Origin of the sequence: Shinella sp. G-2 (assembly GCF_050172695.1) — a bacterium.
GTDB lineage: Bacteria > Pseudomonadota > Alphaproteobacteria > Rhizobiales > Rhizobiaceae > Shinella.
In genome coordinates this window covers 1-56,918 of sequence record NZ_JBBEYH010000021.1, presented here as the reverse complement: position 1 = coordinate 56,918, position 56,918 = coordinate 1, and the positions used below count along the sequence as shown (strand labels likewise).

Here is a 56,918-nt window from a genome sequence, read left to right as displayed (position 1 = left end):
CCGGCGGCCAACGGCAGCGCGTCGCCATCGCCCGCGCACTGGTGCTGGAACCCGAGGTCGTGGTGCTCGACGAGGCGGTTTCGGCGCTCGACGTCACCGTGCAGGCGCAGATCCTCGATCTTCTGGCCGAACTGCAGCGTGATCTCGGCCTGACCTATGTCTTCGTCTCGCACGACCTGGCCGTGGTGCGCCAGATCGCGGACACCGTCTCCGTGCTGCAGAACGGCAGGCAGGTCGATTATGGCCCGGTCGAGGCCGTCTTCGCCAATCCCGCCAGCGCCTATACGCGCGAACTCATCGCCGCCATTCCCGGCAGCAAACTTCCGCAAGCCCTTTCAACCGGACTGACCCCATGACCAGAACCAACACTCCCAAGAGACTGGGCTTCTTCACCCGTCTGCTCGATGACGCACCTGCCGGCGAGCGGTATCGCCTGGCGGCCGAGCAGATCGCCCATGCCGAGCAGAACGGCTTCGACAGCGCCTGGATCGCCCAGCACCATTTCCACGCCGATGAAGGCGGCCTGCCCGCGCCCGCCGTCTTCCTCGCCCATGTCGCGGCGCAGACCTCCACCATCCGGCTCGGCACCGGCGTCATCACCCTGCCGATGGAGAACGCACTGCGCGTCGCCGAGGATACGGCCGTGCTCGATCTCCTTTCCGGCGGGCGGCTGGAGATCGGTTTTGGCACCGGCGGCACGCGGGAATCCTTCGAAGCCTTCGGCATCGCACCGGAAAGGCGCGGCGAGGTCTATGCGGAAAACCTCGGCATCATCAGGGACGCCTGGACCGGAAGGCCGCTCAAGGGCGGCAACAGGCTCTACCCGCAGGCCCCGCATCTCATTGACCGGGTGTGGCTCGCCACCTTCTCGGCCGGCGGCGCGCGGCTTGCCGGCCTTTCCGGCGACGGGCTGATGCTTTCGCGCACCCAGCCGCGCCCGGCCGAAACGCCGGACGCAACCCTCGACGACATCCAGAACCCGATCATCGACGCCTATCTCGCGGCTCTGCCCGAGGGACGCGCGCCGCGCATCCTCGGCTCGCGCAGCCTCTTCGTCGCCGACGATCGCAAGCGGGCGCTGGCGCTGGCCGAAACCGGCCTGCGGCGCATCGCGGACCGCTTCGTGGAACTCGGCCACCGCATTCCCGGCAACACGGTCGAGGACCTGATCAAGGGGCTCGACAGCCATGTCGGCACGCCGGACGACGTCATCGCCTCGCTCAAGGCCGATACCGCGCTCTCCCGCGCCACCGATGTCGTCTTCCAGGTCCACTCCATCGATCCGCCGCACGCGGATATCCTCCGCTCCATCGAACTGATCGCCGCCGAGGTCGCCCCCGCCCTCGGCTGGCGTGGGCCGTCGAAACCGCAGCTCGTCGCTGCGCAGTAACCAAGAGAGACTTCCATGACCGATACGATCGACATCATCGACCATCTGGCCGGCATCGCCCCTCAGTCCAGGGGCGACGCGCTGCGCACCCGCCGTCCCGTAACGCGCGAGCACGCCCAGAAGAGCTGGCGCGCCCTCTTCACGCCCACTGACGCCGGCGCGGTGTCGCTGCCCGAGCGCTTCGCCGTCGCGACCTTCGTTGCCGCGCTGCATGGCGCGCCGCAGATCGCCGCCTTCTACGGCGAAAGGCTCGCGGAGACGGAAAACGGCCCGGCGCTCCTGTCCACCGTCAAGGGGCTTGCCGCGCTTCACGCCGCCGAAGGCCCCTATGGCCGTTATCCCGCCGGGGCCCTCAGCGCCGAGGATGCCGACGGTCCCGTCTTCAGCATCGGCGAAGCCGACCGTGCAGTGCTCGGCGACCGGCTCGCCGCCGCGCTGGAGCACGCGCATCTCCTGGTCTACCGCCCACGCGAGGCGAGCCCTGCCGCGCTGCAGACCTTGCTTTCCGCCGGCTGGAGCACGACCGGCATCGTCACGCTCTCCCAGCTCGTTTCCTTCCTCGCCTTTCAGATCCGCGTCGTCGCCGGCCTGAAGACCCTTGCCGCCGCCTGACGGAGCCTTTCCATGACCGACACCATCATCGAACCCGCCATCGAAAACCCGCCCGTCGCCTTCACGCAGGATCATATCGGCTGGACCGCGTGGTTGCCGCCGCTCGCCGAAGACGAGCTGAACGAGCGCCACTATGAGGCGCTGGTCGACAAGGCGCGCGCCAAATCAAGCTATTTCGCTCTGCTGGTGCGCGATCCGGACATCCTGGAAGCCCGCACCAAGACCGACAATGACATCTTCTACAACACGAAGGACGGCCTGCCGCGCGCCGAGCGGGAGCTCGCCGCCACCGCCGCCTCGCGCCTCAATGGCTGCATCCTGTGCGCCTCCGTGCATTCGCGCTTCGCCACGCAGCATTCCAAGCGCCCGGAGGATGTGCAGAAGCTGCTCGATGAGGGTCTTTCGGCCGATCTCGGCGAGCGTTGGAATGCCATCGTCGCCGCCTCCGCCGCGCTCAGTGCCACGCCGCCGGCCTTCGGCACGGCGCATGTGGAGCGTCTGCGCGCCGCCGGCCTTGCCGACGAGGAGATTTCCGACCTCGTGCACGGTGCCTCGTTCTTCAACTGGGCGAACCGCCTGATGCTCTCGCTGGGTGAGCCGACGCCGGCGGCGGCCTGAAGCGCTTCCGGGAACCGGTCGCCAATGCCTTCAGGCCATGGCGATTGGCCCTAACCATCCGCGAGCGGCAGGGTCGCCACCCGGCTGCCACGGAAGATCTCGTGAAAGGTGGAGGATGGCACCGGCTCCTCGAAATCCTTGTAGAGGCAGCGCGCCTCCACCACGATATCGTAGCCGACGGTTGCCATGTCTTCCCCCAGCGCTAGAATGGGCAGGACGCCGTTCCACACCTCGCCGTCGCAATGGAAGGGCAAGGCCTGCGGACGCGCCTTCTGCGGCACGGCGATCTCCTCGGCGAGAACAGTCGTCCATTGCGGCTCGTCCGTCTCGCAGTCGGCCATGCAGCGCGACAGCGCCACCTGGCCGTTGTCGGTCAGCATGGCGATATGCGGGCGGCCGTCCCTGTCGAAGGCAAGGTCGGTGCCCTCGCCCACACCCTTGCCGGGATTGACGGCATTCGCCGACCAGCCATCCTCCGTATCGCAGTTCTCGTTGCACCAGGCGTAGAGCAGCTGGTGGGCAAGGTCCGGCGCCTCCGTGCCGTCGCCGGCAAAGAGCGCGAGGCGGGGCTTGCCCCCCGGCGTGAAGGCGAGATCCCAGGTCGGACTCGGATAGGATCCGCTGCCCTGCTGCACGATGAAGGTGCGCTTCCAGTTCGCCTTGTCGGCGCAGGCGGCAGCGCAGCCGTAGTAATAGAGGCCCTGCTTGAGCTGCGTGCCGTCCTCCGCGAAGGGATAGAGGCCGGCGACGACGCCTATCGTGCCGTTCTCCGCCACCGCCAGCGCCGGCTTGTTGAAGGACTCCGCGTTGTAGCCGACATGCACGGCAAGGTCGGTCTCGCTCCAGTTCGCGCGCTCGGTGCAGCCCTTGTCGCAGGCCATGACGAAGGCGCCGTAGTGGTCCGGCTCGATGAGATAATTGGCGTCGGTATAGATGAACCGCGGGTTGCCCTTGCCGTCGAGCACGAAGGTGCGGTCCGGCACGCGCGTCGTCAGCGCCTCGCTGACGAGATTGTCGCCGCTCTCGGCAATGCGCGCGAACGTCCAGTTGCCGGTTTCCGCGCAATCGCCATCGCATTCACCGTAGGAGAAGGTCCGGTTATGGCTGGTTTCCTCGCTTGGCGGGCGAGCGACGACGTAGAGGCGCGGTTTACCCTCCGGCGTTACGGCAAGCTGCAACTTGATCGCATTCGAGAAGGGAATAGCGGCCACCGACCAGTTTTCCCGGTTCACGCCGCAATCGTCCCCCGTGCAGACGCCATAGAAGATCTGGTCCTTCGTCTTGCCGTCGTAACCGGTGAAGGCCATGTGCAGGCGTCCGTCCGCGCCGCGCGCCAGGACGATGCTGGAGGATTCCTGCTCGGGTGCGGGGAAGAACCCGCCGGCTTCGGACGCCTCGGAGCGGCCGCAGGCGGCAAGGAGAAGGGACATGCAGGAAACGGTAAGAACTGCCGCGAACAGCCTGAACATAATCGTAAATTGCCTATCGAAATCATGGGTTGCGAACGGGGATGACGGTTCTCGTCATCCGCCTATTCGCCGCAGGGACAAAAATCGTCCTGAGAGCATTTCCGGTGAAATCCGGTTCACCGGAAATGCTCCAGTTTTTTGTTCTTACCGCATTATCCGACGCCGAAGCGATCCCGCTTCGCCTGGACATGCTTAGAGGAAGAGATGGACGATGAGCGATGTCAGGACCGCATTGAGACCCATCGCGATGCCGGAAAAGAGCCCGGCGACCGGATCGACCGCGTAGGCGCGCGCCGTGCCGATGCCGTGCGAAGCAAGCCCGGCCGCAAAGCCGCGGGCGCTGTAGTCCTTGATGCGCATGGCGTTCATCATCGGCGTCACGACGATGGCCCCGCAAATGCCGGTGAGAACGACAACCGCCGCCGTCAGCGCCGGGTCGCCGGCGAGACCCGAGGAAATGGCCATGGCGACCGCCGCCGTGGTGGATTTCGGCGCGAGCGAGGCGACGACCGAGGGCGAGAAGCCGAAGAGATTGGCGAAGAACACCGTCGAGCCGACCGCTGCAACGCTGCCGACGACGAGCGCGCACAGCATGGGCACGAGGTTGCTCTTCACCAGCGCGAGCTTTTCGTAGAGCGGAATGCCGAGCGCGACGGTGGCCGGTCCGAGCAGGAAATGGATGAACTGCGCGCCTGCGAAATAGGCGCTGTATTCGATGCCGGCGACCAGGAGGATGACGGAGATGGCGGCGATCGACAGCATGATCGGATTGAGCAGCGCATTGCCGGGGCTGAGCTGCGCGATGCGCGTGGCGGCGAGCCAGACGACGAGCGTGCCGGCAAGCCACAACAGCGGCGAGGTGGTGAGATAGACCCAGAGACCGCTATTCATCCGCATAGCCTCCCGTCAGCCGCTTCACCAGGATGAAGGCCCAGACCGTCACCGTCAGCGTGATCACCGTCGACAGCAGCACGATGGCGAGAAGCGCGAAGCCCCGGTCGCGGATGAGGTCGAAATGCTGGATGATGCCGACGCCGGCCGGCACGAAGAGAATGCCGAGATTGGCGAGGATCGCTCTCGATGTTTCCAGCGTCTGCTGGTGGGCGGGCTGCAGGGCCTTCATGCCACCGGTCGCCACCAGCGCCACGGCGACCATGGCCATGCCGATGACCGGGCCGGGCACCAGACCGCCGAGGAAATAGGCGGTGATTTCACCGACCAGCTGAAAGACAAGAAGAATGGTGATTCCAACGAGCATCTGCGCCTCCGTGACTGGCCGCTCACTATGCTTGTTTTGAGGGAAAACGGGAGGCGAAACATGGCTTCATCAGGCTTTTCCCCGGTCAAACGCGAAGCCCCGGGCGACGGACGCCCGGGGCTTGCTGGACCGGCTGCGGCTTGGGAAAGCGCCGCCGGTCGTGTTGGCTGTGCCGCCGGTTATGCCGGATAGGGCTTGCCCATCCGGGCGGCGCGCAGCACGTAGTAGATGACACCCGAAATGGCGACGCCGAAGAACCAGCCATAGACGCCCCACCAGGAGGGCATGATGTCGGTCAGGCCCGGCAGGATCGACGAGAAGAGGATGCCGATGGCGGCCGCGATCAGCGCATTGACGTGCCAGCCGTTCTCGAAGCGGAACTCGCCGTCCTCACGATAGAGCGCCTCGACATTCACCCGGCCTTTGCGGATCAGGTAGTAGTCGACCATCATGACACCGAAGACCGGACCCATCGTGTTGCCGATCATGTTGACGAAATGCGCTGCGCCGCCCTCCCAGGGAGCGAACGGATAGAGCACGAGCGCGATCAGCGCCGCGATATAGCCGCCCTTCTTGAAGTCGATGTGCTTCGGGAAGACGTTGGCGAAGTCGAAGGCCGGCGAGACGAAGTTGGCGACGACGTTGATGCCGAGCGTTGCCACGGCGAAGGTGAGCGCGGCGAGCAGCGCCAGGAAGATGCTGTCGAACTTGGCCGAGATCTGGTCGGGATGCAGCAGCACCTCGCCATAGACGTTGTAGGCGGCGATGGTGGTGACGCCGGCGACCAGCGAGAAGAGGATCAGGTTGACCGGCAGGCCCCAAAGGTTGCCGACGGTCAGCGAACGTTCGCTGGGGCAGTAGCGCGAGAAGTCGCAGAAGTTGAGATAGAGCGCCGAGAAGTAGGTGACCCAGATCGCGGCCACCGCGCCAAGGGCCGCAAGGGACCCGGGAACGCCCGGCACGCCGGCATCCTTCGTCTTTTCAAGAAGAACGTCCATCGGGATCGTATGGCTGAGCGAGAAGCCGCCGGCCTTGACGACGAGATAGACGGCCAGCAGCAGCATCATGATCCAGACGGCGGGACCGGCCCAGTCCTGGAACTTGCGCACCGTTTCCATGCCGTTCTGGATGATCAGGAGCTGCAGACCCCAGACGACGACGTAGCAGATCAGTTCCAGCGTCGAGTGACCGAGCATGTGACTCGACTGTTGGAACTGCAGCAGGCTTTCGTTGCGGATGAGCAGCGCAACGATGGCACCAGAGGCGGCGGCGGTCTGCGCGCCGTACCAGAAGCAGGCGACGATGGCCCGCACGATGGCCGGGAAGTTCGCGCCCCAGATGCCGAAGGAGGCGCGGGCGAGAACCGGGAACGGCACGCCGGTGCGCACGCCGGCAACGCCGACCATGTGCATCAGGAAGAAGATGATGAGCGAGCCGACGCCGATGGCGAGGAGGAAGTTCATGAAACTTCCGCAGAACAGGAACAGACTGGCGGCGAGATAATAGCCCCACAGGCTGTGCACGTCCGACGTCCAGACGTTGAAGATGGAAAAGGCCCCCCAATTGCGCTCTTTCGCGGGCGCAAGGTCCTCGTTGTACAGTTGCGGTGATGCACCGGGCGGTATCGTCATCGTGTTCTCCTCCTGAGACGTTGACCCCTGTGGCGCGGAACCTGATCCTGTGTCTTGGGCCTGTCAATCTGGAGAAAAAAGCACGGCCGAAACGCTGCTCGGCGGAAAGAAAACGATCCGAGCCAAAATTGTTAACAATACCAGCCCTTTATAAAGCGCCTGCCGACGTTCAAGAGCAGCGCCTTTTTTGAAAGCGAACAATACTTTCAATTTCCGGAGTAAAATCCTTCAGGAAAATCGGGGTAATCCACATGGCAACGGCGGACCGGAGAGCCGCCGCGCTCCTCCTAGAGTTTGTCAGGGAAAAGTGGGAACCGGTTTTCCCGAAAAGACAAACGGAAACAAAAGAATTTAGAGCATGTCTGGTTCAATCTGAACCTGACATGCTCTAGCGGCATCTGACCCAGGGGGCGCCAGAGACTCGTCAAGCCTCGGGCGCGACCTCGGCGCGGGCGCAGCCGCGGATTTCGTCGAGCGAGCGCACGCCGAGCCGTTCCAGCAGGGCATGGAGATCGTCGAGGAGGCGGGGGAAATAGTCCGGCCGGCTCATGCTGGCCGCGCCGATCTGCACGACGTGGGCCCCGGCCATGATGAACTCCACCACGTCCTCGGCGGTGGTGATGCCGCCCGAGGCGATGACAGGGCGGTTCGCCACCTGCGCCGCCTGAACGCAGCGCCACAGCGCGAAGGGCTTCACCCCCGAGCCGGAATAGCCGCCGAAGCCGGTGGTGCCGCAGGCGAAGGTGCGCCGCTCGATATCGATGCGCGCGCCGGGAATGGCGTTGAAGAGCACCGTTCCGTCCGCCCCGCCACGCTCGGAGGCCGAAACGAAGTCCTCGATGATCATCTTGGCGGAGGTCGCCGCCTTCGACCAGAGCAGCACCTTGCCGTCGGCCGCCGCGGACAGCGTGCGGAACATGTCCTCGTTGTTTGCCGGATTGTCCCAATAGGAGGGCTCGTCCCGGCCGGCATAGGGGAAGTTGCCGTTGACCTCGACACCGGCGATGCGCCCGCTTTCCACGCAGGTGCGGATCATGCCGGCGAGCTGCGCACGGGTCGGCGCCTTGATGTTGACGAAGACCGGCACCTCTTCGGCCGGCAGGTGCGGCAGCACTTCGGCGATGAAGCGCTCCAGCGTCATGTTGTTGATGCCGAAGGCGGAGATATAGCCGTTTTCCGTATGGGCGAAGCGGCGGCAACGGTTCGGCTCGCCCTGCCAGGGCAGGAAGGAGTTGGCCACCACGGCACCGAGGCGGGTAATGTCGAAGGCATCGAGATATTCGATGATGTTGCCGAAGGTGCCTGCCGCCGACATGACAGGGTTCTTGAAGGTGACGCTGCGTGCGCCCATCGGGAGGGTTACGGAAAGATCCATGCCGGCCAGCCTCAAATATAGGGTGCGGACGCGAAGCGAAGACGCACGAGGTTCACGCGCTGAAGCGCGAACCACGGCCCGCGGCGACAGCTCGCCTCGCCATCCTTGCAATCCGTCAGGTTGACGTGACAGCTCCGGCAGGCGCCGATGCCGCAACTCATGTCCATATTGGCGTAGAGATAGGGATCGGCTCCCGGAAACGCCGCTGCGAAGGCCTCGAGCCGCGCCGGCTCCAGGGCCAGGAAGACCGATGTCCAGTCGCCGCTCTCCCCGAGACGCTGGCGGAGAACCTCCCAGAGATCCACGCCCGGCTCTTCCACGATGAGATCCGCCCCAAGCTGTGCGAAAGGCGCGACGCGGTAGAGGAAGGCGGGCGTCGTGACGACCAATGACCCCGGACCAGGGGAAACGGCAGGCTCTTCGTTCGACCAGACCGTCAGCTCCGCGCCCGCCTTCGGCACGCGGTCGTCGGCCTCGAAACGCGCCACCAGCACGACGCGGGCGCCTTCGACAGCCTCGACCGTGGCGATGCGACAGCGCGGACTATGGCGCTCCTCGGCAAAGAGCATCGTCTGGCCGGGCTGCGCGGGACCGGCAAGGCCTGATAGCGTGAGGCGCAGCCAGCGGCGCGCACCCTCGCGCCGCATCTCTTCGATTGTCAGGATTTCGGTTTCGCAAAGAAGACGCATGGTGTCACCGGACCATCAGAGTGGCGCCCGGACCCGGCGGCAGGTCCCACAGCACCCAGAAGACAAGCTGTATGACCAGCACGCCCAGAATGGCAAGCGCATAGGGCAGCGCCAGCACCAGGGGCGTGCCCACCTTCACCGCCTCCGTGCCCTTCGGCCGCCACTTATTGAGAAGGCCGATGACGAGGATGAGGAAGGGATTGACCGGGCAGATGGCGTTCAGCGGCGCATCGCCGATACGGTAGATCATCTGCGTGGCGGCGGGGCTGTAGCCGAGCGCCAGCATGAGCGGCACGAAGATCGGCGCATACATGATCCACAGCACGCTGCCGGAAATGATGAAGAGGTTCGAGACCGAGACGAGCAGCAGGAAGAGGAAGATCGCCACGCCCGGCGAGGCCTCGATGCCCTGCAGTAGCACGACGCCGTAGCTGCCGATATATTCACCGATATGGCTGTCGTTGAAGAACTTCAGGAAGATCACCGCCGCGGCCGCGACGACAAGGAAATAGGACATCGAGGAGATGCCGTTCTTCATCCACTCCGCCGCCTCGCCGAGCGATTTCAGCCGGCCGGAGAACCAGCCATAGGCGATGCCCGACAGCGCGAAATAGAGCGAGATGAGCACGACGATGCCGCCCATGAAGGGAGACTTCGGCACGATCTGGCCACCCTCCCCGCGCAGCGCCCCGCCTTCCGGCAGCAGCATGGCGAGGATCGCGCCGAGATAGACGATCGTGAAGAGGCCGGCGGCCAGAAGGCCCCGGCCCTCGTTGCCCCTGCCTTCCGCCGCTTCGTCGACGACCTCGGGCTCGATCTCCAGATCGCCGACGCGGTTCGGATGGAGCTTCGAGGGCACGAAGAAATAGGTGACGACCAGCATGGCGGCCGTCGCGGTGAAGGCGCTGAAGGCGTTGAAGTACCAGTTCATGATCGGCGAGACAGTCGCCGCCGCCTCGGCCGGCAGCACGCTCGCGGTGATGCCCGACAGGACCGTGTCCGTCTGGTTGATGACGAGCGACGCGGAGAAGCCCGCCGTGTTGCCGACGAAGACAAGGATGATGCCGAGCCAAGGGTTGAGCCCCATCTGGTAGAACAGCGTCGCGGCCAGCGGCATCAGCACGAACATCGCGGCATCGCCAAAGAGGTCCCCGTTGATCGCCAGGAACGAGACGACCGCGATGATCGCGAATTTCGGTACCCGGCGCATGAGGCTGTGAATGACCGAGGCGAGGAAGCCGGAATGTTCGGCGACCGAAATGCCCATCATCACGACCAGCGTCAGCGCGATGGGCGGGAAGCCGACCAGCAGCTTGGGAAATTCGACGATGAGATTGGCAAGATAGGAGGCGGTGAGAATGTTCTCGATGGCCACGGTCTTCGCCACCGCCTGCCCCGTCGCCGGATCGACCGTCGAGAAGGAGAGCGATACACCGCCGGCGGCCAGCGGCAGGGAGGCCAGTGCCGTCAGCGCAGCCAGCGCCAGGAGCAGCGTGAAGGGTTCGGGCAGCCGGTTGATGATGGCTTCGAGCCTGTCGAAGATATTGCTGCCGCGCTTTTCCAGCGTCCCGTCCATGCGTCCCCTACCCTGTCGTCAGAAACCTGATCCTCAGGGTTATTCCGCAAATACCCGGCGAAGGGAAGGGATTGTCGTCAGGTGACGCACCTTTCGCATACATTTATTTTCGAATCTCGGATGCAATATGAAATAATATTGCACACCATTCAGTGGACGCGGGAAAATGCCGCCCCGGTGCACCGGGGCGGCATCCGCATCAGACGAAGACCATCACGCCCGCATAACCAATCGCGATCAGCACAAGCCCGACGACGAGCATGGGCATCAGGCTGCTGCCATTGATGTCCCGGCCGCTGACATGTTCGCCGGAAAACACCATGGGCTTGCGCATTTCTTCCTTATTCATAGGCACCCTCTCCGTTAATGTGGTAAATCATATACCACATTAAATCGAAGTGCACCGTGACAAAATAGCGCCCGGGCACTCCCGTAAGAGCAGGCGCAAAAACACATCGGGCGACCCGAAGGCCGCCCGATGCAAAGTCTGAAAAGGGCTGCTGCCGTCAGGCGGCGGCGCGGTGGCGCGGGGCTTCGCCGGCGCGGCTGACGGTGAAGCGCATCACCATGTCGCGCAGCGTATGGGCCTCGTCGTTGAGAAGGCTCGCGGCGGCAGTGGTTTCCTCCACCATCGCGGCATTCTGCTGCGTCACCTGGTCCATGTTGTTGACCGCGACGTTGATCTCCTGCAGCCCCGAGGACTGTTCGCGCGCGGAGGCGGAGATGTCCTGGATCAGCTTGTTGACGGAGAGCACCTGCTCGGCGATGCGGGTGAGCGCGCTGCCGGTCTCGGCGACCAGCGTCACGCCTTCCTGAACCTGCGAGCTGGAGGCGGAAATCAGCGCCTTGATCTCCTTGGCCGCCTGGGCCGAGCGCTGGGCGAGTTCACGCACCTCCTGCGCCACCACCGCAAAGCCCTTGCCGGCCTCACCGGCGCGCGCCGCTTCCACGCCGGCGTTCAGCGCTAGCAGGTTCGTCTGGAAGGCGATCTCATCGATGACGCCGATGATCTGCGTGACCTTGCCGGAAGAATCTTCGATGCCCTCCATGGCGGTGATCGCCTTGCGCACCACGGCGTTGGAACGGTCGGCATCGGCGCAGGCCTCGTTGACCTTGGCCGCCGCCTCGCCCGCATTGCGCGTGCTGGTGTGCATCTGCTCGGCGATCTCGTTCATCGCGGCCGCCGTTTCCTCCAGGCTCGCGGCCTGCTGTTCGGTGCGGCGCGAGAGATTGTCCGAACTGCGGCTGATCTCGCCGATGCCGGCATTCAGCGAATGGACGGTCTGGTTGAGCTGCAGGATGGTCTGCTCGAGGCTGTCCATCGTGGCGTTGAAATTGTCGCGCAGCTCCATATAGGACGGCGGGAAAGCCTCGGTGATGCGGCTGGTGAGATCGCCGCGGGCAAGGCCTGCAAGACCGTGGCCCAGGGCTTCCACCACCTTGCGCTGCTCCTCCGCAGCGCGGGCGCGCTCGGCTTCCGTCTCGCGGCGCTCGCTTTCGCTCAGCTGGCGCTGCTCGGCATTGGTGGCTTCGAGACGGCGCCCGTCCGCCAGCTTGTGACGGAAGGCTTCGAGCGCGACGGCGACCTTGCCGATTTCGTCGCTGCGCGCCTGACCGGCAACCGGCTGTTCCAGCTGTCCCTCGGACATGCGGCCGACATCGCCAAGCAGCGAGGCCATCGGCCGCTGCACGAAGGTACGCACGGCGAGCAGCAGCGCGCCCATGACGGCTGCCAGGATGATGATGCCGCCGATGACGAGGATCATGGTCTGCTCGTTGACGATGGACGACACCGCCGCCGCCGGGACGTCCACCGCAACCGCCCAACGGGCATTGAGGCCGGGCAGGTCGAACGGATAGACGACGCGGTAGACCGCGCCGCCATCGGCGCCGACGACATCGTTCAGCGTCACGGTGCGGCCGTCGCCAAGCGCCGCCTTCACCTTGTCCGTGCCTTCGGCGGCGTAGTCCTTCATCGTCTGCGCCGCATCGGGCGCGGCCAGCCACTTGCCGGTGCCGGAGAGCAGATAGACGCGGCCGTCACCGAACGGACGCTCGGTCTTCAGCGACTCGGCCAGCGTGCCGAGCGCGATATCGAGGCCCGTCACCGCGACGAGGCGATCCTTGATGATGATGGGCTGGGCGACCGTCATCATCAGGAGATTGTTGGCCGAGGGTTCTTCATAGGGTTCGGTCGCGGCACCCTTCAGGCTCGTGGCAGCGAGGCGGTAGTATTCCGCATTGCGGTCGACGGTCGGGCGCAGAAGATCGAAGCCGTTCGCGCCACGGATCCAGTAGGGCGTGAAGATGCCTTCCTTGTTGGTGCCCTGCGCGGCGTCGTCCGAGGGGCCGAGCTTGCCGTCGAGGCCCTGCTCGGTGTCGACGATCCAGGCGCCGAAGACGAGATCGAACTTCTCGACCTGCGCCGGCATCATCGCCGTGATCAGCGCGCGGTCGAGGCGGCCGTCGGCCACCCCGCGCTCGACGAGACCGGCAAAGCTGCGGGCCGCGCCCGAGAGGGCGTCGATCTTGCCGCTCATCGCCTGCGCCGTCGCTTCTGCCTCGGCTTCCGCCTGCTTGAGCGTGATGGCCACGGTACGCTCGCGCACCTGAAGAATGACGACGAGGAAGGTCAGCGCCAGAACGCAGGCAATGGCAAGCGCGCTGACGGAGAGCAGCTTGACGGCCAGCGACATCGAGGATTTCGAACGCGCAGGAGAAGTGGAGGCCATGGATCGGTCCTGTTTCGCCTCAAATGGCGACGTTTCACACGGGAAAAGGGTATAGACGCGATCGAAGTTGCGGCATTTGAATTAAAAAATTCATAAATGTCGCAAACCGCATCTTTGCGGCGACGGGATCCGCCGGCGGCCAGTGGCTTTCCGTGAAGCGGGCGCAGGAGCGCGCCTAGTCGACCCGGATGACGATGCGGTTGTTCAGACGGTTCGTCACGTCAGGCGGATAGGACCCGCCATCGACGGGACGCCAGGGAAGGACGCGCCCGAGCCCCATGGTCTGGACTTGCTGGCGAAGTCCGAGCGCCCCGATTTTCTCCGACAGCGTTCGGGCGCGCGCATCCGAAAGAGCCATGTCGCCCGAGGCATTGCCTTCGGTGCGGACATGAACGGCGATCGTCACCCGCGCGCCGCCCACGGCCTTCAAGTTACCGGTCAGTTCCTGCAGCAAGGCTGCGCCATCGCTGGAGATCGTGTCGCGCCCGGCCTCGAACATATCCGGGAACACCTTCTCCTTCAGCGTCATGCCGCGCATTCGCCAGGAGCAGGGGCAGCGGAAGACCAGGGGCTTCACATTGCCGGCAAGGCGCATTTCATCGGCGAGACCAAGAAGGCGATGGGTGTAGGCGGTGTCGGGCGCCATCCAGTCCGGCGTGCCGATGTCGTCGCGCACCTGCTCCAGCGCCAGCGTATAGGCCTTGTAGGCCGCGGCGTAGTCCTTCCCCTCCCGGGCGATATCGCCAAGCGCATCCCACACATGCCACGGTCCGCCAAACGCCCGCGCCGCCTCTTCGAGAGGCTGCGCAAAACCGGCAAGCGGCTTGCCCTCCGCGACTGACGCCGCAATCCCGTTGAAGGCGAGGAGCCCCTGCAGCCGATCGGCAAGACTGCGATACTCGCCGCTGCATTTTTCCGCCGCCAGGGTGGCAAGGCGCGGTTGATCTGCCGCATTGAACGCATCGACAAGGGCGCCGGTGTCACAGGCGAACGCAGGGTCCGTGCCCGACGCCCACAGGAAAAGGCCGATGGCGCAGGCGATGCGCGTCGGAAGCGGTATTCCCGGCAGGATCGCCATTGCTGAACACCTCCACGTCAAGATGGCTAGCAACCTCCCCCGGCGCCGCGCCGCACCAGAGCGGCAAGGAGCCGGGACGTCTGTTCATCGACGATCCCCGTCGCCGGGAGGCGGTATTGCCGCTGGAACTGTGTGACGGCTTTCTTCGTCGTTTCGTCGAAAACCTCGTCCGGCAGTTCGAGCAATTGCCCCAGCGTGTTCAAGCGCTGCTCCACGTCCTTGACCCGGTTGGCGATATCGCCGGCCTGAAGCGCCACGAAGGTCTCCGTCATCTGAGCCTGGCAGGCGGTATCCTTGCCCCGCGGCGCAAGCGAGAAAAGGCCGACCAGCTCGCCGCCGTCCGATTCCTCCTTCAACGCCAGCAGGGTGCCCTCCCCGGAAGCGTCGGTAACGATGTATCGTGTCTCCAGCAGCAGGCGCCCGTCATCCGCCAGCGCCAGCGTGAGGCTCCCGCCGTCGCATTCGATGCTGCAGCGTAGACCCCGGCCCGACCGCTCGCATCCTGCACCGACACCGAAGACCTCGTTTGGCACGTCCCATTCCGTGTACTGGATATCGATGCCCACGCCGGCCGTGATGTCCTCACGCTTGCGGTAGATGACCGTCAGTTCCTTGATCGGCCCGTCCTCGCGGGGAAAAGCGGCGGCGTAGCACGTGTCCGCTCCGCTCATGACATCGCCGGCCAGGACCGGTGCGAAAGAGGTCGCAAGGAGCGCGAGGCCCATGAAAGCCGGAAATGCCCTGTGAAACATCGTCATCGCCAGTTCCCCGTCAAGATGAAAGGCGCCCAGTAGAAGGGGTGGGAAAAGCCCATGTCGATACCGTCCTCGTCCATTTTGACGATGGAGCCGCCGACATCAGGCGCACTGTCATAAACGATGCTTCTGGCGTCGAGGTTTTTCCGCGACCCGAGGTCACCATGAATGAACTCCCGCTGGACGGCGCCCATCGCCGCGGCCTTGGAAAGGTGCCCCATCGTGCGCAATTCGTAGAAACGCTGCATCATCAGGGCCGTCGAGGGATCGTTGACCTGCCACAGGCTGGCCAGCGTGGATTGCGCGCCGCGATCGCTCGTCACCTTCGACAGGCTGTCGATCTCGCGGCCGTCGGCATCCTCCTCCGCAAAGCCGGTTTCGCAGGCCGACAGCGTCAATAGTTCGACATGGCGGAAATCGTAGCGAGCCTTGTCGTTCTTGATCTCGCGCAGCGACAGCAGTTCCCCCGTCCCCAGCAGCAGGCTGGAATCGGCGTCGGTCTTGCCGAGGGCGAAATGCGAGGCGATATGCACGATGGCAAGGCCCGCAGGCGCCGCGCTGCCGGTCGCCAGCGCTTTCGTGAGCGCGCCGCGGTCGAAGGCCTGGTCAAGCGCCACTTCGCCATCGAAGATGCCGGCACGGTCGCTGCCCTTCACGAGCCCTTCCAGCTCGACCGCGACCCCCGGCAGAGCGGAGAAATCGCCCGTCGCCTGCGTCATGCCGAGCGCGGAGAAGGGCACGTCGCTCGCGCTGCCGCCGGCAGCCTCGAAGGCGCTGTTCGTCAACACCGACGTATCGTAGGTCTCGGCCAGATAGGTCCGGCCGTCGTGCAGGGCCGCAAAGGGCAGATAGCGCAGGCGCCTGTCGAGCGACAGAAGCAGCAGGCGCGCATCGTCCGCATCGAGTTCGGCGCGGATGGGCGCGATCAGCAGATCATAGAGTTTCTTGCCCTGCGGCAACGGATCGGTGACAGCGCGGCTCATGAGGTGGCGGAACCGGTCGATATCCGCGTTGAGATCCGCCTCGGCGAAGGGCTTGCCGTTCCATTCCGTGACGACGAAGCTCTTCGGTCCGGCGGCCGTCGTCACGATGATGTTGAGACGCTCCGGCATGACGAGATAATGCACGATCACCGTGCCCTTGCCCGCCTCGGCCTTCGCGATGGTTTCAGAGGGACCGAGCGTATCGGGCAGCGGCGACACGGCCTCCGCTTCGGCCAGCACGCCCGCGGCGGCCATGATGGCGTGCATGCTGTCGGCATAGGCCCGGTCGGCCTCCTGCAGGCGTGTTTCGATGCCGGACAATTCCTGCTGTTCCGCCTGTGTCAACGTCCGCGCCGCACGCTGGAGCCGCAGTTCGTTCGCCCGGCGCCCTTCCGGAACGACCGGCAGAACAAGGGCATCGAGCGCGGCGCGCAGGCGCTGCTCCTCCGGCGTATAGGGGATTTCCCGGAAAGCCTCGCCAACGAAATCGGGATCGCGCCCGACGAACTGGAAGGCCTCGAAATCCTTCAGCAGCCCCAACACGAACCGCGCCTCGCCCAGCCTGTTTTCCCGCACCAGCAAGTCGGCGAGCCAGCGGTAGTTGTCGGAGACGAGGTCGCGGAAGCAGCCCTGCAGCCTTTCCGGGATCGTGGAAAGATCGCGCCGCACGGCCTGCAGACGGTTGATGGCGTCCTTCGCCAGCACCATCGCCGCCGCATCGGCATCGAGCGCGAAGACGCGCTCGCTGGCGCGTGACAGGTGGCAGACGGAGGTCAGCGCGCCCTGCAATTGTCCAAGCTCGACCGTGGCGATGGTGTCCAGCCGCATTTCGGCGGCAAGGGCCGTCAGTTCCATCGAAAGGGCAGCGTCCTTCCGGCCCGCGGCCTTCTCGGCATTGGCGCTTTCGCGCGCCGCGTTGACGAAGGCGCGTGAAAGCCCGCGCTGCGCCTTGACAGCGGCGAAGACCGCTTCGGCCTCCTGCGGTGTCGTCACGACATCGGCGACGACCTCCTGCGGCCTGCCGTCAATGAGCGCCAGATAGTCGCGCGCCTCCTCGTCGCCCCGCGACGCAAGGAAGCGCAGGAGCGGTACGAAGCCGTCCGGCAGCGTGCTCATATCCGTGGTGTCGCGCTGGGCGATGAGCCGGCGGAACGTTGGCGAGCGCAGGGAGGCGACAATGTTCCCACTCTCCTCCCCCGCAACTCCACGCGCGGCGAAGCCTCTTGCCAGGCGCTCCTCTGCTTCCGCGCGCTGCAAGGCGGCCAGCGCCCCCTTGAAATCGCCATAGGCAGCCAGCACGTCGAACAGGTCGACATGATCGAGTGCCTTGAGCCGGTCGATACCGACACCGACAAGCACACCGCCAAACGCACCGGACGCCAGGTACTTGGCCGCTTGCGGGCAGGTGCTCAGCGGTTGTTCGTCCTTTGTCGCCGTACAGACGCGGTCGAGCACCTTTGCCATGTCCTTCGGCAGGGCGGCCGCGCCGTTCTTGCGCGTGATGTCCTCGATCTTCAAGGCGAGATAGGCGGGTATCGAGGTCAGCGATCCGAACAGCCCATTGCCGCCCTCCTCGGGCGCAAACACGGCGGCACTCAACACGGCACGCGGCTCGCCCTTCGATTTGCGCAGGTCGGGAAACGCGGTGAGGAGGCGATAGAGCGTGAACGCGTCGTCCCGTCTTTCGGCCTCGGGTATCCTTCGCAGCCAGTTGGCGGCATCCGCCGTGTCGAGCGTTCCACCACACTGCACGCAGAGCGCCAGTCGCGCCAGGCTGCGCCCGAAATCCGGACTCTTCTTTGCCGCCGCCTCGACCAATTTGCGCCCGTCGCTGGTGGCCAGGGCGGCATTGCCGGACATCAGCCGGTTGACCACCAGCGTCGTCGGCAGGAACTTGCCGGCAGACAGGAGGCGCTTGTAGGTGGCGAGTGCGCCCTTGCGGTCCGGCGTCGCCGCGCCTTCCAGGAAGCCCGCCATCAGATAGAGCCCGAAGGGCTCCCCCTTGGCCGCCGCCTGCTCGGCAAGCGTTCTTGCCCTGCCGGCATCCTCGGCCGTACCGAGACCGTGCAGGGTGAGGAAGGCAAGCCGCGAGGCGGCATAGTCGAGGCCTTCGTCCGCTGCCGACTGGAGCAGCCGCGCTGCCAGGTCCGGCGCCTTGCCACTCGGTGCCGCGCCCGCCAGGAGCCGTTCGGCGAGCGAGACCTTGAACGGCGCGCCCTTCGATGCCAGCACAGCCTCGAAGGCTGCATCGTAGCGGATGACCAGTTCCGCGAGCCGGGCAAAATCTGCCATGTCGGCAACGCTGATCGCTGCCTTGTAATCCACGCGGATCGGCCCTGCGGCGACAGGGTCTCCGTTATATTTGTTGGCGGTCAGCTTCTCCACGAAAGCCTCGGCCGCCGTGCCCGCCAGGGCAGGATCCTCCAAGGCCTCCAGGTAATGCACATAGAGGGTTTTCGACGGCTTGCCCTCTTCCATCCAGTACGCTGCGGCCGCGGCATTCGCCCGGACGCCGACGCCCCGCCGGTAGAGTTCGGCGATCCAGCGCTCGGCCTCACCCGGCACATCGCCCAGCCGGGGAGAGGCGATGGAGAGGAGCAAGGCCCGCTGCCACCGCGTCCATTCGCCCTTCTGCGCGAATGCATCGAGAACGGCGCTCGTCTCGGCGGTTTGCATCAGCGCCCAGGTACTGCCGATCGTCTCCTGAATTCCGAGAAAGCCCAGCGCCGCCGCGGGCACGCTTCCGGTGTCGCCGGCGTCGCAGGCACCGGAGGAAAGCGGGATCGCCGCCGCATCGACGACATCAGCCGCCGTCGGCGTCTCGCGCCCCGAACGCCCGAGCCCAGCCAGAAGGCGCTGCCAGCCCCTGCGGCTTTCTGCGCCGAAAGCCCCGTCGATCGCGCCGTCGAAGCAGCCGTGAAGGCGCATCAGGCCCTGCGCGGCCATGAGGTAGCCATGATAGGGCGAGCGAACCTCCTGCTGCTCGTAGGCCATATCGGCGAGCGGCTTGGCGAAGATGCGCGTCATCATCGGGCAAAGGCGTTCGCCGTATTTGTCCGCATAGGTCTCCATCGTCACGATGGCGCCGGCGTGGGTCTTCAGCAACCGGGCCGCAATCGCGCCGACCTGGCCTTCCAGCGGTGGCAGCCCGCCGTTCTGTGCGATGAGGGATGAGAGGCCGGAAACGCCTGCCTCCTTGCCCAATTGATCGAGGCTCCGCCCCGTCCAGGCCGTCAACAGGACAAGCGCGAGGTCGGCGTCGGGCTTGGTCTCGAACTGCGCGCATTGGTAACGCCGAGCGACGGCAAGGATGCGTTCGATCCTGGCCTTTGCGCTCGCGGGCAGCGGCGTGTGATCCTCCGGCTGCTGCTCTTCGACGACGGGGGGCGCCTCCTCCACGTCCACGGCGGCCGTCTGCGTGTCATTGCTGCCGTCCGGCGGCATCGTGACCGGCTCACGCGACGGACGGGAATGATTCTTTCGGATCGAGGCGACAACGACATTGGCAAGCCGCGCATAGTCCGCACGCCGGGAGGTGTCGAAGCGGAAATGGGCAGCCGCGAAGCAGGCACAGGCATCGACCTGGACATAGTAGGAGACGGCGATCTCCTTCGTGTCCGGGTTGCGGATGGTGATGGTGCATTCCTTTTCGAAGATGCGCCGGTTGGCGGTCTGGGTGAAACCGTATTTGACCCAGTTCCTTTGCCGCTCGTCGATCAGCTCCGTGCAACTGCCGTAGTCGTCCTGGATGAGGCGCAGAGTTCCTTCGACCCCATTGGCCGAGAATTTGCGATCGATCTTGTCAGCCGCGAATTCGACGCCGGCGGGCAGCGACGCCTTGATGTCGTAGCGCTTGCTGTTGCGGTAGATTTCCAGAGCCTCGGCCGATTGCAGCAGGGCACCGAGGAAAAGGGCCGCCAGAAACCAGAAGAGGGTTTTCCGCAAGATCTGTCGCGTCACGTCAGGGCCCCAGATTCACCACCTCGACCCTGCGGTTCTCCGCAGCGTCGGGATCGGCCGTGTTCTTCAGTCGCTCTTCCCCGTAACCGATGGCGATGAGCCGCGCGGCACCGATGGAAAAGTGGCTGACGAGATAGTCGCGAACAGCCTCCGCGCGGCGTTCGGACAGCGTCATGTTGCTGTCGTTGCCGCCCTTGGCGTCCGTATGTCCGTTCAGGAGCACCCGGGCGGTGGCCAGCGACTTGTGCGTGAGCGCAGCGCCGAGGGCGTTCAGATCAGGAACCGAAGCGGGCTCTATGTCGGCAGAATCGTAGCGGAAGCGGATTTCGACATCGATGCTGGGCAGCTGGTTGGCTTCGACGATTTCTTCCACTTCCTGTCGATGCACCGCCTTGAGACCGCGGGTCGGCAATTGGGAAAGATAGTCCCTGTCCCGGTCGCCCAGCATCTGCATCGGCTCGCCGCTGCGGGTGACCGTGGCGCCGTTGGCCGTGAGACTCTTGATCAGGCTCTCCGCATCGACGGCCGCCCCTGGCGACGCCAGCAGCGCCGAGGCCAGGAAAACGGGAAAACCGATACGGAATTTCATAATGCGTCCAGTCTGTTGCAGAGAAAAATTCGCTCTCATTCTCACCCCGCCGGCAGAGGATGCACGACGTCGCACCGCACCGTCGTCGGCTGCGTCTCGGAGGATGCGGCCACGAGTGCGCCATCCAGCGTAATGGTCCTCACCTCGCCAACCGAGAGATCCGAGACCTCTTGCGAAAACGACCATGCACCGCCGCTCGAGCCGCTCCCCTTGCAGCGAATGGTTGCCGACGTTACCGGCCTGGAGACGTCTTCGATCCGGAGGGAAAGGCGGGCTACAGTGGTCCCGCTCCTGTCGATGGACTGCAGCCCGTCGAAGGAAACCTTGAACGGCGCGGCGTCTGCGCCACTGAAGACGAAGAGCCCCGCATGCGCCTGTGCGCTGGCGAGCATGGCCATGAAGAAGATCAGGCGCCGCATCAAATCCCTCCCCCTGCCTCGGTTTCCCCGCTCGTGAAAACGGCCGAAGTTCCCGTATCCCTTCTTCCTGAACGGAAAGACGAGACCGCTTATTCGCATCGAAAACAGATATCGCCACACAATCGCCCCTGCAACCAAGCGTTAGCAGAGGCGATCCATGGATATATTCGGGGGAATGCCGCCTGCCCGCGGCAAAGGCTCTCAGAGCACCAGCGGGCTGGTGCGGTTCTCGATCATCCGCACGAGGTTCAGCGCGGTCATTTCCGAGGATTTCGGGTTGGTGGCAAGCGGCCGGTTCTGCAGACGGATTTCCAGGGTGCCGAAGGCGCCGGCGGCGTGGATGTGATGGGTGTTTTCCGTTGCGGCCGGATCGGCGACAAGGCGGACGCGGGTGTCCTGCATGCCGAGGCCGGCAAGGGATGTGGTGGCCGCGACATTGGCGTTCTGCGGGAAGGCCGTGGCCGCTTCGGCGGCGCTGCCCTCGAAGACGATCTCCGCCTGTTGCAGGTCGGCAAGGCGGCAGCGCTGCTCGGCCGGGGTGCCAAGCCAGGCCTTGGCGGGCTTGATGATGACGTGCTCCACCCTGTCCAGCCCGAGCCGCGCGGCGGCCGAGAGGGCGTCGATGCCGCCGAGCGCTCCCGGCGGGACGATGAGTTTCGTGCCGTTGCGCCGCGCGGTTTCGACGAGTTCGCCGAGCACGGCCGGATCGACCAGCGCGGAGGTGGAGGAGACGGCGAAATCCATGCCGGCCGTCAGGGCGGCGCGGGCGAAGGGCAGCACGCTTTCGCGGCTCGCCGCCTCGACGACGAGGCGCGCGCCGGTCGCGGCCAGCGCCTCGGGGCCTGCGACATGCACGGCCCCATCCGGCATGGTTCCCTCGATCTCCGTCGGATCGCGCACGGCGATGCCGACGATCCGGGCGTTGGCACCACGCGCTTTCAGAAGCGCGGCGACCCGCTGGCCGATGGCGCCCCAACCGACGAGACAGATGGCTTCGACTGTCGACATGAAATGGCCCCCGGCTCCGCCCATCAGGCGGAGCCTTTGCAGGTTTGGTTCGGGTTAAAGCGTCACCCAGCCTTCGGGCGGACTCTTGCCCGGATGCACGGTGCCGCATTTCGGGCAGGTGCGCAGCTTTTCGTCGGCATAGAAGGCCTTGTAGATCGGCGGCAGGTCGTCGACGATGGATTCGAGGTCCACTTCTGCGCGATGCACGAGTTCCGTGCACTCGAAGCAGTACCATTCCACCGCGTCGAGCAGGCCTTCCGGCCGCGTCGGTTCGATGACGAGGCCGATGGAGCCTCCCATCGGGCGCTGCGGCGAATGGCGCACATGCGGCGGCAGGAGGAAGATGTCGCCCTCGCGGATCGGCACATCGTAGAATTCCTTGCCGTCATAGAGCTTCAGCACCATGTCGCCCTTGAGCTGGTAGAAGAACTCCTCCACCGGGTCGTCGTGATAGTCCGTCCGCTTGTTGGGACCGCCGACGATCGTCACCATCAGGTCGGCGTCCTTCCAGATCTGCTGGTTGCCGACCGGCGGCTTCAGCAGGTGCTTGTGCTCGTCGATCCACTTCTGCAGGTTGAAGGCTTTCAGCTTGGTCATCGATGGTCCTCCCTCTTCCGTTCAACCCAGTTTCAGGCCGCATTCCTCGAAGGCGGCGCGGGTCAGTCTCTTTTCCTCATCCGTCAGCTCCAGCAGCGGCCGGCGCACCGCGCCGCCGACCTGACCGAGCAGCTCCTGCCAGTACTTCTGGTGCGCATGGGGCTTTTCGGCCGGCTTGGTCTTGCGGAAGGCGTCGCGCACGCCCTGCAGGCTGGCGCTGACCGCGCGCGCCTCCTCCGCCTTTCCGGCGAAGGCGAGCGCGGTGTAGTCGGCGATGCGGCGGTCCGCCTTCGTCTGCAGCGTGTAGGGCGGCGAGGAGCAGAGATAAAGCTGCCAGCCGAGTTCCAGCACGTTATCCAGCCATTCCTCCTCGGAGGCGGTGGAGACGAGGATGCGGTCTCCGGCAAGCCGCGTCAGCGTCTTGTACATCTCGCGCGGCACGGAATACTTGATGGCGACGACCGTCTCGATATCGGCGAGCCGGTTGCAGAGTTCCGGGCTCATCAGATAGCCGCTGTCAGGATGTGACCACAGCGCCATGCCGATATCCACCTTGGAGGCGATGGTCTCGTAGTAGCGCAGCAGCGTCTCGTCCTGCTGCTTGAAGAAATGCAGGATCGGCGCATGCACGACGATATAGTCGGCGCCGCAGGCCTGGGCATGGCGGGCAAGGTCGATCACCACGTCCATGTTCTGGTCCGAGCAGGACATGATGGTCTGCGCCCGCTCGCCCACGGCTTCCACCGAGAGGTCGAACATGCGCTTGCGCTCGTCGACCGACATCGCGAAGAACTCGCCCTGCTTGCCGGCAATGAACAGGCCGTCGATGCCGAGATCGGAAATCCAGTGCTCGACGTTGCGGCGATAGCCCGCCTCGTCGATCGCGCCATCGGCGGTGAACGGCGTGTTCGCCGCCGCCCAGATGCCGCGCATCGTGGCGCGGGAATGGGCCTTTGCATCCTTACGCTGGTATTTCATGACGCTCCCTGTCGCATGTCTTGCCGCGGCGCATCCAGCGGCCGCCGTCTTTGTTGTCGCCATTTAGCGCCAGAAATTTTTATTCATAAAGACGCATAGTTCGTATATATTCATGTCGAAATCAGTATGGATTGCCCAATGCTCAATCTGCGTCAGATCAAGTGTTTCCAGGCCGTGGTCGAACTCGGCAACTTCTCCCGCGCCGCCGAGCGGCTGCGCACCAGCCAGGCCGGCATCTCGCATGCCATCCGCGACCTCGAGGCGCTGCTCGGCGCGCGGCTCTTCGACCGCACGACCCGCCGCGTCGAACTGACCGAGGCGGGCCGGGTCTTCGCCGCCGGGGCCTTGCCGGGGCTGGCGGAAATCGAACGGGCCGTCGACGCCGTGCACGATCTCGGGCAGTTGAGGACCGGCCTCGTGCGCATCGCCGCCCCGCCCTTTCTCGGCGCCACGGTGCTGCCGCGCCTGTTGCAGGAGGTCGCCGCCGCCCATCCGAACCTCAAGCTGCGCATCGAGGACGTGGTGACGGACCTCATCGCGCCCCGTGTGCGCAGCGGGCTTTGCGACCTTGGCGTCGGCACCTTCGCCAGCGACGAGGACGGGCTGGAGATCCAGCGCGTGCTGCGCGACCAGCTCATGGTTTTCGCACCGGAGGGACATGCCGTCTGCGCCAGGGCCGAGGTGGCCTGGGCGGCGCTGGCCGACCAGCCGATCATCACGCTGACCCGCGAAAGCAACATCCGGCTCCTTACGGAGGTCGGTTTCGAGAGCGCCGGCGTGCCCTTGCGCCCGGCCCTCGAAGTGCACCAGATCAACACGGCCCTTTCCCTCGTCGAGCGGGAGGCGGGCCTTGCCATCCTGCCGACCTATGCCTTTGCCGGTCTCAACGGCCGCAAGATCGCCGCCCGCCCGCTGGCCGAACCCTCGATTGCCCGCGACGTCTCGATCATCACCGCCCGCGAACGCACGCCCTCGCCCGCAACGCTTGCGGTGCGCACCGTGCTGCGCAAGGTGCTGCGCGACATGGTACCGGTGGTCGGCTGAGAATGCGCGAAGGCCGGAACCGTCAGGGCAACGGTTCCGGCCTGGAGCAATTCCAGCAAAAGTGCACAGTGCCTTTCGTTGCGTTCCCGCGATGGACGGAAAGCGAAGTGCTCCAGCCTCGGACGCCTCCGCGCGTCAGGCGATGCGCAGCGAGACGTTCTTGACGACCGTATAGTGGTGCAGGCCTTCCGCGCCGCCCTCGCGGCCGAGGCCGCTTTCCTTGACGCCGCCGAACGGCGTTTCGGCGACCGAGGCCTCCAGCGTGTTGATCGAAAGGTTGCCGGCCTCGATGCCCTGCATGAGTTGATCGGCATTGGCCATCGAATGGGTGAAGCCGTAGGCGGCAAGGCCGAAGGGCAGCGCATTGGCCTTGGTGATGGCCTCGTCCAGCGACGCGACGGGATTGATCACGGCAAGCGGACCGAAGGGTTCTTCCGACAGCGCGCGGGCATCGTCGGGCAGGTCGGCGATCGCCGTCGGCGCGAAGAAGTAGCCCCTGCCGTCGAGGCGCCCTCCGCCGCAGAGCACGCGCGCGCCCCGGGCGCGGGCATCGTCCACGAGGTCCTGCAGGGCCGCGATGCGGCGGTCGTTGGCGACCGGTCCCATCTGCGTGGCGGCATCGAGGCCGTTGCCGACCCTGATCGCGCGCGCCTTTTCCACGAAGGCTTCGGTGAAGCGGTCGTAGAGCGTTTCATGCACGAAGAAGCGCGTCGGCGAGGTGCAGACCTGGCCGGAATTGCGATACTTGCGGATGGCGCAGGCAAGGCCGGCGGCGACGGGATCGGCGTCCTCGCAGACGATGACCGGGGCATGGCCGCCCAGCTCCATCAGCGCCGGCTTCATGACCTGCGAGGCGAGCGTCGTCAGGTGTTTTCCGACCGCCGTCGAGCCGGTGAAGGCGACCATGCGGATGCGGTCCTGCGGGATGATATATTCGGAAATCTCGGCCGGGTGGCCGAAGACGAGATTGAGCACACCGGCCGGCAGGCCTGCATCGTGGAAGGCGCGGGCGATATGCACGACGCCCGTCGGCGTTTCCTCGGAGGCCTTCATGACGATGGAGCAGCCGGCGGCCAGCGCCCCGCCGATCTTGCGGGCGGGCTGGCTCATCGGGAAATTCCACGGCGAGAAGGCGGCGACCGGGCCGATCGGCTCGTGCAGAACGATATAGCGGATGCCCGGCGCGCTCGGGACGACGCGGCCGTAGAGGCGCACGCATTCGCCTGCGTCCCATTCGAAGAACTCGCAGCCGCGGATGACCTCCAGCCGGGCCTCGGCAATCGGCTTGCCGTTTTCCAGCGTGATCGAGCGGGCGATCTCCTCCGCCCGCGCGCGCATCAACTGGGCGGCCTTCAGGATGATGGCCGCGCGCGCGGCCGGCGACGTCCGGCTCCAGACCTGGAAGCCCTTCCAGGCCGCATCCGTGGCATCGGCAAGGTCGGCCTCGCGGGCCACCGCCACCGTGCCGATGACATCCTCATTGGCGGGGTTGATGACGGCGAGCGTCTCGGAGGTCGCCCTCCATGTGCCGCCGATATAGAGCTGAGCCTGCGTTTCCTGAGCCATGAGATTGCCTTTTCGCCATTCCGTTGGAGGCCAAGCCTTCCGTCCCGCAATGGATGCAACCCGCCGTCTGATATAACAATCCACATAGGTTGAATGAATTGATATCGAGATGTGATAAGTCCGCCCGCGGCCCAAAACGCGAAAGGGCGCTTTCCCGCACGGGAAAGCGCCCACTCTGTTTTCCGATATGTACCGGTATCAGGTCACGGTGCTGCGCACGGCATAGCGCGCATCGCGCCAGGCGCCCGTCTCCATCACATCATGCAGCACGTCCACTGCGTTCCACACATCCGCAAAGCTCGTATAGAGCGGCGTGAAGCCGAAGCGGATGGTCGCCGGCGCGCGGAAGTCGCCGATCACGCCGCGCTCGATCAGCGCCTGCATGATCTCGTAGGCGCTCTCATGCTCGAAGGAGACCTGGCTGCCGCGCGTCGTGCCGTCGCGTGGCCCGACGAGCTTCAGGCCATGCGCGCCGCAGCGCGCCTCGACCAGCGCAATGAAGAGATCGGTCAGCGCGATGCTCTTTTTGCGGATCGCCGCGAGGTCCACCTCGTCCCAGAGGTCGAGCGCGGCGGAGAGCGCGCGCAGCGACAGGATCGGCTGCGTGCCGGAGAGGAAGCGCAGGATGCCCGCACCGCCATCATAGTTGCGCTCGAAGCCGAAGGGACGGGCATGGCCCCACCAGCCGCTAAGCGGCTGGCTGACCTTGTCCTGATGGCGCGCGGCGACATAGATGAAGGCCGGCGCGCCCGGGCCGCCATTGATGTATTTGTAGGTGCAGCCGACGGCGAAATCGACGTTGCAGCGGTCGAGTTCCACCGGCAACGCACCGGCGGAATGGCAGAGATCCCAGACGACGAGCGCGCCTGCCTCATGGGCGCGCCGGGTCAGCGCCGCCATGTCGCGCAACGCACCGGTCTTGTAGTTGACGTGGTTGACCAGCACCACGGCGACACTCTCGTCGATCAGGTCCTCGATGCGGGCACCATCGACGCCCTCCAGCCGCATGACCGTGCCGGGCCGCGTCGCCATCACGCCCTCGGCCATGTAGAGATCGGTCGGGAAGCTCTCGCTCTCCGCGACGATGACCTTGCGCTCCGCATTGAGGCCGAGCGCGGCATGCAGCGCCTTGTAGACATTGGCCGAGGTGTGGTCCGTCACGGCCGTCTGGCCGGGCGCGGCGCCGATCAGGCGGCCGACGCGGTCGCCGAGCGTCAGCGGCAGGGCGAACCAGCCGGCGGTGTTCCAGCTGCGGATGAGGTCACGGCCCCATTCGAGCTTCGCGGCCTTCTCGATCTCGGCATAGGAGGCGTGCAGCGCCGCGCCGAGCGAATTACCGTCAAGATAGGTAACGCCGTCGGGCAGGTCGAAGCGACTCTTGAAGCCCGCGAACGGATCGTCGCGGTCCAGCGCCTCGACGGCTTTGATATCGATGGTCATGGGCAGTCCTTCTATTCACGAACGGTTTCGCGGGCGGGCATGGGGCCGCGGGCGCGCTTGAGGGTGGGTAGCGCCAGCATGGCGAGCACGAAGAGGCCGGTGGCGAGCTTGAGGTCGGTCGGCGGCATGCCGGCGGCAAGGCAGAGCGAGACGAGCTGGTAATAGACGATGGCACCGACGAAGGGGGCGGCAAGCTGGCGGCGGATGGTCTGCTTGCCGACGATGGCCTCGCCGATCATCAGCGCGGCAAGACCGTTGATCAGCGTACCGATGCCCATGTTGACGTCGGCAAAACCCTGCGACTGCACCATCAGCGCGCCGCTGGTCGCCGAGAAGGCGCCGGCAAGGCCGACCCCGCCGATGGTGGCGGCCCAGATGCTGATGCCCTGTGCTTCCGCCATGTCGGGATTGGAGCCGACGGCGCGCATGGCCGTGCCCCGCTCGGTGCGGAAATAGAGGTTCAGCAGGCAATAGACGGCGATGCCGAGCAGGCCGGCGACGACGATCTTGCTCACCGGGAAACCCGGCTCCGTGAAGGGAACGCCGTCGAAGAGGGTCGGCGTGCCATAGACCGAAAGGTTCGACTTGCCCATGAGCCGCAGGTTGATGCTGTAGAGCATGGTCATCATCAGGATGCCGGCCAGCAGCGTGTGGATGCGGAAGCGCAGGTGCACGAAGGCCGTGCAGCTTCCCGCCAGGAACCCCGCAGCCATCGCCACGAGAATGGCAAGCCAGCCCGGTGCACCGCCGGCCAGCGACAACGCGCAGACGCAGCCACCGAGCGGAAACGCGCCTTCGCTGGTGAGGTCGGGAAAGTTCAGCGTGCGGAACGGCAGCATGATGCCGAGCACGATGAAGGAAAGAATGAGGCTCTGCGCCAGCGTGACCGGCACGAGCGCGATGAAATTCGAGAATATCGTAGAAACCGTATCCATGTCCGTCTCAGCTCGCCAGCAGCATGCGGTCGGTCTTCATGCCGAAGTGACCGATGAGTTTCGGGATCGTGACCTCGGCCTTCTCCGCGCCGGTGATTTCGAGCCGGGTCCTGCCGGCGTCGAGCATCACCACGCTATGGCCGAAATCGACAGCGTGCTGCATGTTGTGCGTCACCATCAGCGTGGTGAGGTTGAAGGCCTCGACCGCCCTGACCGTCGCCTGCATGACGATATCGGCCGTGCGCGGATCGAGCGCGGCGGTATGCTCGTCGAGCAGCAGCAGGTCCGGCTGGTCGCAGGTCGCCATGATCAGCGAGAGCGACTGGCGCTGGCCGCCGGAAAGCAGCTCGACGCGTGTGTCCAGCCGGTTTTCCAGCCCGAGGCTGAGAGCCGCGAGACGGTCCCGGTAGCTGGCGAGACGCCGGGCGTTGAGGCCGCGGCTGAAACCGAGCTTCTTGCCGCGCAGTTCGGCGAGCAGCATGTTTTCGGCCACCGTCATCGAGGCGGCAGTGCCCTTCATCGGGTCCTGGAAGACGCGGGCGACGCGGCTTGCGCGCTTGTGCACCGGCAGCGCCGTCACGTCGTCGCCGTTGATGAGAATCTTTCCCGAATCGAGCATCAGCGCGCCGGAAATGGCGTTCAGCATGCTGCTCTTGCCGGCGCCGTTCGAACCGATGACGATCGCGAAATTGCCGGTCGGCAGTGTCAGGCTGAGATCGTTGAGGGCGATCTTCTCGTCGGGCTGCCCCTTGTAGAAGACCTTTCGTGCAGATCGGATTTCAAGCATCCGTTCCTCCTTCGAGCAGTTCCGGCAGGCGCGTGAAGCGACCGTGCGGACGGAGCTGCGTAAAAACAAAAGCGCGCTGGCGGACGGAGACCCGGAGAGCCGCCGTCCGCAGCCGGCGTCAGGTCAGTCGACGATGCACTTGCAGTCGGCGAGCGAAGCGGGGATCTCGATGCCGAAGGCGGCCATGGCCTTCTTCGAGATCAGCGCCTGGTGGTCCTCATAGGCGGGACGCACGGGGGCGATAGACTTCGGGTCCTTGCCCTTCAGCACCTCGGCCGCGATCTTGCCGGCATTGATGCCGACCTGCTCGTAATTGACGGCGAAGCTTGCCGGCACGAAGCCTTCCAGAACGGCGGTATCGACCGCGTTGACGACCGGGATGCCAGACTGGCGCGCAGCGGCCGCAACAGCGGCAATGGCCGGCTGGATCATGTTCGACGTCGGGCCGTAGATGACATCCACCTTGCCGGCGAGCGAGGTGATGCGCTGCTGAATGTCGTTGAGATTGTCGACGCCGACCTCGACCACTTCAAAGCCCTGTTCCGGCGCGATCTTGCGCAGGCTTTCGAGCAGCGCCACGTCATTGGCCTCGCCGGGATTGTAGGGCAGGCCGAGGCGCTTGGCGTTCGGCAGCAGCTTCCTGGTGAAGGCGAGCACCGCTGCCATGTCCTGGCTGTCGGTCGCGCCCGTGATGCCGTCGTCGCCACTCTCCCAGGAGGGAACCAGCTTGCCGGCGACCGGATCGGTGACGGCGGTGAAAATGACCGGAATGCCGGAGCCGGCGAGCGCCTTCTTGGCGATCTGCGAGACCGGGGTGGTGACGGTATAGACGAGCTTCGGCTGTTCGGCCTGCAGCTTGGCAATCATCTGCGGCACAAGCGAGGCGTCGAAATTGGTGTGGCTCTCCGTATAGACGACGTCCTTGCCCTCGACGAAGCCGTTTTCCGAAAGCGCCTTCTTGAAGCCGGCGATTGCGGCGTTGAGCGGCGGGTGTTCGCCGAAATTGGCGATGCCGATGCGGATCGGGTCGGCGGCGGCAGAGCTTATGCCCGCGAGCACCAGGCCGACGGCCATCAGGCCCGTGACAAGTTTCGATTTCGTGGTGGCCATGTTCTTCCTCCCAGCTGCCGCCATGGCAGCGCGGAGTGGAGGAAACGCAGATGCCCCGATAAAGTCAACACGATTATATATAATTATGGCAATGATCGATGATTATATATAATTGTGGAATATATGTCGGCCCCCTATGGTGGCGGCACCCCGGGGGCGGATTTGACTGAACAGCACGAGACCAGCACGAAGACGGAAGCGGCCTACCAGATGCTGCGGACCGATATCCTCAAGACCCGGCTGCAGCCCGGCGCGCCGCTGAAGCTCGGCGCTCTCGGCAAGACGTATGACGTCGGCTGGACGCCGTTGCGCGAGGCGCTGTCGCGGCTCGAGGCCGAGCGGCTGGTGGTCGCCATCTCCAATCGCGGATTCACTGTCGCGCCCGTCTCGCGGACAGAACTGGAAGACCTGACCCGAGCCCGCACGGTGGTGGAAATCCCGCTGCTGCTGGAATCCATCGCCGAGGGCGGAGCGGAATGGGAATCGGGCATCGTGACGGCGCACTATCGCCTGTCGCGCTGCAAGACGATCCTCGAGGACTCCTCCGAAACGGCCGTCGATACCTGGATGGAGCGGCACGAGGCCTTCCATGCGGCCTTGCTCGGCGCGGCGCAATCGAGCTGGCTGATGCGCTTCCGCTCGACCATTTCCGACCAGATGCAGCGTCACTACCGTTTCCTCGCCTTCGCTCCGGCGCTGCGCGCCGCCGCCGGCGAGACCGCCGGTTACGAGGAGGCCATGGCCGCCCTGCACAAGGCCCAGTCCATCGGCCCGCATACGGAGCTGATGGAGGCCGTGCTTGACCGCAACGCCGAACGCGCCCGCACCCTGATGAACGAGCATTTCGGCTATCCGCTGGAAGTCTATGCCATCGAGGAAGGCGAAAGCGCGCCGCCCACGCCGCGCAGGAAAACGGCCGCTCGCCCCCACTCATAGGAAATCCGCATGAATTAATGCGGATTGAGGCGATTGTTATGGGGAAAGCCAGCCTGTTTCATACCCATAGCAAACGGAGCGGCCGATCGCTGCGGGTATGAGGGAGCCCGCACGATCCTCATTCACAGCGCAGGAATCCGGACCGCGAAGCCACCGGCTTTGCTCGCCGTTCTTCGTTTGCCTCGCCCATTTACCCATGACCAGGAGGAGACACCCATGCCGAAACGGCTGATGATCGCATGCTCAATTTTGTGCCTTGCCGCAGGAACCACGCTTGGCGCGGGCTGGGAGAAGAAGGTCCCGACGGAGATCAACATCAAGGACCCCCACCTCAAGCGCTGGTCGGAGCTGACCTATGACAAGATGCCCCCGACCCTGACGCCCGGCGTGGATTACGGCATGGATCCGGCGACGGGCGCCTTCAAGGCGCCGCGCGCCACGCCGCTCGGCGGCTCCGAGCCCTTCCCCGGTCAGCTCACCCATTGGGACGACAAGACCTACAAGAGCAATGTCGAGGAGATCGCCTTCTACCCGCACATTACCTCGCCGTGGCACGCCTGGCCGGATGTCGCGGACTTCGACGGCAAGCGCTACATGTACCTGCACGACCGCGACTATATGCGCGTGCTCGACATCACCGATCCGACAAAGGCCGAGGTCGTCTATTCCAAGGGCGGCGTCTGGGGGCCGGAAGGCTCCAGCGAGGAATGGGACGCCAAGACCGTCCAGGACTATTTCGGCGGCATCACCATCGCCTGGAGCGAAAAGCTGCAGAAGAATGTCGTCGTCGCCTCCTACGAGATCGGCCGCTTCGGCATCCTCGACAACAAGCGCACCCAGCCCGACATCGTCGAGACGCTGCGCAAGTACAATTCGCTCAAGGGCTTCAAGGTCTACGAGATGAACGGCCCGCTGCCGAGCGACTGGAAGCTGATCGCCACGCGCACCACCGACATCAAGAACCCCGACGCGCCGATCGGCGAGCAGCAGGGCTCCGGCTCGCTCGACGCCCCCGCCTGGTTCGGCGGCAAATACATGTATCTGTCGGCCGCACCCGACGACAGCTATGCGCTGACCGAGTATCCGGACTACCTGCATTCGCCGGGCTACCAGGCCTGGGACATGACGGACCCGGCCAATCCGGTCTTCGTCAGCCAGGTCACGGTTCCCGGCCAGGTCGTCGGCGACAAGGCGAGCGAGGACGCCTACCTGATGAACCCGCGCGCCGGCAACCGCACCTCCTGGATGGGCTCGCGCATGCCGCTGTTCCTGCCCAAGCCCGTCGAGAAGGGCGGCACGATCGGCTTCGGCGCCATGGGCGGTCTCGGCTTCTACACCTTCGACCTGAGCAATCCCGGCACGCCGGAAATGCTCGGCCATCTCAGCATTCCACCGAGCTTCGCCGGCACGGAATTCGACAATGCCGACACCAGCCAGTACGAACGCACCGGCTACGTCTTCGCCAACGGCTACCCGATGAACTCCAACTGCTACGAGCCCTACAAGGACGTACTGGTCATCGACGCCAAGAACCCGAAGGATCCGAAGGTCGTCGCCACCTTCCCGCGCCCGACGCCGCCGGAAGAGGCCGAGTTCACCGACTATTGCCAGCGGCGCGGCAGCTTCGGCCCGAAGCGCTCCGGCACCACGCATCAGCCCGGCTACAGCCGCGAGGGCATCCTGCCCTACGCCTTCTACAATGCCGGCCTGCAGATCTTCGACGTCAAGGATCCGACGAACCCGAAGATCGCCGGCTATTACGTGCCGCGCTTCCCCACGCCCAAGGAAATGCCGGACTATACCTACGAGAATGCCAGCTTCGCGGTCTTCACCGAATATGACCGCAACATCATCTGGTTGATCAGCATCGACGGCATCCGCGCCTTGAAGACGCCGCTGCTTGGCGAGCCGAAGACCGGCCTGACCGGAGACGTCTGGCCGCCGCGTAGCTAAGGCCAACCGCCGCCTGAACGCATGAGCCGGCATCGGGGGACGATGCCGGCCTTCCTCCGCATCGAGATCGCACACCGATCCGCTTGCCTCCGGCGCGCGGCAGGGGCGGAGCCTTCCCGATTTTCAAACCAGAACCACAGAGGGGACAGAACCGATCATGACCAAACGAAACAGCCTGACGATCCTTGCGGGCACGGCCGCCGCACTGTGCATGATGGCGGGCGTGCAGCCCGCCGCCGCCGCGGATGCCGAACCGGCCGACCATGTCCGCGTCTGCGACGCCTATGGACAGGGCTTCTTCTACATTCCCGGCACGGAGACCTGCCTGCGGATCGGCGGCTACCTCCGCCACGAGATCGCCGTCGGCGACGACGTCTACTGGGGCGGCTCGCTGGGCGGCATGAAGGGCAAGACGCGCGCGAGCCTGCGCTTCGACGCGCGCAGCGAAACGGAACTGGGCACGCTGCGCTCCAACATCGAGGCACGCTTCGAATACAAGGCTTCCGGCACGCGCTCCTATGTCTCCGAAGCGCTGATCGAGGCTGCCGGCTTCTCGGTGGGCCTTGCCGATTCCCTCTTCGCGAACTGGACCTGGGCCGCCGGCAATGTCGTCTATGACGACGTCATCTACTATTCCGGCGACCGCACGGCGCAGGTGAGCTACACCTACGACTTCGGCAACGGCCTCTCCGCCATGATCGGCGCCGAGGAAGGCACCGGATCCTGGGAGATGGAAACGGTGGATGCAGGGGGCGTCGCCCATCGCGAATGGTTCGACCTGACGGTCGACAGCGCCCTGCCCCATCTCATCGCCGGCGTCAAATACGAGCAGGACTGGGGCAACGCCTTCGGCATGGTCGCCTATGACAGCCGCTACGACGCCTTCGCCTTCAAGGCCCGCCTCGACCTCAATGTGACCGACGCCCTTTCGCTGTTCTTCATGGGCAGCTACCAGACGGACGCCGACAGGCCGAACTACTACGGTAGCTGGTACGGCGACTGGGCCCTGTGGGGCGGCCTTTCGGCCAAGCTCAGCGAAAAGGCGACCTTCAACGGACAGGTCGTCGTCGAAGAGGACGGCACCTGGGCGAGCGCCATCAACGTCGCCTACGATGTCGTGCCGGGCTTCCGGATCACCCCGGAGTTGAACTACACCGCGTTCCGCGGCTTCCGCGGCGACGACGACCTCGTCGGCGGGGTGGTGCGCTTCCAGCGCAGCTTCTGAGGCCGCAAGGCCCAAGGATCAGGAGCGAGTGGAGGCGATCCGGCGGATCGCCTTTTCCACGTCGGCCGGATAGGTGTAGCCGAGCTTCTGCGCCACCGTCCTTGCAAGCCGGCCGTAGAGCGCGGTCGTCGCGACAAAGGCCCGTTCGGTATCGTCCCGGTCGAAACGGCCGAAGGTTTCCTGCAGGTCGTCCCAGGTGCGCGGATCGACCCATTGGCGCAGGCGCGTTCCGATGTGCCAGGTGTCGACGGGCGCGGCGGCGGTTGCCGCCGCGTGCCATTCCATCATCGCCAGCAGCAACGACTTCATCGTCCCGTCCCGCTCCTTGACGAGCCAGAGCTCGCCGCGCGCGAGATATTTCGGGATATGCACGGCCTCGAACCAGAATTCCTCGACGGCCGCCCGATAGGCCTCCGCCGACGGCAACTCCACAGCCGGAAAGCCGCCGCCCGCGGCGGGAAGGCCGGCCGTCAGCCCCGGCTTGTCCAGCAGAACGCGATAGCCGCGTTCATAGAGGGCGTCGAGTTCGCCATCGCGCCGCATGGCGGCGATGCGCTCCCTCCCCGCAAGCGTGAAATCCACCTTCGTGCCGTCCTCGTAGATGGCAAGACGGGTCGCCCAGTCCTGGTCCCCGTCAGGCTCCAGCCGTAGGACGGTGACGAGCGGGCCGATCTCGCGAAGCCAGCCGTCCTCCCGTCCCAGCGCCGCGGGATCCGATGAGACGAACTCCACGTCGATATCCGACAGCGCATCGGCCGAACCGTCCATCCGCGCCAGCGAGCCGGTGAGGACCAGCGCGTCGACCAGGGGGCTGCGTTCGGCAAAAGCCTGAATGGCGGAGAGGATCGCATCGCGGCAAGACATGATCATGACTGGAAACCGGAAGGAGGGACCGAAGGATGCGACATAGTTAGGAACGTCGCCGGCCCGGGAAAAGGGCGGCACCGGCGGCGATATCGCCCGAAGTCGCCGCCAACCCGCTGTTGTTAACCAGCCGCCGCGAAACTTTAAATGTATATTAATACAAGTTTAATGATGCGCGGACCCGCGCCGACTTTTTCCTTGGTTTTCCAGCACCTTTGCCCGCAGGCTCTTCTCTGCCGGGCGACAGAGCCGCCGCCGCGGCAGTGCGGATTGTCAGGCAGGTGCGGAATGATCGCTTTCATCATGCGGCTGAAGAGCCGCGCGCATTTCACCCTCGCGCCGGAACCCGGCATGCGGGACGCCACCTTCCTCGGCACCAATGTCCGCCTTCGGGCGCGGGCGCGCCGGCGGCTGGCCGTGGTGATCGGCGCCTTCGTCCTGGCCTATATCGCGCTCGGCGTGCGCCTCGTCCAGTATGGCCTCTCCGAGCCGCTGCAATCCGCCGCCATCGGCGCCGGCGCACACACCGTCGCCTCCCGCCCGAACATTCTCGACCGCAACGGCCTGTTGCTGGCGACCGACCTCAACACCGTCTCGCTCTATGCCGAACCGCGCCGCATCATCGATGCCGACGAGGTGGTGGAGAAGCTGGCTCTGGTGGTGCCGAATCTCGACTGGCGCGAGACGCATCGCAGGCTGCGCTCGGACAGCGCTTTCCAGTGGCTGCGGCGGCAACTGACGCCCAAGCAGCAGGCCGATATCCTCGCGCTCGGCCTGCCGGGTATCGGCTTCCGCCCGGAAAAGCGGCGCTTCTATCCCGGCGGCGCCACCGCCGCGCATATCGTCGGCCATGTCAATGTCGACAACCAGGGCCTTGCCGGCATGGAGCGCTATCTCGACCAGCAGGGCCTGGCGGACCTGCGCGCGGCGGGACTGACCGACGACACGCGGCTCGAGCCCATCCGGCTCTCGATCGACCTGCGCGTCCAGAACATCGTGCGCGAGGTGGTCGCCAAGGCGATGACCGACTACGAGGCGGAAGCCGCCGGCGCCGTGATCCTCGACGTCGAGACGGGTGAGGTCCTCGCCATGGCCTCGGTTCCCGACTACGATCCGAACGAGCCGTCCCGCCGCCTTGCCGACGGCACCGTCGACAAGGAATACGAGAAGGGCTGGTTCAACCGCATCAGCAACGCGACCTTCGAGATGGGTTCGACCTTCAAGAGCTTCACGCTGGCCATGGGCCTCGACGAGGGCAAGATCACGCTGAACTCCGTCGTCGACGCCTCCCGCCCCATCCGCATGGGCGGCTTCACCATCCGCGATTTCAAGGGCAAGAACCGGGCGCTCTCCATTCCGGAAGTGTTCCAGTACTCCTCCAACATCGGCACCGCCGCCGTGGCCGACATGGTCGGCATCGAGGGCCACCAGCAGTTCCTCACCCGCCTCGGCCTGCTGTCGAAGCTGGAGACGGAAATGCCGGGCGTGGCGACACCCACCCAGCCGCGCACCTGGAAGAAGATCAATTCCGTCACGATCTCCTTCGGCCATGGCGTGGCGACGACGCCGCTGCAGACCGCCGTCGCCGCGGCCGCGCTGATGAACGGCGGCTACCTCGTCCAGCCGACCTTCCTGCCGCGCTCGAGGGATGACGCGCAGGCCTTCGCAACGCGCGTGCTCAAGGAGAAGACGAGCGCCGACATGCGCTACCTCTACGACTGGAACGGCCAGAAGGGCTCGGGCCGCAACGCTCAGGTCGAGGGCTTCCATGTCGGCGGCAAGACGGGCACGGCCGACAAGGTGATCAACGGGCGCTACGCCAAGAATATCAACTTCAATGCCTTCGTCGCCGCTTTCCCGATGGACAAGCCGCGCTACATCGTCCTTTCCATCATCGACGCCCCCCATACCGGCGAGAATGGCGGACGCACCGCCGCATCCACCGCCGCCCCGATGATCAGGGCAATCATCCGCCGCGTCGCACCACTGCTCGGCGTCCAGCCCCATTTCGGCGAGGCGGAAGGTGAAAGGCGCCTGGTGGACTACTAGAGTTTGTCAGGGAAAAGTGGGAACCGGTTTTCCCGAAAAGACAAACGAAAACAAAAGAATTGAGAGCATGTCTGGTTCAGCCTAAACCTGTCACGCTCCAGGCCGCTCGCGTCCAACGGGCGGGTCGCAGGCAAACGGGTCGGGCGGCAGGGGTTGACACTCCCGCCCCGACCCTCTGAATACCCATGGGCGAAGCGGCGCCCCCGACATACCGGACTGCAGGAATGACTGAAGCATCTCATCTGAATGGAATCGCCCCGGTGGCCCCGGCTTTGTCGGAACCGGAAAAGAACGTCATCATCGGCGGCGTCCTCCTCTCCATGCTGCTGGCCGCGCTCGACCAGACCATCGTCGCACCCGCCATGCCGACCATCGGCAAGGCGCTCGGCCATGCCGACTACCTGCCCTGGGTGGTGACGGGCTATCTCCTGACCGCGACGGCCATGGCGCCGCTCTACGGCAAGATATCCGACGTCTACGGCCGGCGGCCGACGATCTTCGCCGCCATCATCATCTTCCTCATCGGCTCGCTGATCAGCGCCCTGGCGCCCAACATGCTGGTGCTGATCCTCGGCCGTGCGGTCCAGGGCCTCGGCGGCGGCGGTTTGTTCGCCCTGTCGCAGACGGTCATCGGCGACCTCGTGCCACCGCGTGAACGCGCGCGCTATGCCGCCTGGATTTCCGGGACCTGGGCCGTCGCCAGCATTGCCGGTCCGTTGCTCGGAGGCACCTTTGCCGATCATCTCCACTGGTCGCTGATCTTCTGGATCAACATTCCCCTCGGGCTGGTGGCGCTGGCGATCGTCAACAATCCCCTGAAGAAGCTGCCCATCGCCGCCCGTTCGCACCGCATCGACGGCGCGGGCGCGACCCTTCTGATCACGGCGACGGCGCTGCTGCTGCTCGCCCTCAATTGGGGCGGCAGCCGCTATGACTGGCTGTCGCCGGTCATCCTCGGACTGCTCGGCTGCTCCTTCGTCTTCTGGGGCCTCTTCGCCCTTCGCCTGCGGCAGGCCAGCGAGCCGCTGATCTCTCTCGAGGTTCTCGCCAATCCCGTCGTGCGCAACGGCACGCTGGCGATGTTCCTGGGCCAGACCGCCAATGTGGGCCTGGCCGTCTATATCCCGGTCTACGGGCAATCCTTCCACGGGCTGTCCGCCAGCAGTTCCGGCATGGTCATGCTCGGCCTGTTGCTCGGCACAGTGATTGGCGCGTCGAGCAGCGGCCGCACGATCCCGCGCTTCACCCACTACAAGCGGCTCGCACTCGTCGGCGGCACGCTCAGCGTCATCTGCCTGATCGCGCTGGCGTTTCTCGCCGGGCGCACATCGCTGCTTACGCTGGAACTTTTGACATTCGGCGTCGGCTTCGGCTCCGGCATGACCTTCCCGGTCGCCACCGTCTCCGTCCAGAATGCCGTCGACCAGGTGCATCTCGGCGTCGCGACCGGCGCGCTGACCTTCCTGCGCTCGCTCGGCGGGGCGCTCGGTGTTGCCCTGCTCGGCGCCATCGCGCTCGGCAACGGCCTGCCACTCGGCGGGGAACATCTGCAGGCGGCCAGCGCCGCCGTAACGTCGGCCCTGCCCTTCACCTATATCTTCGCCGCCTGCGCCACTGCGACGGCGACCTCGCTCATCTTCTTCCACCTCATGCCGGAGCGGCCGCTGCGCGGACGCGCCGAAACCCCTGTCATCACGGTGGTGGAATAGACGGTCAGGGCGTGTTGCCCTGCGCCTGCACCACGGTGACGGCGATCATGTGGAAGACGTCGTCGGCCGAGCAGCCGCGGGAAAGGTCGTTGGCCGGCTTGGCGAGCCCCTGCAGGATGGGGCCGATGGCCGTCGCCCCGCCGATGCGTTGGGCGATCTTGTAGCCGATATTGGCGGCATCCAGATTAGGGAAGACAAAGACGTTCGCCGCGCCGTGCAGCACCGATTGCGGCGCCTTGGCCGTGCTGACGGCCTCGACGAAGGCGCTGTCGAACTGCAGTTCGCCATCGATGACGAGATCGGGCGCGGTGGCATGGGCAAGGCGCGTCGCCTCCACCACCTTGGAGACCCGCTCATGCGCGGCGCTTCCGGCCGTCGAGAAGGAGAGCATCGCCACCTTGGCCGGCAGGCCCGCCAGCGCCTCGTAGGAACGCGCCGAGGCGAGCGCGATATCGGCAAGGCCCGCCGCATCGGGATCGACGACGAGGCCGCAGTCCGAAAAGACGAAGACACCCTTCTTCACATGATGCGGCGCGCACAGCATCATCAGGAAGAAGCTCGATACGAGGCCGACGCCCGGCGCGCGGCCGATGGTCTGGAGGGCGGCGCGCACCGTGTCGGCGGTCGTCGCCACCGCGCCGCCGACCGTACCGTCCGCCGCCCCCTCGCGCACCATCATGGCGGCGAAGACGAGCGGCGAGCGCAGCGCCTCGGCTGCCGCCGCGGCATCGACGCCCTTGCCGGCGCGAAGGGCGTGGTAGGCGCTGGCAAGGCGCGGGGCGAGTGCAGAGGCGGCCGGATCCTCGACGGCGATGGAACCTGGCGTCGCGCCCGCGTCGGCAAGGCGGGCCTCCACCACCCTGCGATCGCCGACAAGGACGATCTCGGCGATGCCTTCCCGCACCGCGCGGACCGCGCCTTCGACGATGCGCGGGTCTTCCCCTTCGGCAAGCACGATGCGGCGCGGCGCGGCTTTGGCGGTTTCAAGGATGCGATCGAGCGGTTTCATCAGGCGTGCCCCAGATAATGGATACCGACGAGGATGAAGGCGGCGATGAAGAGGGTTTCAGCGACGATGAGCGCGACGGCATCGCCCCCGACATCGAGCACGCGGCGCAGCGACGTGCGCATGCCGACCGCGACGATGCCGGCGAGCAGCGCCCAGCGCGAGGCTTCCGAGCCGGCCTTCGCCACGATGTCCGGGATCACGCCGAAGGAGTTGAGCGCGGCGAGGATGAGGAAGGCGATGACGAAGCCGGGCAGCAGCGGCGGGCGCTTGCCCGTTTCGCCCTCGCCCTGCGGCACGTTGCGCAGCGCGACCGAATAGGTGAGCACGACCGGCGCCAGCATTGTGACGCGGATGAGCTTCACGAGCGTCGCCGTCTCGCCCGCCTCGGGCGAAACCGAGAAACCCGCGCCGACGACCTGGGCCACGTCGTGGATGGTGCCGCCGAAGAAGATGCCCGTCGCCCGCGCATCGAGCCCCATATATTGGGCGAGGATCGGATAGGCGATCATGGCGAGGGTGGACAGAACCGTGACGGAGAGCACGGTGAAGATGAGATTGCGCTCGGAGAACTCGTTCTTGGGCAGCACCGCGGCGATGGCCATGGCGGCAGAGGCGCCGCAGATCGCGACGGAACCGCTGGTGATGAGCGCCAGCCGCCAGCCGCGGCCGAGCAGCTTGGCGGCCAGCAGGCCGAAGCCGATGGTGGCGGCGATGGCCGTGACGAGCAGCAGGATCGTGCTGGCGCCGAGGCCGATCAGGAGATCGACGCTGATGCGCATGCCGAGCAGCGCCACGCCGATGCGCAGCACCTTCTTGGAACAGAAATCGATGCCGGCGACGCACCGTCCCTCCTCCGAAAGGAAATGGAAGGCGATGCCGAGCAGCAGCGCCATCAGCATGGCCGGCGCGCCGTAGTGGTCGGACAGGAACTGGGCGGCGACGGCCACCGCGGCGGTGACGGCGAAGCCCGGCCAGTAGGTGGAAAATCCCGAGGGCATGCCCCGGAAGCGGTCGTGGACGGAGGCGGCGAGGCTCATGATGTCGTTCCGTTCGCTGGCGTGAAACCTGCCCCGCCCGGCAGGACCGGGCGGAGCATTGCGATGGGCGTCAGGCGCGCTTCTGCGGACGCATGTCGGCGCGGTCGATGCCGGCGACCGGCACCGGCTTCTTCATGGCGTCGCGGCGGAAGGGCTCGCCGAGCTCCTGATTGAGGATGACTTCCACGAAGGTCGTGATGCCGTTCTTCTGGTCCTCGATAGCCTTGGTCAGCGCCTCGGTCAGCGCGGCCGGCGTATCGACGGCGACGCCCTTCAGGCCGCAGCCCTCGGCCACCTTGGCGTAGCTGAGATTGGGATTCAGCTCCGTGCCGACGAAGTTGTTGGCGTACCACAGCGTCGTGTTGCGCTTTTCCGCACCCCACTGGTAGTTGCGGAAGATCACCATGGTGATCGCCGGCCAGCCTTCGCGGCCGATCGCGCCCATCTCGTTCATCGAGATGCCGAAGGCGCCGTCGCCGGCAAAGCCGACCACCGGCACGTCCGGGCAGCCGATCTTGGCCCCGACGATGGACGGGAAGCCGTAGCCGCAGGGGCCGAACATGCCCGGCGCCAGATATTTGCGGCCCTTCTCGAAGGTCGGATAGGCATTGCCGATGGCGCAGTTGTTGCCGATGTCGGTGGAGACGATTGCCTCCTGCGGCAGCGCGGCCTGGATCGCCCGCCAGGCCTGGCGCGGCGACATGCGGTTCGGCTCGCGGCTGCGGGCCGCCTCGTTCCATTCCGTGCCCGGATCGTCGTCCTCATGATCCATCGAGGAGAGCTGCTGCTGCCAGGCCGAGCGCGTCTGGTGGATTGCCGCCTTGCGCTCCTCGCGGCCCGCATTGCCGGCGGCCGGCGTCAGTTGTTCGAGGATCTGGCTCGCCACCTGCTTGGCATCGCCGCAGATACCGACGCTGACCTTCTTGGTCAGGCCGATGCGGTCGGCATTGATGTCGACCTGGATGATCGCGGCATTCTTCGGCCAGTAGTCGATGCCATAGCCCGGCAGCGTGGAGAACGGGTTGAGGCGCGTGCCGAGCGCCAGCACCACGTCGGCCTTCGAGATCAGCTCCATCGCCGCCTTCGAACCGTTGTAGCCGAGCGGGCCGACCGACAGGCGGTGGCTGCCGGGGAAGGCGTCATTGTGCTGGTAGCCGCAGCAGACCGGCGCATCGAGCCGTTCGGCCAGCGCCATGGATTCGCCGATGGCGCCGCCGATGACGACGCCGGCACCGTTGAGGATGACCGGGAACTTCGCCTCGGAGAGCAGCTTTGCCGCTTCCGCGATGGCCTGCGGGCCGCCGGCCGGACGCTCGAAGCGGACGATGGCCGGAAGGTCGACGTCGATGACCTGGGTCCAGTAGTCGCGCGGGATGTTGATCTGCGCCGGGGCGCAGCCGCGCCAGGCCTTTTCGATGACGCGGTTCAGCACCTCGGGAATACGCGAGGGATCGCGGACCTCTTCCTGGTAGCAGACCATCTCCTCGAACATCGCCATCTGGTCGACTTCCTGGAAGCCGCCCTGGCCGATGGTCTTGTTGGCCGCCTGCGGCGTCACCATCAGCAGCGGCGTGTGGTTCCAGTAGGCCGTCTTGATGGCGGTAATGAAGCCGGTGACACCCGGGCCGTTCTGGCCGATGGCGATGGCCATCGTGCCTGTCGCACGGCTGAAGCCGTCGGCCATGATGCCGGCATTGGTTTCGTGGGCGCAGTCCCAGAACCTGATGCCGGCCTTCGGGAACAGGTCCGACACCGGCATCATGGCCGAGCCGATGATGCCGAACGCATTTTCGAGGCCATGCATCTGGAGAACTTTGACGAAGGCTTCCTCGGTGGTCATTTTCATGGCGAGTTCCTTTCCTGGAATTGATTTCAATGGGTTAGAGGATTTCGTCGCGCAGGTAGTACCAGCGGTACATGCCCCACTGGCCGAGCCGCCGGAACGGCGTCAGCAGTCCGTGGCTCGGTAGGGGGGAGGTGAAGATGGGCAGGTCGAGGCCGGCGCCCTTGCCGGCGACCATCTGGGCCATGCGACGGCCCGCCTGGGCCGAATACATGACGCCGTTTCCGCCATAGCCCATGGCGTAAAACAGCTGCTGGGACGGGTCCGGCTGGAAAATGCGGGGCATCATGTCATGGCTGACATCCACCCAGCCCCACCAGGAGTAATCGACCTTGATACCGCGCAGCGTCGGGAACTTGCGGTAGAGGCCTTCCAGCAGCAGGTCGAGATGCTTCGGGTTGACCGCATCGCGCCCGGTAATGGCGCTGCGACTGCCGATCTGCACCCGTCCGTCCGGCATCATGCGGTAGTAGTGGCGGAGCGTGCGCGTGTCGGTGAGCGGAATGCGCGCCTTGAAGTTCAGGGCGTCGCGCTCGCTGTCCGTCAGCGGCCGCGTGACGATGGAGTTCGACAGGATCGGCATCAGCCGGTGCTTCGTCAGCGCGTTCATGTTGGGCGAGGTGTAGCCGGCCGTGGCGATGCAGACGGCGCGCGCCCGCACCGTGCCGCCGGGCGTGCGCAGATAGTGCATGCCGCCCTTGGCCGTGCAGTCGAGCACGGGGCTGGCCGTGTGCACCTTCGCACCGAGCCGGCGGGCAAGACGCAGGTAGCCGAAGGCGAGCTTGGCGGCATGGATGCCCATGCCGTCGGGCTCGTACATCGCCCCGCGCGCTTCCGCGTCCCGCACGAAGTCGCTGTGGACCTCGCCGCGCGAGATCATGCGGGCGCGGTAGCCGAAGGTGTCGTTCAGCACGCGGACCTCGTTTTCGAGCGCCGGCAGCACCTTGTCGCGATGGGCGATGTAGAGATGGCCGCCGTCCTGCGGGTCGCAATCGATCTCCGGCTCGCGGATCAGCGAGCGGAAGAGATCGAAGCCCTCGGAGATCTCGGCATGCATCTTCCGCGCGATGTCGACGCCCCAGCGGGCGATCCATTGCGAGCGCTTCAGGCGGCCGGCGGAAATCTGCGCCTGCCCGCCGTTGCGGGTGCTGCAGCCCCAGGCGACGCCGTTGGCCTCCAGCACGGTCGCCTTGATGCCATGCTCGCGCGCCAGGTGGATGGCACAGGACAGGCCCGTATAACCCGAGCCGATGATGGCGACGTCGACATCCATGTCGCCGGTAACGGGGCCGTCGTCCTCCGGTTCCGGGCCGGCAGTGCCGATCCAGTAGGTCGGCGCGTAGTCCTTGCCCGTGCCGGGGCTGCGCGAACGGTTGGGGTCGTAGGCCGGATCGAAGGGCTGCCGTTCGGCCTTCAGGGGAATAGCGTGCTGTTGCATGGCTTTGCTCCGGCCATCAGTAGCGGGGTTGCAGGACCGGGCGGTTCTTGCGGAACGCCTGCTTGCGCACGATCTTGCCGTTCTCGAAGGTGAAGAGGTCGCAGCCTTCCGCCTCGATGCGGCTGCCGTCGGCCGCCGTACCGCGGAAGGTCCATTCGGAAACGCCGCGGTCGCCGTCGGCGAAATGGCTGTGATTGGCCCATTCGGCATCGGGCATCGCCTTCCACACGCCGCTGAAGGCGTCGGCGATCGCCTGGCGCCCCGTGAAGCGGACGCCGTAGACCTCCGGGCCGCCGACCGCATTGAAAACGCAGTCCTCGGCGAAGAAATGCATGACCCCGTCGATGTCGTGCCGGTTGAAGGCATCGAACAGGTTCTTGAGGTCGGTTGCGGTCAAAGTCATCGTCATGTCCTCTGGCTTGTCGGAAGGCATGGCTCCGCCGGGGACGGCGGACGCCGTCCTCACTGGCCGCCAGGCCGGATCGATTGAGGGGTTGCGAAGGGGCTAGAGCCGCCCCTTCCAGGGGATCAGCACCTTTTCGAGGTAGCGGATCAGAAGGTCGAAGGCGAAGGCGAAGATGCCGATGATGAGGATGCCCATGATCACGGTATCGCTTTCGAGGTTTTCGGCCGCATTGAGCACCATGAAGCCGAGGCCGCGGTTGGCCGCCACCATTTCGGCGGCCACCAGGGTCGTCCAGCCGACGCCGATGCCGATGCGCATGCCGGTGAAGATTTCCGGCAGGGCGGCCTTCATGATCACCTGGCTGATGACCTGCCCGCGGGTTGCGCCCATGGCATAGGCGGCGTGGATCTGTTCCGTCGAGACCGAGCGCACCCCGGCCCGTGCGGCAATGGCCATCGGTGCGAAGATCGCCAGGAAGATGAGGAAGACCTTCGGGAATTCACCGATGCCGAGCCAGATGATGACCAGCGGCAGATAGGCGAGCGGCGGCAGCGGGCGGTAGAATTCGATGATCGGATCGAACAGACCGCGCACAAACCGATTGACGCCCATCAGGATGCCGATCGGCACGGCCAGGACCAGCGCCAGCGCGAAGGCGCCGAAGACACGGGCAATGCTGGCCAGCGTATGCTGCGTGAGGGTGGAGTTGGAGACCCCGTCCGTCAGCGCCAGCATGAACTTGTCCCAGACCGCCAGCGGCGATGGCAGGAACAGCGGCTTGACCCAGCCCGATTCCGTAACAAGGAACCAGAGCGCGATGAGCACGAGGGACGTCATCAGGCTGATCATCCCGCTGGCGCCGTCGCCGGGGGCGCCGAAGATCTTGCCCGCCTTTGCGGGCTTGGCACGGGTCACACGGTCAAGCATGGGCCACCTCCGGATTGCCGGACGCTCGCTCGTCGCCATAGATGATGCCCAGAACCTCTTCGCGCATGCGGATGAATTCGGGGCTGGACTTGATGGCGCGGGCATTGCCCTCCGCGAGGAACCGGCGATTGAAATCGAGTTCGTAGGTATGGGTGATGCGGCCGGGGCGCGGCGACATGACGATCAGCCGCGAACCGAGGAAAAGCGCCTCTTCCACGCTGTGCGTGATGAAGAAGAACATCTTGTTGGTGAGCTGCCAGACCTTCAGCAGCAGTTCCTGGATGGTTTCGCGGGTCAGCGCGTCGAGTGCGGCCATCGGCTCGTCCATCAGCAGCATGGCCGGATCGCAGGTCAGCGCCCGGGCGATGCCGACGCGCTGCTGCATGCCGCCGGACAGATGATAGATCATGTGGCGGTGGAAATCCTGCAGGCCGACGAGCGCGAGGTTCTTGGTCGCCAGCTCCCGCCGCGTCGCCTTGTCGACGCCGCGCAGCTTGAGGCCGAATTCGGTGTTCTCGATGACGTTCAGCCACGGCAGGAGCGCGTGCTTCTGGAACACCACGCCGCGTTCGGCGCCGGGGCCGTTGACCCGGTGGTTGCCGAGCGAGATATCGCCGTCCGATGGCGCCATGAAGCCCGCCATCAGATTGAGCAGCGTCGTCTTTCCGCAGCCCGACGCTCCGAGCGCGACGACGAAGTCACCGCTGTTGATGGTGAGATTGACCCCCTTGAGGGCGATTACCGCCTGATCCGAGTAAAGGCCCGGATAAGTTAGACTGATGTTCCTGACACTAAGCGTTTCCATGCGACATGCCTCCCTGCACCTCGGTCACGGGTCGTATAGAGTTCTCGTGCAACTCCCAACGCGAAACGGCCCGGCCGGTTTCGCTGGAACTGCTCTATGAGATGAAGGTGGCACCGGCCGGCCGAAGCGGCCGGTGCAAGAGCGGCGGATGCGCGTTATTTCGCGGCCGCGTTGGCAAAATCGGCGTTCACGAAGGGCGCGTAGTCGTCGAGCGCCTGGCCGATCTGCTTCTGCTCGACGAGGAATTTCGCGCTTTCATTGAGCGCGCGGGTCGCCCCGCCGCCGAGCCATGTATCGGATGCCTGTTCGTCGGCATTCGGGAAGGAAAGCAGCCCCAGCGCCTCGACCGTGCTCGGGCCGTCGCCGCCGATCAGCTTGACGATGCCCTGCACCGGCGCGGAATCCGCCGTCCAGCTTGCCTTGTTGGTGTTGTAGTCGGAGTAGGACTGGGCCAGCACCTTGGTGAAGGCTTCCATCAGCTTGGGGTTTTCCGCCGCCCAGGCCTTGTCGACGACCAGGCCGTCGAAGGTCGGCACGCTCGCCGCGCCGATGACCTCGCTGTCGGAGATCGTCTTGCCGGTCTTCAGGATTTCCGAGAGCGCCGGCGGCCACACATAGGCGGCATCGATATCGCCGCGCTGCCAGGCGGCAACGATCTGCGGCGGCTTCAGGTTGAGGATTTCGACCTCCTTCGGATCGACCTTCCACACCTCGTTCATGCCGACGAGGAGATGGAAATGCGAGGTGGACACGAAGGGAACGGCAACCTTCTTGCCCTTGAGGTCTTCCGGCTTCTCGATGCCCGAACCGTCACGGGCGACCAGCGCCTCGGACTTGCCGATATTGTCGAGGATCCAGAAAAGCTGCAGGTCGACGCCGCGGGTGGCGGCAGCCGCCGTACCGGTGGAGCCGAGCACGCCGATCGGGACGTCGCCCGAGGCGAGCGCCGTCGTGATGTCGCCGGCCGACGAGAACTGGCGCCAGTCGATGGCATAGCCCGCCTCCTTGACGGCCGCATCGAAGCGGCCGTCGGCGATGGCGGCGACGAACGGGCCGACGATCTGCTGGTAACCGACGACAAGCCGGGTTTCAGCGTAAGCGAAACCTGACGCAAAAAGCCCTGCCACGATGCTCGTCGTGGCCGCCAGGCCATGGATAGTCCTGAAACGCATGCTCTCCTCCTTTTGATGATCCCCGCCGACTGTGCCGGTCTTGTGGGTATAGAGATAAGACTGGTATCCCACTTGCGTTATATCCAGTTTGGAAGTTGAATAAATCCAGTTTAGGGAGGCGCCGTGCAAACCCACGTCTCGGAGACGATCTTCTTCATCGACAGGGAAAGCGGGCTCGGCCTGCAGGCCCAGCTTCGCGAAACGGTCGCCTCCGCCGTGGTCGCCGGCCGCATCCAGCCGGGTGCCCAGCTACCCTCGACACGCCGGCTCGCGGCCTATCTGCACATCTCGCGCATCACCGTGACGCTCGCCTATCAGGAACTGGTCTCGCAGGGCTATGTGGAGGCGGTGGACCGCAGCTCCTACCGCATCGCCCGCAATCCGCCGGGCCGCAGCCTCGAAGGCGAGCGCCCCGCGTCCGGCGCGCCGCCGGTGGACTGGACGCGCAAGGTGACGATGGATTTCAGCGTGGTGCGGCAGGTCGAGAAGCCGCTCGACTGGCGGCGCTATCCCTACCCGTTCCTCTATGGCCAGATGGACCCGACGCTCTTCGACCTCAATGGCTGGCGCGACTGCGCCCGCCGGGCGCTCGCCCGCGAGGACTTCATCCTGATGGCGAGCGATTTTGCCGCCGCCGACGATGTGCGGCTCGTCAACTACATCTGTTCACGCACCCTGCCGCGGCGCGGCATCAAGGCCAATCCGGACGAGATTCTCGTCACCGTCGGCGCGCAGAACGCCCTGTGGATCGTCACCCGGCTGATCCTCGAAAACGGCGCCACCGCCGTCTGCGAGAACCCGTGCCATCCCGACATCAGCGCCTCGCTGCTGCTCAGCGGCGCCCATGTCGCGACCGTCGACGTCGATGGGGAAGGCCTGCCGCCGGACGAGCTGCCGGAGGGGACCGACGCCGTCTTCGTCACGCCCAGCCATCATTCGCCGACCGGCGCGACCATGCCGATCGACCGGCGCGTGCGACTGCTGCAGGCGGCGACGGAGAAGGACTTCATCATCGTCGAGGACGACTACGAGTTCGAGATCAGCTTCCTCGCCCCGCCCTCTCCGGCCCTCAAAGCCTTCGATACGGCGGGCCGCGTGCTCTATATCGGCAGCTTCTCCAAGTCGCTCTTTCCGGGGCTACGGCTCGGCTATCTGGTGGCGCCGGCGCCCTTCATCCGCAAGGCGCGGGCGATGCGCTCGCTGATGCTGCGCCATCCGCCCGGCCACCTGCAACGCACGGCCGCCTATTTCCTCGCCCTCGGCCACTATGATGCCGTGCTGCACCGCATGCGCACGGAATATCACAAACGGCACGTGCTCATGGCCGAGAGCCTGCAACGCGAAGGCCTTGCCGTGGCCGGCGCTTCGGCCTTCGGCGGCACTTCGTTCTGGATGGAGGGACCGAAGGGGCTCGATGCCGACCGGCTGGTACAGGAGCTGCGCCATGACGGCGTGCTCGTCGAATCCGGCTCGCCCTTCTTCCCGCGCAGCGACGCGCCCTGCCGCTTCTTCCGCATGGGCTATTCCTCGATCCCCCGGGAAAACATTCCCGAGGGCATCGCCCGTGTCCGCGCCGGCATCGATCGCCTCATGGAGCGACCAAATGTAGCCGTGCAGGACGGCGTAGCGAACTAGCATGGAGGTCAGCCGAGCGGCCTGCCTCAGTCGATCGACAGGAAATTGCCGTCGCGGTCGAACCAGCAATTGAAGAATGCGGTCCGGCCACGGTCGGGGTAGTTGCCCTGAACGACGTAGCGGCCGCCGCTGCGGAAGGCCATGTTCGTCGTGATGCGCGACGGGCGCACACCGAACTCCGCCGACGCCTCGCCGCGGCAGAAGGCCGAAAGCGCTTCCAGCGGAACCCCGGCAGGGCGGCGACGCGGCCGGCTTTCGCCATAGCCGTTGCCGCTGCCATTGCCATAACCGTCACCGTCGTCGTTGCCCTCGACCTGCGAGGAGCGGCCGTTGCGCAGCCGGCAGACGCCATTGGCCCCGCCGCGTGCGGTATAGGAAATTTCCGGCGTACCATCCAGATTGACCGACACCGAGACGGTCACCCGGCCAAGCCGCGCTTCGTAGTAGTCGCGGCTGAAGCGCTTCAACCGGGCCTGCTGGCCATTGATGAAGACCGGACCGCCATCATCGGCATGAACTTCGATCCGGCCGGGGCAGACGGCGTTGAAGAAGGGAACCTCTGCCTGGGCGGGGCCTGCAAGCCAGGAGGCGGTGACGGCGAGAACGGCGGTTGCGAGCAATTTCTTCAAGGGTGTTTTCCCGGTTTGCGGAACGAAGTCGTGATTTGCGTACATTGCCGCTGCGCGCCGGAATTGCAATCCACAGCAACGTCCTGCGCTCGTCTATCAAACAAGGCCCTTTCAGCGCGCGACCGTCTTCAGGCCGGCCAGCGCCTCCTGCACGTCGCAGCGTCCCTCGGCGGCATCCGGATAGACGGCATAGGCCGGATAGGGGAACGCGGGCGCGCCCTCCACCCGTTCGAGTGCGCCGGAGGCAAGATAGGGTGCGGCCGTCTTCTGGCGGAAATACCCCATGCCGCCGGCACGCAGGATGTAGTGCAGGGCGAGCGGACCGAAACCGACCTGAAGCGCCGGCTCGGCAAAACCCGCCTGTCCGAAACCACCCTGCCCCGCGAATTGCGCGCCCCAGTCCACATGGACATACTCCGGCTCGCCGCTATCGCCCAGAACGGGCGCCTTGCGCACCAGCACCAGCTGTTCCTCCTCCACCAACTCGATCTTGAAGCCCGGCATCAGTTTCGGCGCATAGAGCACCGCGATATCCAGCACCCCGGTGCGCAATTGCTCGAGCAACTGGTCGGGCACGCCGACATCGGCATGGATGGCGATCTCGGGACAATGCCCCTTCATCCAGACCAGCCAGTCGAGCAGCAGCGGGTTCCACAGGCTGATTTCCCCGCCCACCGCCACGACGCTGGTGCGCCCCGGCGGCACGGTCAACTGCTGGCGCGCCCGCTCCCACACCTGCACGAAGGATTGCGCGAAACGCACGAATTCCCGCCCCGCCGCCGTCAGCGCCGCGCCGTTGCGCGTGCGCACGAAAAGCCTGCGTCCCAGCGCCTCCTCCAGCGTGCGGATACGGGCGCTGACCGTCGTCTGGGTGACATGCAGCCGTTCGGAGGCTTTCAGGAAGCTGCCGGTATGGACGATCTCGAGAAAGGTGCGGGCGCGGTCGATGTCCATCAGGGAGCCTCAATCAGTACAAATTTCTTGGTTTCATAGCACGTTGAATGCCGTCTTTATCCAGCCATGGCGACACGGACAGGAAAGCCGCCGGATCGCTCCGGCGGCTTCTCAGGTCTTGTCTTCGGGAGAATTTACACTTTGACCGGCTTGGCGCGTTCTTCGAGCGGCGGCAGGAAGGCGCGGGTGAAGATGGCCTCGGCCTTCGGCGTGCGCGGCAGGCGGCAGGCGTCGACCATCAGGCTGATCGAACGCGCGATGCGTTTGTCGTCGGCATCGCCGATACCGTGGATCGCGCCTTCCGGGTGCGCCATTTCCACGCGCAGCGTGCCCATTAGGCGCGGGCCGTCGACCTCGCGGCGGAACTTCGGCGCCATCTTGGCCACGGCGTCGAGCGCGGCTTCCGGATCCTTGAAGGTCTCGATGATGCCGCGGTTGACGGCGGCGACCAGCCCCTTCACGGCCTCCGGGTTGTTGGCGATGAAGTCCGGCGTCATCATGAGGGCATTGCCGTAGAATTCGGGCACAAGATCCTGGAACTCAAGGAAATCCAGCGTCTCGCGGCCATCGATATCGATGCTCCGGAGGGCGGCGATGATGGTGTTGACGAACCCGAAGACCCCGTCGACATTGCCGTCGACGACCTCCTTCGCATTGGCCGCCATGCTGGCGTTGGAGCGCAGGATATGCACGTCGTTGGGATCGATGCCGCCGAGCTTGGCGTAGGGCGGGAAGGCCTCGATGGCCGCGTCGATCGGATGACCGATGATCACCTTGTCCTTGAGGTCCTTCACGTCCTTGATCGGCCCGCCCTTGCGCACGCCGATCGTCAGCGGCGTCGTGTTGAAGGCGATGTGCACCGCCGTCGGGCAGTTCTTCGGCTTGAGGGCGGCGAGCTTGATGAGGGCGTTCATGTCGCCGTAACCGCCGTCATACCCCTCCTGCACGATGCGGGTGACGACCGAGGCCGCACCGTCGCCCGGGGAGAACTCGACGTCCAGCCCGGCATTCCTGAAATAGCCCCGCTCATGGGCAAGGCAGAAGAAGGCATGTGGGCCCGAGATGCCGCCGTTGAGCAGCAGCCGGACCTTCAGCAGATTGCCGGCATTGCCGCTCGCCGCGGCTGCCGCCTGGGCAAACAGCGGGGCTGCCGCCGAGGCGAGAACGGCTGCGCCGCCGATTGCCTTGAAGATGCCACGTCGGGTCGTTTTCATGCGCTTCCTCCCTTTTGGCCGCGCGCAACGCGAAACGGCCCTCCATCCTGGGAGGAGCATCGCCCTTTCCCGCATTGCCGTCCATGTCAGACTTTGCAACGACGCATTGCCGAAATCAGGATGGAGGCTTCACTGGGCCGACCTTCACCCGCCCGCCCCTCACTGAAATGTGTGATCGGCGGGAACCATCTGCGTTTCGATGGCGAAGGTCACCTCGTCGCTGAGGTCAGGAATGGCGAAGCCGAGACCCCATTGGCTGCGGCGGATGCTGCCGGTCGCCGAAAAGCCGACCTTCGGGATGCCCATCATCGGGTGTTCGGCCATGGAGCCATTGAAGGTGACGTCGAGCACTGCCGGATGCGTCTCGCCGCGGAAGGTGAGAAGCCCTTCCACCGTGCCGGTCCGTTCGCCCGTCACGCGGACCGCCTTCGAGACGAAGGTGATCGGCTTGCCGGCGAGGAAGGTCTCGTCGCCGCCGATCTTGGCGTCGAAATCGACCTGTTCAGGCCAGGGGAAATCGGTGCGGACCGACAGTGGATCGACCGTGACGGAGAGCGTCGAAGCCTCCGGCTTTTCCGGATTCCAGTCGAGGCGCGCGTCGACCCTGGTGAAGCGCGCCGTATAGCGCGACAGGCCGAAATGGCTGAAGGACCAGTTGAAGCTCGAATGGGAGGGATCGGTCTTGTAGGCGCCGGCGGGCGCCGCGTCACCGGCAAAGGCGAGCGCCGGGCTCATGGCGAGGCCGAGGGAGAATGCGATCATGCGCAGCATGGATGTTTCCTTGAATGTACGGGTTGAGAAAGGTTCGGATCAGGCGGCCTTGGCGCGGCCGATGGACTGGATCCTGTCCCAGACGCGCGCGGGCCGCGGGATGTCGAGGTCGAAGACGGTCTCGAACGTCTCCGCGAGATGGTCCGCGCTCGTGATGCGGCGCTCCTGCGCGACAGTCGGCGTCACGATGCGCAGGCGGTCGTTCTGCAGGGCGACATAGCCTTCGGCAGTGTGGCGCAGGACCGCCAGCGCGTGGGTGAAGGGCGAGCCGGCATCCTGCATCAGCCAGGCCTGCGTTGCCGCAAGCGCCGCCTCGTCGCTGTGATCGGCGCGGAAATCGAAACTTTTGGCAATGCCCTGCGCATGGTTGTTGAAGCGCAGCCAGCCATCGGCGGTCGGCACGATGGAAAAATCGAAGCCGCGCTGGCTGAACGGACCGACGGCGAGCGGCACGGGGGCGATGATGGCGTCGGCGACGCCGACCTCGGCAAGATAGGGCCGGTCGAGATCGACCCTGAGGGTCAGGTGATTGCCGATGGCCGCATCGCCGAGTTTCTCCCGGTCGACGCCACCGCACAGCCGCGTGACGTTAAAGCCGAGGGCGGCGAGCGCCGCGCCGAAAAGCCCGTTCATCTCGTAGCACCAGCCGCCGCGCCTGCCCTCGACCATCTTGGCAAAGGCGGATGCCGGGGTGACAGCGTTCGGCCAGCCCATGAAGGCGTCCAGCGCCTCCCAGGTGAAGGCCATGAGATGGGCGCGGTGCAGCCGTGACAGGCCGGCAAAATCGAGAGACACCGGCCGTTCGACGCCGATCCTCTCGAGATAGGCGTCCAACTGGCGGGCGGTGAGGGTCATTGCATTTTCGTTCGAAGGCGCGTGCGTCATCCTTCGGTCTCCTTTCGATGAACCGTTTTAGGTGGTGAGGGGTGTTGACGATGGATCAGGCGCGCTTGCGCTCGTCCTCGGGCAGGAAGGTCAGGCCGAACTCCCCGGCGATGGAAGCGATCTCCGCCGGCGTCTGGGGCTTGCAGAGATCGACGATGGCGAAGAAGCTTTCGAAACCGCCCGGCGTCACGACGACCATGAGCTGGCCTTCCTTCTGCCCGACATTGCGAAACCGGTGCGGCACGCCGCGCGGCAGCACGATGCAGCCGCCTTCCGCAAGCTCGACATAGTCGTCTGCGCACCAGAAGCCGAAGCGGCCGGAAAGCACGCGGAAGAACTCGTCCTCCCGCGCATGCACATGCAACGGCGGTCCCGCTGCGGGCGGTACGATGGCCTCGAACAGACCGAGCGCGCCCCCCGTATTGGCCGCCATCACGCGAACGATATGGGTGCCGAACGCCATCGCGGGCGTTCCTTGACCCGGCGGGGACACCGCCGCATGGGTGAAGGGCTTCATCCGTCTCTCCAGGCTTGGATGATCTCGTATTGCGGATGAAGCCGGTGGCGTCCGATCCGTGTGACGCCTCTATAGCCCGACGGAAAAACAGCCGTTCCTAAATGAATGTGCAAGCCCGTGCCGAATATCCTAAAAGTTTGCTAAGACGGCTCGGGACACGCAGGGCGGGGGCAACAGTGCGGCTGGACGACAAGCTTTTCGATTTCTTCAAACGACCGCTGATGTGCATCATCGCCGTGGCCGACGAGGCGCGCCGTCCGTCCGCCGGGCGCGGCATCGGCTTCCATGTCGGTGAGGACCGGGAGAGCGTCGACGTCATCTTCTCCGCCTGGCAATGGCCGCGGCTGGAACCCGCCATCCGCCAGACGGGCCGGGTCGCCGTCACCTTCGTCAGCCCGTCGGATTATGTCAGCTTCCAACTCAAGGGATCGGCCGTCATGCGCGAGACGGACGCGCGCGACCACGAGGCCGCGCAGCATTTCATGGCGACGGCGACGGGCGAACTGGCAGCACTCGGCGTGCCGCGCGACATCATCGCGCCCTGGTTGACCGACCGCGAGGCGCGCGTCGCCCGGCTTGCCGTCAGCGAAATCTACGTCCAGACCCCCGGCCCGCTCGCGGGCATGCTGGCCGGCGCGAGGTCCTGATGTCGATACGCCTCAGCGACCTCTCCGCCTGCTTCGAGGGCGTCATCCCCTCCATCATCGCCACCGCTTCGGCCGATGGCATGCCGAACATCTCCTACCTGTCCCATGTGGTACGGGTCGATGAGGAGCATGTCGCCCTCTCCAACCAGTTCTTCGCCAAGACGGCGGCGAATGTGCGTGCCAACCCGCATGTCACGCTGATCCTCGTCGATGGCTTCACGGGCGACCAGTTCCTGCTCGACGTCGGCTTCGTGCGCGCCGTCGATGCCGGACCGCTGTTCGACCGGATCGCCCTGCAGCTCAAGGCGAGCAGCGCGCAGGTCGGCATGTCCGAGGTCATGCGGCTGCGGAGCGCCGATATCTTCCGCGTGCACGGGATCGAGAAGGTCCCCTCGCCGGTCGAAACCGTGCCGGGTCCTGCCCCCCGCGCACCCGTCAGCCTGCCCGCCCTTTCGCAAGCCGTGCGGGCCATCGAGCGGCAGGCGGAAGCCGACGAGATCATCGACAGCCTGCTTTCCGGCATCCGGCAGGTTCTCGGCTACCGGAACGCGCTCGTGCTCATCCGCGACAGCCACCGCGGCTCGCTCGTCACCACCGGCAGCATCGGCTACGAGCGCTCGGGACTGGGATCGGAAATCGCCGGCGGCGAAGGCATGATCGGCGCGGCGGCGGCCAGCGGCCAGACGATCAAGGTCAGCGACATGAGCCGCGTGCGCCGGTTCGGCGAGGCGATCCATCAGGCGGCGGAGGCTTCGGAGGACGCGACCCGTGTCGTCGCCTTCCCGCAACTGGCGGGCGCGATGAGCCAGATCGCCGTTCCCATGGCCGCCCGCGGCAATGTCACCGGCGTGCTCTTCGTCGAAAGCCCGGAGCGCCTGGCCTTCCGCGAGGAGGACGAAGCCGCCCTCGAAATCCTCGCCGGCCAGGCTGCCGGCGCCTTGCGGGCCAGCGAACGGGAGGCGGCGGCGACCGAGCCGCGGCAGGCCCTGCCCCCCGCAACGCCTGCGGTCGTGGGCCGAACCCTGCGCATCGCCCATCACCGCATGGATGACAGCGTCTTCATCGACGGCACCTATATCGTGAAGGGCGTCGCCGGCGCGCTGCTGCGTCTGATGCTGGAAGGACATCTCGGCGAAGGACGCAGCGAATTCACCAACCGGGAAATGCGCCTCGCCGTGGGTGCCCGGCTGCCGGAGATCAAGGACAATCTCGAAACGCGCCTGCTGCTGCTGCGCCGCCGGCTGGAAGAAAAGCAGGCACCACTGCGCATCGTCCGTGTCGGGCGCGGCCGCGTTCGCCTGGAGGCCGAAGGGGCGCTGCTGCTCGAAACGGCCGGGGAATAGCCGCGCCGCCTATCCCAGATGGGACATTGCCCCTGAAAAAACCGGACCTTACAACCGTCAGACTGCAAGGCGGCGGCTGGTTCAGCCCCGCGGCGGCCGGACGAAATCATGTGGGGGAAACTCATGACCGTTGTAGACAGCACGATCTCTGCATTGCGTGGTGCGCTCGAGGCTGGGGAGGTTTCGAGCGTCGGGCTTGTTGCGGCGTATCTGACCCGCATCGCCCGCTATGACCGCCACGGCATCGCCCTCAACGCCGTGCCCGTCCTCAACCCCGCCATGTTCGCTGAAGCCCATGCTTCCGATCTCCGGCGCGCCCGCGGCGAATGCCTCGGCCCCCTCGACGGCATC

Annotated in this window: 50 protein-coding genes and 1 pseudogene (1 of these 51 running past the window's edge); 14 read left to right on the top strand and 37 right to left on the bottom strand. The window is 65.6% G+C overall.

Annotated features, from left to right (window positions below):
- The 4 genes in view from V8U06_RS22805 to V8U06_RS22790 are tightly spaced (at most 15 nt apart) and all read left to right on the top strand, a layout consistent with a single transcriptional unit that may run on beyond the window.
- Positions 1–356, top strand: the final stretch of a protein-coding gene (locus V8U06_RS22805; protein ID WP_427142630.1) for a dipeptide ABC transporter ATP-binding protein. It extends 1,267 nt beyond the left edge of the window; the window shows 356 of its 1,623 coding nt (coding positions 1,268–1,623); its start codon lies off the left edge, out of view; its stop codon occupies positions 354–356.
- A complete protein-coding gene (locus V8U06_RS22800; RefSeq protein ID WP_427142629.1) occupies positions 353–1,390 on the top strand; it encodes a putative FMN-dependent luciferase-like monooxygenase in 1,038 nt (345 codons plus the stop codon). Before V8U06_RS22805 ends, V8U06_RS22800 begins: the two co-directional genes overlap by 4 nt.
- 15 nt (positions 1,391–1,405) lie before the next feature.
- On the top strand, positions 1,406–2,002 hold the full coding sequence (locus V8U06_RS22795) for a CMD domain protein (protein ID WP_427142628.1): 597 nt from the start codon (positions 1,406–1,408) through the stop codon (positions 2,000–2,002).
- A 12-nt stretch (positions 2,003–2,014) separates the two neighbouring features.
- On the top strand, positions 2,015–2,620 hold the full coding sequence (locus tag V8U06_RS22790) for an alkylhydroperoxidase domain protein (protein ID WP_427142627.1): 606 nt from the start codon (positions 2,015–2,017) through the stop codon (positions 2,618–2,620).
- A 50-nt stretch (positions 2,621–2,670) separates the two neighbouring features.
- Here V8U06_RS22790 and V8U06_RS22785 read toward each other — a convergent pair whose 3' ends face one another.
- From V8U06_RS22785 to V8U06_RS22705, 17 genes are all read right to left on the bottom strand, one after another.
- Complete coding sequence (locus V8U06_RS22785; protein WP_427142626.1) at positions 2,671–4,050, bottom strand: hypothetical protein; 1,380 nt, start codon at positions 4,048–4,050, stop codon at positions 2,671–2,673.
- A 231-nt stretch (positions 4,051–4,281) separates the two neighbouring features.
- Positions 4,282–4,980 (bottom strand): LrgB family protein, encoded by a 699-nt coding sequence (locus tag V8U06_RS22780; protein WP_427142625.1) that lies wholly within the window; start codon positions 4,978–4,980, stop codon positions 4,282–4,284.
- On the bottom strand, positions 4,973–5,347 hold the full coding sequence (locus V8U06_RS22775; protein ID WP_226923140.1) for a CidA/LrgA family protein: 375 nt from the start codon (positions 5,345–5,347) through the stop codon (positions 4,973–4,975). Before V8U06_RS22775 ends, V8U06_RS22780 begins: the two co-directional genes overlap by 8 nt.
- 179 nt (positions 5,348–5,526) lie before the next feature.
- A complete protein-coding gene (locus V8U06_RS22770; protein ID WP_427142624.1) occupies positions 5,527–6,978 on the bottom strand; it encodes an NCS1 family nucleobase:cation symporter-1 in 1,452 nt (483 codons plus the stop codon).
- 424 nt (positions 6,979–7,402) lie between these two features.
- Positions 7,403–8,353 carry a hypothetical protein gene (locus V8U06_RS22765; protein ID WP_427142623.1) on the bottom strand — a complete coding sequence of 317 codons (951 nt, stop codon included), beginning with the start codon at positions 8,351–8,353 and terminating at the stop codon, positions 7,403–7,405.
- Positions 8,354–8,364: 11 nt separating this feature from the next.
- Positions 8,365–9,042 (bottom strand): hypothetical protein, encoded by a 678-nt coding sequence (locus tag V8U06_RS22760; RefSeq protein ID WP_427142622.1) that lies wholly within the window; start codon positions 9,040–9,042, stop codon positions 8,365–8,367.
- Positions 9,043–9,046: 4 nt separating this feature from the next.
- Positions 9,047–10,618 (bottom strand): AbgT family transporter, encoded by a 1,572-nt coding sequence (locus tag V8U06_RS22755; RefSeq protein ID WP_427142621.1) that lies wholly within the window; start codon positions 10,616–10,618, stop codon positions 9,047–9,049.
- A gap of 199 nt (positions 10,619–10,817) precedes the next feature.
- Positions 10,818–10,967, bottom strand: coding sequence for a hypothetical protein (locus V8U06_RS22750; RefSeq protein WP_427142620.1), 150 nt, complete (start codon positions 10,965–10,967; stop codon positions 10,818–10,820).
- Between the two features lie 157 nt (positions 10,968–11,124).
- A complete protein-coding gene (locus V8U06_RS22745; protein ID WP_427142619.1) occupies positions 11,125–13,350 on the bottom strand; it encodes a methyl-accepting chemotaxis protein in 2,226 nt (741 codons plus the stop codon).
- 175 nt (positions 13,351–13,525) lie between these two features.
- Entirely contained in the window at positions 13,526–14,428 is a 903-nt protein-coding gene (locus V8U06_RS22740) for a hypothetical protein (RefSeq protein WP_427142618.1), read from the bottom strand.
- A gap of 26 nt (positions 14,429–14,454) precedes the next feature.
- The gene (locus V8U06_RS22735) at positions 14,455–15,186 is read right to left on the bottom strand and encodes a peptidoglycan-binding domain-containing protein (protein ID WP_427142617.1); all 732 of its coding nucleotides are present in this window, start codon (positions 15,184–15,186) and stop codon (positions 14,455–14,457) included.
- Positions 15,183–20,126: a CHAT domain-containing protein gene (locus V8U06_RS22730; protein ID WP_427142616.1), complete on the bottom strand. Its 4,944-nt coding sequence runs from the start codon at positions 20,124–20,126 to the stop codon at positions 15,183–15,185. Before V8U06_RS22730 ends, V8U06_RS22735 begins: the two co-directional genes overlap by 4 nt.
- A gap of 1 nt (position 20,127) precedes the next feature.
- Complete coding sequence (locus tag V8U06_RS22725; protein WP_427142615.1) at positions 20,128–20,715, bottom strand: OmpA family protein; 588 nt, start codon at positions 20,713–20,715, stop codon at positions 20,128–20,130.
- A gap of 41 nt (positions 20,716–20,756) precedes the next feature.
- Positions 20,757–21,134 (bottom strand): hypothetical protein, encoded by a 378-nt coding sequence (locus tag V8U06_RS22720; RefSeq protein ID WP_427142614.1) that lies wholly within the window; start codon positions 21,132–21,134, stop codon positions 20,757–20,759.
- A 201-nt stretch (positions 21,135–21,335) separates the two neighbouring features.
- Positions 21,336–22,142, bottom strand: a complete 807-nt coding sequence (locus V8U06_RS22715) for an aspartate dehydrogenase (RefSeq protein WP_427142613.1) — start codon at positions 22,140–22,142, stop codon at positions 21,336–21,338.
- Between the two features lie 54 nt (positions 22,143–22,196).
- The gene (locus V8U06_RS22710; protein ID WP_427142612.1) at positions 22,197–22,739 is read right to left on the bottom strand and encodes a 3-hydroxyanthranilate 3,4-dioxygenase; all 543 of its coding nucleotides are present in this window, start codon (positions 22,737–22,739) and stop codon (positions 22,197–22,199) included.
- Positions 22,740–22,760: 21 nt separating this feature from the next.
- On the bottom strand, positions 22,761–23,717 hold the full coding sequence (locus V8U06_RS22705; RefSeq protein WP_427142611.1) for a dihydrodipicolinate synthase family protein: 957 nt from the start codon (positions 23,715–23,717) through the stop codon (positions 22,761–22,763).
- Between the two features lie 138 nt (positions 23,718–23,855).
- On the opposite strand from V8U06_RS22705, the gene V8U06_RS22700 reads away from it, so the two are divergent.
- Positions 23,856–24,761 (top strand): LysR family transcriptional regulator, encoded by a 906-nt coding sequence (locus tag V8U06_RS22700; protein ID WP_427142610.1) that lies wholly within the window; start codon positions 23,856–23,858, stop codon positions 24,759–24,761.
- Positions 24,762–24,896: 135 nt separating this feature from the next.
- On the opposite strand, the gene V8U06_RS22695 is transcribed toward V8U06_RS22700, so the two are convergent.
- The 5 genes from V8U06_RS22695 to V8U06_RS22675 all read right to left on the bottom strand — a co-directional run bounded on the left by V8U06_RS22695 (position 24,897) and on the right by V8U06_RS22675 (position 30,599).
- Positions 24,897–26,327 carry an NAD-dependent succinate-semialdehyde dehydrogenase gene (locus tag V8U06_RS22695; protein WP_427142609.1) on the bottom strand — a complete coding sequence of 477 codons (1,431 nt, stop codon included), beginning with the start codon at positions 26,325–26,327 and terminating at the stop codon, positions 24,897–24,899.
- Between the two features lie 198 nt (positions 26,328–26,525).
- The gene (kynU, locus tag V8U06_RS22690) at positions 26,526–27,767 is read right to left on the bottom strand and encodes a kynureninase (protein WP_427142608.1); all 1,242 of its coding nucleotides are present in this window, start codon (positions 27,765–27,767) and stop codon (positions 26,526–26,528) included.
- Between the two features lie 11 nt (positions 27,768–27,778).
- Complete coding sequence (locus V8U06_RS22685; protein WP_427142607.1) at positions 27,779–28,702, bottom strand: ABC transporter permease; 924 nt, start codon at positions 28,700–28,702, stop codon at positions 27,779–27,781.
- Between the two features lie 7 nt (positions 28,703–28,709).
- Complete coding sequence (locus V8U06_RS22680; protein WP_427142606.1) at positions 28,710–29,489, bottom strand: ABC transporter ATP-binding protein; 780 nt, start codon at positions 29,487–29,489, stop codon at positions 28,710–28,712.
- Between the two features lie 123 nt (positions 29,490–29,612).
- Positions 29,613–30,599 (bottom strand): ABC transporter substrate-binding protein, encoded by a 987-nt coding sequence (locus tag V8U06_RS22675; RefSeq protein WP_427142605.1) that lies wholly within the window; start codon positions 30,597–30,599, stop codon positions 29,613–29,615.
- A gap of 210 nt (positions 30,600–30,809) precedes the next feature.
- Between V8U06_RS22675 and V8U06_RS22670 the strand changes: the two genes are divergently transcribed.
- The 3 genes from V8U06_RS22670 (at position 30,810) to V8U06_RS22660 (ending at position 34,713) form a co-directional block, all read left to right on the top strand.
- On the top strand, positions 30,810–31,535 hold the full coding sequence (locus tag V8U06_RS22670; protein ID WP_427142656.1) for a GntR family transcriptional regulator: 726 nt from the start codon (positions 30,810–30,812) through the stop codon (positions 31,533–31,535).
- Positions 31,536–31,751: 216 nt separating this feature from the next.
- Positions 31,752–33,488, top strand: a complete 1,737-nt coding sequence (locus V8U06_RS22665; protein WP_427142604.1) for a hypothetical protein — start codon at positions 31,752–31,754, stop codon at positions 33,486–33,488.
- A 157-nt stretch (positions 33,489–33,645) separates the two neighbouring features.
- Positions 33,646–34,713 carry a porin gene (locus tag V8U06_RS22660; RefSeq protein ID WP_427142603.1) on the top strand — a complete coding sequence of 356 codons (1,068 nt, stop codon included), beginning with the start codon at positions 33,646–33,648 and terminating at the stop codon, positions 34,711–34,713.
- Between the two features lie 18 nt (positions 34,714–34,731).
- On the opposite strand, the gene V8U06_RS22655 is transcribed toward V8U06_RS22660, so the two are convergent.
- A complete protein-coding gene (locus V8U06_RS22655) occupies positions 34,732–35,583 on the bottom strand; it encodes an aminoglycoside 6-adenylyltransferase (protein WP_427142602.1) in 852 nt (283 codons plus the stop codon).
- A 282-nt stretch (positions 35,584–35,865) separates the two neighbouring features.
- On the opposite strand from V8U06_RS22655, the gene V8U06_RS22650 reads away from it, so the two are divergent.
- Positions 35,866–37,626, top strand: a complete 1,761-nt coding sequence (locus V8U06_RS22650) for a peptidoglycan D,D-transpeptidase FtsI family protein (RefSeq protein ID WP_427142601.1) — start codon at positions 35,866–35,868, stop codon at positions 37,624–37,626.
- A 224-nt stretch (positions 37,627–37,850) separates the two neighbouring features.
- Complete coding sequence (locus V8U06_RS22645; protein ID WP_427142600.1) at positions 37,851–39,335, top strand: MDR family MFS transporter; 1,485 nt, start codon at positions 37,851–37,853, stop codon at positions 39,333–39,335.
- 4 nt (positions 39,336–39,339) lie between these two features.
- Here V8U06_RS22645 and pta read toward each other — a convergent pair whose 3' ends face one another.
- The 8 genes from pta to tauA form a co-directional block, all read right to left on the bottom strand.
- The gene (pta, locus tag V8U06_RS22640) at positions 39,340–40,344 is read right to left on the bottom strand and encodes a phosphate acetyltransferase (protein WP_427142599.1); all 1,005 of its coding nucleotides are present in this window, start codon (positions 40,342–40,344) and stop codon (positions 39,340–39,342) included.
- Entirely contained in the window at positions 40,344–41,381 is a 1,038-nt protein-coding gene (locus V8U06_RS22635) for a YeiH family protein (RefSeq protein WP_427142598.1), read from the bottom strand. The genes pta and V8U06_RS22635 overlap by 1 nt, the downstream gene beginning before the upstream one ends.
- Positions 41,382–41,451: 70 nt before the next feature.
- Positions 41,452–43,227: a sulfoacetaldehyde acetyltransferase gene (gene xsc / locus V8U06_RS22630; RefSeq protein ID WP_427142597.1), complete on the bottom strand. Its 1,776-nt coding sequence runs from the start codon at positions 43,225–43,227 to the stop codon at positions 41,452–41,454.
- Between the two features lie 34 nt (positions 43,228–43,261).
- Positions 43,262–44,662 (bottom strand): NAD(P)/FAD-dependent oxidoreductase, encoded by a 1,401-nt coding sequence (locus tag V8U06_RS22625; RefSeq protein WP_427142596.1) that lies wholly within the window; start codon positions 44,660–44,662, stop codon positions 43,262–43,264.
- Positions 44,663–44,678: 16 nt separating this feature from the next.
- Entirely contained in the window at positions 44,679–45,059 is a 381-nt protein-coding gene (locus tag V8U06_RS22620; protein WP_427142655.1) for a nuclear transport factor 2 family protein, read from the bottom strand.
- 108 nt (positions 45,060–45,167) lie between these two features.
- Positions 45,168–45,995, bottom strand: a complete 828-nt coding sequence (locus V8U06_RS22615; RefSeq protein ID WP_226923194.1) for an ABC transporter permease subunit — start codon at positions 45,993–45,995, stop codon at positions 45,168–45,170.
- Complete coding sequence (locus V8U06_RS22610; protein ID WP_226923195.1) at positions 45,988–46,800, bottom strand: taurine ABC transporter ATP-binding protein; 813 nt, start codon at positions 46,798–46,800, stop codon at positions 45,988–45,990. The genes V8U06_RS22615 and V8U06_RS22610 overlap by 8 nt, the downstream gene beginning before the upstream one ends.
- A 155-nt stretch (positions 46,801–46,955) precedes the next feature.
- Positions 46,956–47,972, bottom strand: coding sequence for a taurine ABC transporter substrate-binding protein (gene tauA, locus V8U06_RS22605; RefSeq protein ID WP_427142595.1), 1,017 nt, complete (start codon positions 47,970–47,972; stop codon positions 46,956–46,958).
- Between the two features lie 123 nt (positions 47,973–48,095).
- On the opposite strand from tauA, the gene V8U06_RS22600 reads away from it, so the two are divergent.
- Positions 48,096–49,607 carry a PLP-dependent aminotransferase family protein gene (locus V8U06_RS22600; protein ID WP_427142594.1) on the top strand — a complete coding sequence of 504 codons (1,512 nt, stop codon included), beginning with the start codon at positions 48,096–48,098 and terminating at the stop codon, positions 49,605–49,607.
- 26 nt (positions 49,608–49,633) lie between these two features.
- Here V8U06_RS22600 and V8U06_RS22595 read toward each other — a convergent pair whose 3' ends face one another.
- The 6 genes from V8U06_RS22595 to V8U06_RS22570 all read right to left on the bottom strand — a co-directional run bounded on the left by V8U06_RS22595 (position 49,634) and on the right by V8U06_RS22570 (position 54,577).
- Entirely contained in the window at positions 49,634–50,236 is a 603-nt protein-coding gene (locus V8U06_RS22595; protein WP_427142593.1) for a hypothetical protein, read from the bottom strand.
- A gap of 111 nt (positions 50,237–50,347) precedes the next feature.
- Positions 50,348–51,190: a LysR family transcriptional regulator gene (locus V8U06_RS22590; protein WP_427142592.1), complete on the bottom strand. Its 843-nt coding sequence runs from the start codon at positions 51,188–51,190 to the stop codon at positions 50,348–50,350.
- A gap of 134 nt (positions 51,191–51,324) precedes the next feature.
- Complete coding sequence (locus tag V8U06_RS22585) at positions 51,325–52,404, bottom strand: ABC transporter substrate-binding protein (RefSeq protein ID WP_427142591.1); 1,080 nt, start codon at positions 52,402–52,404, stop codon at positions 51,325–51,327.
- Positions 52,405–52,563: 159 nt separating this feature from the next.
- A complete protein-coding gene (locus V8U06_RS22580) occupies positions 52,564–53,175 on the bottom strand; it encodes a YceI family protein (RefSeq protein WP_427142590.1) in 612 nt (203 codons plus the stop codon).
- Positions 53,176–53,214: 39 nt separating this feature from the next.
- A complete protein-coding gene (locus V8U06_RS22575; protein WP_427142589.1) occupies positions 53,215–54,060 on the bottom strand; it encodes an arylamine N-acetyltransferase family protein in 846 nt (281 codons plus the stop codon).
- 55 nt (positions 54,061–54,115) lie between these two features.
- Entirely contained in the window at positions 54,116–54,577 is a 462-nt protein-coding gene (locus V8U06_RS22570) for a cupin domain-containing protein (RefSeq protein ID WP_427142588.1), read from the bottom strand.
- A 176-nt stretch (positions 54,578–54,753) separates the two neighbouring features.
- Here V8U06_RS22570 and V8U06_RS22565 point away from each other — a divergent pair, with 176 nt between their 5' ends.
- The 3 genes and pseudogenes from V8U06_RS22565 to V8U06_RS22555 form a co-directional block, all read left to right on the top strand.
- On the top strand, positions 54,754–55,224 hold the full coding sequence (locus V8U06_RS22565; protein WP_427142587.1) for a pyridoxamine 5'-phosphate oxidase family protein: 471 nt from the start codon (positions 54,754–54,756) through the stop codon (positions 55,222–55,224).
- Entirely contained in the window at positions 55,224–56,567 is a 1,344-nt protein-coding gene (locus V8U06_RS22560) for a GAF domain-containing protein (protein ID WP_427142586.1), read from the top strand. The genes V8U06_RS22565 and V8U06_RS22560 overlap by 1 nt, the downstream gene beginning before the upstream one ends.
- Positions 56,568–56,690: 123 nt before the next feature.
- A pseudogene (locus V8U06_RS22555) lies at positions 56,691–56,918 on the top strand (amidase); the annotation flags it as partial.

What these genes read in the sequence shown, in the direction of transcription:
- V8U06_RS22800 (WP_427142629.1), top strand. Translation starts at nt 353, where the DNA reads ATGACCAGAACCAACACTCCCAAGAGACTGGGCTTCTTCACCCGTCTG.
- V8U06_RS22795 (WP_427142628.1), top strand. Translation starts at nt 1,406, where the DNA reads ATGACCGATACGATCGACATCATCGACCATCTGGCCGGCATCGCCCCT.
- V8U06_RS22790 (WP_427142627.1), top strand. Translation starts at nt 2,015, where the DNA reads ATGACCGACACCATCATCGAACCCGCCATCGAAAACCCGCCCGTCGCC.
- V8U06_RS22785 (WP_427142626.1), bottom strand. Translation starts at nt 4,050, where the DNA reads ATGTCCCTTCTCCTTGCCGCCTGCGGCCGCTCCGAGGCGTCCGAAGCC.
- V8U06_RS22780 (WP_427142625.1), bottom strand. Translation starts at nt 4,980, where the DNA reads ATGAATAGCGGTCTCTGGGTCTATCTCACCACCTCGCCGCTGTTGTGG.
- V8U06_RS22775 (WP_226923140.1), bottom strand. Translation starts at nt 5,347, where the DNA reads ATGCTCGTTGGAATCACCATTCTTCTTGTCTTTCAGCTGGTCGGTGAA.
- V8U06_RS22770 (WP_427142624.1), bottom strand. Translation starts at nt 6,978, where the DNA reads ATGACGATACCGCCCGGTGCATCACCGCAACTGTACAACGAGGACCTT.
- V8U06_RS22765 (WP_427142623.1), bottom strand. Translation starts at nt 8,353, where the DNA reads ATGGATCTTTCCGTAACCCTCCCGATGGGCGCACGCAGCGTCACCTTC.
- V8U06_RS22760 (WP_427142622.1), bottom strand. Translation starts at nt 9,042, where the DNA reads ATGCGTCTTCTTTGCGAAACCGAAATCCTGACAATCGAAGAGATGCGG.
- V8U06_RS22755 (WP_427142621.1), bottom strand. Translation starts at nt 10,618, where the DNA reads ATGGACGGGACGCTGGAAAAGCGCGGCAGCAATATCTTCGACAGGCTC.
- V8U06_RS22750 (WP_427142620.1), bottom strand. Translation starts at nt 10,967, where the DNA reads ATGAATAAGGAAGAAATGCGCAAGCCCATGGTGTTTTCCGGCGAACAT.
- V8U06_RS22745 (WP_427142619.1), bottom strand. Translation starts at nt 13,350, where the DNA reads ATGGCCTCCACTTCTCCTGCGCGTTCGAAATCCTCGATGTCGCTGGCC.
- V8U06_RS22740 (WP_427142618.1), bottom strand. Translation starts at nt 14,428, where the DNA reads ATGGCGATCCTGCCGGGAATACCGCTTCCGACGCGCATCGCCTGCGCC.
- V8U06_RS22735 (WP_427142617.1), bottom strand. Translation starts at nt 15,186, where the DNA reads ATGACGATGTTTCACAGGGCATTTCCGGCTTTCATGGGCCTCGCGCTC.
- V8U06_RS22725 (WP_427142615.1), bottom strand. Translation starts at nt 20,715, where the DNA reads ATGAAATTCCGTATCGGTTTTCCCGTTTTCCTGGCCTCGGCGCTGCTG.
- V8U06_RS22720 (WP_427142614.1), bottom strand. Translation starts at nt 21,134, where the DNA reads ATGCGGCGCCTGATCTTCTTCATGGCCATGCTCGCCAGCGCACAGGCG.
- V8U06_RS22715 (WP_427142613.1), bottom strand. Translation starts at nt 22,142, where the DNA reads ATGTCGACAGTCGAAGCCATCTGTCTCGTCGGTTGGGGCGCCATCGGC.
- V8U06_RS22710 (WP_427142612.1), bottom strand. Translation starts at nt 22,739, where the DNA reads ATGACCAAGCTGAAAGCCTTCAACCTGCAGAAGTGGATCGACGAGCAC.
- V8U06_RS22705 (WP_427142611.1), bottom strand. Translation starts at nt 23,717, where the DNA reads ATGAAATACCAGCGTAAGGATGCAAAGGCCCATTCCCGCGCCACGATG.
- V8U06_RS22700 (WP_427142610.1), top strand. Translation starts at nt 23,856, where the DNA reads ATGCTCAATCTGCGTCAGATCAAGTGTTTCCAGGCCGTGGTCGAACTC.
- V8U06_RS22695 (WP_427142609.1), bottom strand. Translation starts at nt 26,327, where the DNA reads ATGGCTCAGGAAACGCAGGCTCAGCTCTATATCGGCGGCACATGGAGG.
- kynU (WP_427142608.1), bottom strand. Translation starts at nt 27,767, where the DNA reads ATGACCATCGATATCAAAGCCGTCGAGGCGCTGGACCGCGACGATCCG.
- V8U06_RS22685 (WP_427142607.1), bottom strand. Translation starts at nt 28,702, where the DNA reads ATGGATACGGTTTCTACGATATTCTCGAATTTCATCGCGCTCGTGCCG.
- V8U06_RS22680 (WP_427142606.1), bottom strand. Translation starts at nt 29,489, where the DNA reads ATGCTTGAAATCCGATCTGCACGAAAGGTCTTCTACAAGGGGCAGCCC.
- V8U06_RS22675 (WP_427142605.1), bottom strand. Translation starts at nt 30,599, where the DNA reads ATGGCCACCACGAAATCGAAACTTGTCACGGGCCTGATGGCCGTCGGC.
- V8U06_RS22670 (WP_427142656.1), top strand. Translation starts at nt 30,810, where the DNA reads ATGCTGCGGACCGATATCCTCAAGACCCGGCTGCAGCCCGGCGCGCCG.
- V8U06_RS22665 (WP_427142604.1), top strand. Translation starts at nt 31,752, where the DNA reads ATGCCGAAACGGCTGATGATCGCATGCTCAATTTTGTGCCTTGCCGCA.
- V8U06_RS22660 (WP_427142603.1), top strand. Translation starts at nt 33,646, where the DNA reads ATGACCAAACGAAACAGCCTGACGATCCTTGCGGGCACGGCCGCCGCA.
- V8U06_RS22655 (WP_427142602.1), bottom strand. Translation starts at nt 35,583, where the DNA reads ATGATCATGTCTTGCCGCGATGCGATCCTCTCCGCCATTCAGGCTTTT.
- V8U06_RS22650 (WP_427142601.1), top strand. Translation starts at nt 35,866, where the DNA reads ATGATCGCTTTCATCATGCGGCTGAAGAGCCGCGCGCATTTCACCCTC.
- V8U06_RS22645 (WP_427142600.1), top strand. Translation starts at nt 37,851, where the DNA reads ATGACTGAAGCATCTCATCTGAATGGAATCGCCCCGGTGGCCCCGGCT.
- pta (WP_427142599.1), bottom strand. Translation starts at nt 40,344, where the DNA reads ATGAAACCGCTCGATCGCATCCTTGAAACCGCCAAAGCCGCGCCGCGC.
- V8U06_RS22635 (WP_427142598.1), bottom strand. Translation starts at nt 41,381, where the DNA reads ATGAGCCTCGCCGCCTCCGTCCACGACCGCTTCCGGGGCATGCCCTCG.
- xsc (WP_427142597.1), bottom strand. Translation starts at nt 43,227, where the DNA reads ATGAAAATGACCACCGAGGAAGCCTTCGTCAAAGTTCTCCAGATGCAT.
- V8U06_RS22625 (WP_427142596.1), bottom strand. Translation starts at nt 44,662, where the DNA reads ATGCAACAGCACGCTATTCCCCTGAAGGCCGAACGGCAGCCCTTCGAT.
- V8U06_RS22615 (WP_226923194.1), bottom strand. Translation starts at nt 45,995, where the DNA reads ATGCTTGACCGTGTGACCCGTGCCAAGCCCGCAAAGGCGGGCAAGATC.
- V8U06_RS22610 (WP_226923195.1), bottom strand. Translation starts at nt 46,800, where the DNA reads ATGGAAACGCTTAGTGTCAGGAACATCAGTCTAACTTATCCGGGCCTT.
- tauA (WP_427142595.1), bottom strand. Translation starts at nt 47,972, where the DNA reads ATGCGTTTCAGGACTATCCATGGCCTGGCGGCCACGACGAGCATCGTG.
- V8U06_RS22590 (WP_427142592.1), bottom strand. Translation starts at nt 51,190, where the DNA reads ATGGACATCGACCGCGCCCGCACCTTTCTCGAGATCGTCCATACCGGC.
- V8U06_RS22585 (WP_427142591.1), bottom strand. Translation starts at nt 52,404, where the DNA reads ATGAAAACGACCCGACGTGGCATCTTCAAGGCAATCGGCGGCGCAGCC.
- V8U06_RS22580 (WP_427142590.1), bottom strand. Translation starts at nt 53,175, where the DNA reads ATGCTGCGCATGATCGCATTCTCCCTCGGCCTCGCCATGAGCCCGGCG.
- V8U06_RS22575 (WP_427142589.1), bottom strand. Translation starts at nt 54,060, where the DNA reads ATGACGCACGCGCCTTCGAACGAAAATGCAATGACCCTCACCGCCCGC.
- V8U06_RS22570 (WP_427142588.1), bottom strand. Translation starts at nt 54,577, where the DNA reads ATGAAGCCCTTCACCCATGCGGCGGTGTCCCCGCCGGGTCAAGGAACG.
- V8U06_RS22560 (WP_427142586.1), top strand. Translation starts at nt 55,224, where the DNA reads ATGTCGATACGCCTCAGCGACCTCTCCGCCTGCTTCGAGGGCGTCATC.